This window comes from Paenarthrobacter sp. FR1 (genome assembly GCF_051106045.1).
Classification (GTDB): Bacteria; Actinomycetota; Actinomycetes; order Actinomycetales; family Micrococcaceae; genus Arthrobacter; species Arthrobacter nitroguajacolicus_A.
Map to the genome: position 1 here is coordinate 1 of NZ_JBPFSF010000014.1, position 57,671 is coordinate 57,671.

46 protein-coding genes, 2 tRNA genes and 1 riboswitch (1 of these 49 running past the window's edge) are annotated in these 57,671 nt (G+C 63.8%); of the genes, 14 read left to right on the top strand and 34 right to left on the bottom strand.

Annotated features, from left to right (window positions below):
• Positions 1-354 precede the first annotated feature (354 nt).
• From ACR30Z_RS20600 to ACR30Z_RS20610, 3 genes are read right to left on the bottom strand one after another with little or no spacing between them, the layout of a single operon-like run.
• Positions 355-4,008, bottom strand: coding sequence for a 1,4-alpha-glucan branching enzyme (locus tag ACR30Z_RS20600; protein WP_434374442.1), 3,654 nt, complete (start codon positions 4,006-4,008; stop codon positions 355-357).
• A gap of 1 nt (position 4,009) precedes the next feature.
• On the bottom strand, positions 4,010-5,806 hold the full coding sequence (gene treS, locus ACR30Z_RS20605) for a maltose alpha-D-glucosyltransferase (RefSeq protein ID WP_144651829.1): 1,797 nt from the start codon (positions 5,804-5,806) through the stop codon (positions 4,010-4,012).
• Positions 5,806-7,890: an alpha-1,4-glucan--maltose-1-phosphate maltosyltransferase gene (locus ACR30Z_RS20610; protein ID WP_280115985.1), complete on the bottom strand. Its 2,085-nt coding sequence runs from the start codon at positions 7,888-7,890 to the stop codon at positions 5,806-5,808. The genes treS and ACR30Z_RS20610 overlap by 1 nt, the downstream gene beginning before the upstream one ends.
• Positions 7,891-8,015: 125 nt before the next feature.
• Here ACR30Z_RS20610 and glgP point away from each other — a divergent pair, with 125 nt between their 5' ends.
• A complete protein-coding gene (gene glgP / locus ACR30Z_RS20615) occupies positions 8,016-10,640 on the top strand; it encodes an alpha-glucan family phosphorylase (RefSeq protein ID WP_208760016.1) in 2,625 nt (874 codons plus the stop codon).
• Between the two features lie 65 nt (positions 10,641-10,705).
• On the opposite strand, the gene ACR30Z_RS20620 is transcribed toward glgP, so the two are convergent.
• The 4 genes from ACR30Z_RS20620 to glgX all read right to left on the bottom strand — a co-directional run bounded on the left by ACR30Z_RS20620 (position 10,706) and on the right by glgX (position 14,926).
• Positions 10,706-11,551 carry a hypothetical protein gene (locus tag ACR30Z_RS20620; protein WP_434374443.1) on the bottom strand — a complete coding sequence of 282 codons (846 nt, stop codon included), beginning with the start codon at positions 11,549-11,551 and terminating at the stop codon, positions 10,706-10,708.
• 396 nt (positions 11,552-11,947) lie between these two features.
• Entirely contained in the window at positions 11,948-12,307 is a 360-nt protein-coding gene (locus tag ACR30Z_RS20625; protein WP_434374444.1) for a barstar family protein, read from the bottom strand.
• Positions 12,308-12,313: 6 nt separating this feature from the next.
• Complete coding sequence (locus tag ACR30Z_RS20630; RefSeq protein WP_144651820.1) at positions 12,314-12,784, bottom strand: ribonuclease domain-containing protein; 471 nt, start codon at positions 12,782-12,784, stop codon at positions 12,314-12,316.
• A gap of 27 nt (positions 12,785-12,811) precedes the next feature.
• The gene (gene glgX, locus ACR30Z_RS20635; protein WP_434374445.1) at positions 12,812-14,926 is read right to left on the bottom strand and encodes a glycogen debranching protein GlgX; all 2,115 of its coding nucleotides are present in this window, start codon (positions 14,924-14,926) and stop codon (positions 12,812-12,814) included.
• 118 nt (positions 14,927-15,044) lie between these two features.
• Between glgX and ACR30Z_RS20640 the strand changes: the two genes are divergently transcribed.
• Entirely contained in the window at positions 15,045-15,854 is an 810-nt protein-coding gene (locus ACR30Z_RS20640; protein WP_434374446.1) for a carbon-nitrogen hydrolase family protein, read from the top strand.
• A gap of 285 nt (positions 15,855-16,139) precedes the next feature.
• On the opposite strand, the gene rlmB is transcribed toward ACR30Z_RS20640, so the two are convergent.
• The 6 genes from rlmB to ACR30Z_RS20670 form a co-directional block, all read right to left on the bottom strand.
• Positions 16,140-17,126: a 23S rRNA (guanosine(2251)-2'-O)-methyltransferase RlmB gene (gene rlmB / locus ACR30Z_RS20645; protein ID WP_144651814.1), complete on the bottom strand. Its 987-nt coding sequence runs from the start codon at positions 17,124-17,126 to the stop codon at positions 16,140-16,142.
• A gap of 80 nt (positions 17,127-17,206) precedes the next feature.
• A complete protein-coding gene (cysS, locus tag ACR30Z_RS20650) occupies positions 17,207-18,658 on the bottom strand; it encodes a cysteine--tRNA ligase (protein WP_434374447.1) in 1,452 nt (483 codons plus the stop codon).
• A gap of 35 nt (positions 18,659-18,693) precedes the next feature.
• A complete protein-coding gene (locus tag ACR30Z_RS20655; RefSeq protein WP_434374448.1) occupies positions 18,694-19,050 on the bottom strand; it encodes a hypothetical protein in 357 nt (118 codons plus the stop codon).
• Positions 19,043-19,567, bottom strand: a complete 525-nt coding sequence (gene ispF, locus ACR30Z_RS20660) for a 2-C-methyl-D-erythritol 2,4-cyclodiphosphate synthase (RefSeq protein WP_434374505.1) — start codon at positions 19,565-19,567, stop codon at positions 19,043-19,045. The genes ACR30Z_RS20655 and ispF overlap by 8 nt, the downstream gene beginning before the upstream one ends.
• 23 nt (positions 19,568-19,590) lie before the next feature.
• Complete coding sequence (gene ispD / locus ACR30Z_RS20665; protein ID WP_434374449.1) at positions 19,591-20,373, bottom strand: 2-C-methyl-D-erythritol 4-phosphate cytidylyltransferase; 783 nt, start codon at positions 20,371-20,373, stop codon at positions 19,591-19,593.
• 83 nt (positions 20,374-20,456) lie between these two features.
• The gene (locus tag ACR30Z_RS20670; RefSeq protein WP_011690592.1) at positions 20,457-20,939 is read right to left on the bottom strand and encodes a CarD family transcriptional regulator; all 483 of its coding nucleotides are present in this window, start codon (positions 20,937-20,939) and stop codon (positions 20,457-20,459) included.
• A gap of 293 nt (positions 20,940-21,232) precedes the next feature.
• Between ACR30Z_RS20670 and ACR30Z_RS20675 the strand changes: the two genes are divergently transcribed.
• A complete protein-coding gene (locus tag ACR30Z_RS20675; protein ID WP_144651853.1) occupies positions 21,233-21,769 on the top strand; it encodes a hypothetical protein in 537 nt (178 codons plus the stop codon).
• Positions 21,770-21,966: 197 nt separating this feature from the next.
• Here ACR30Z_RS20675 and ACR30Z_RS20680 read toward each other — a convergent pair whose 3' ends face one another.
• Positions 21,967-22,647, bottom strand: coding sequence for a response regulator transcription factor (locus tag ACR30Z_RS20680; RefSeq protein WP_020608526.1), 681 nt, complete (start codon positions 22,645-22,647; stop codon positions 21,967-21,969).
• Positions 22,644-23,918, bottom strand: a complete 1,275-nt coding sequence (locus ACR30Z_RS20685; protein WP_434374506.1) for a sensor histidine kinase — start codon at positions 23,916-23,918, stop codon at positions 22,644-22,646. Before ACR30Z_RS20685 ends, ACR30Z_RS20680 begins: the two co-directional genes overlap by 4 nt.
• A 199-nt stretch (positions 23,919-24,117) precedes the next feature.
• Here ACR30Z_RS20685 and phoU point away from each other — a divergent pair, with 199 nt between their 5' ends.
• On the top strand, positions 24,118-24,771 hold the full coding sequence (gene phoU, locus ACR30Z_RS20690; protein WP_144651806.1) for a phosphate signaling complex protein PhoU: 654 nt from the start codon (positions 24,118-24,120) through the stop codon (positions 24,769-24,771).
• A gap of 99 nt (positions 24,772-24,870) precedes the next feature.
• On the opposite strand, the gene ACR30Z_RS20695 is transcribed toward phoU, so the two are convergent.
• Entirely contained in the window at positions 24,871-25,617 is a 747-nt protein-coding gene (locus tag ACR30Z_RS20695; RefSeq protein WP_144651804.1) for a phosphoglyceromutase, read from the bottom strand.
• 111 nt (positions 25,618-25,728) lie between these two features.
• Between ACR30Z_RS20695 and ACR30Z_RS20700 the strand changes: the two genes are divergently transcribed.
• On the top strand, positions 25,729-26,556 hold the full coding sequence (locus ACR30Z_RS20700; protein ID WP_434374450.1) for a class I SAM-dependent methyltransferase: 828 nt from the start codon (positions 25,729-25,731) through the stop codon (positions 26,554-26,556).
• A gap of 17 nt (positions 26,557-26,573) precedes the next feature.
• On the opposite strand, the gene ACR30Z_RS20705 is transcribed toward ACR30Z_RS20700, so the two are convergent.
• Both ACR30Z_RS20705 and ACR30Z_RS20710 read right to left on the bottom strand, forming a co-directional pair.
• A complete protein-coding gene (locus tag ACR30Z_RS20705; protein WP_144651802.1) occupies positions 26,574-26,915 on the bottom strand; it encodes a DUF2516 family protein in 342 nt (113 codons plus the stop codon).
• A gap of 10 nt (positions 26,916-26,925) precedes the next feature.
• Positions 26,926-28,110, bottom strand: coding sequence for a trans-sulfuration enzyme family protein (locus tag ACR30Z_RS20710; protein WP_434374451.1), 1,185 nt, complete (start codon positions 28,108-28,110; stop codon positions 26,926-26,928).
• Positions 28,111-28,193: 83 nt separating this feature from the next.
• Here ACR30Z_RS20710 and tmk point away from each other — a divergent pair, with 83 nt between their 5' ends.
• From tmk to ACR30Z_RS20725, 3 genes are read left to right on the top strand one after another with little or no spacing between them, the layout of a single operon-like run.
• Positions 28,194-28,868, top strand: a complete 675-nt coding sequence (gene tmk, locus ACR30Z_RS20715) for a dTMP kinase (RefSeq protein ID WP_434374452.1) — start codon at positions 28,194-28,196, stop codon at positions 28,866-28,868.
• Positions 28,865-30,016: a DNA polymerase III subunit delta' gene (locus tag ACR30Z_RS20720; RefSeq protein ID WP_434374453.1), complete on the top strand. Its 1,152-nt coding sequence runs from the start codon at positions 28,865-28,867 to the stop codon at positions 30,014-30,016. The genes tmk and ACR30Z_RS20720 overlap by 4 nt, the downstream gene beginning before the upstream one ends.
• A gap of 8 nt (positions 30,017-30,024) precedes the next feature.
• Positions 30,025-31,566, top strand: coding sequence for an alpha/beta hydrolase (locus ACR30Z_RS20725; protein ID WP_244296793.1), 1,542 nt, complete (start codon positions 30,025-30,027; stop codon positions 31,564-31,566).
• Here the strand turns inward: ACR30Z_RS20725 and ACR30Z_RS20730 are convergent.
• Positions 31,563-32,294 (bottom strand): HAD family hydrolase, encoded by a 732-nt coding sequence (locus ACR30Z_RS20730; RefSeq protein WP_144651797.1) that lies wholly within the window; start codon positions 32,292-32,294, stop codon positions 31,563-31,565. The genes ACR30Z_RS20725 and ACR30Z_RS20730 overlap by 4 nt on opposite strands.
• 217 nt (positions 32,295-32,511) lie before the next feature.
• On the opposite strand from ACR30Z_RS20730, the gene ACR30Z_RS20735 reads away from it, so the two are divergent.
• Positions 32,512-32,584 (top strand) — tRNA-Thr (locus ACR30Z_RS20735).
• A 65-nt stretch (positions 32,585-32,649) separates the two neighbouring features.
• Here the strand turns inward: ACR30Z_RS20735 and ACR30Z_RS20740 are convergent.
• From ACR30Z_RS20740 to ACR30Z_RS20760, 5 genes are all read right to left on the bottom strand, one after another.
• Positions 32,650-34,158: a carboxyl transferase domain-containing protein gene (locus tag ACR30Z_RS20740; RefSeq protein WP_434374454.1), complete on the bottom strand. Its 1,509-nt coding sequence runs from the start codon at positions 34,156-34,158 to the stop codon at positions 32,650-32,652.
• Positions 34,159-35,433 carry a CaiB/BaiF CoA transferase family protein gene (locus tag ACR30Z_RS20745; RefSeq protein WP_434374455.1) on the bottom strand — a complete coding sequence of 425 codons (1,275 nt, stop codon included), beginning with the start codon at positions 35,431-35,433 and terminating at the stop codon, positions 34,159-34,161.
• Between the two features lie 21 nt (positions 35,434-35,454).
• On the bottom strand, positions 35,455-36,684 hold the full coding sequence (locus ACR30Z_RS20750) for an amidohydrolase (protein ID WP_434374456.1): 1,230 nt from the start codon (positions 36,682-36,684) through the stop codon (positions 35,455-35,457).
• 51 nt (positions 36,685-36,735) lie between these two features.
• Complete coding sequence (locus tag ACR30Z_RS20755) at positions 36,736-37,470, bottom strand: hypothetical protein (RefSeq protein WP_144651746.1); 735 nt, start codon at positions 37,468-37,470, stop codon at positions 36,736-36,738.
• A 79-nt stretch (positions 37,471-37,549) separates the two neighbouring features.
• Entirely contained in the window at positions 37,550-38,311 is a 762-nt protein-coding gene (locus ACR30Z_RS20760) for a DUF5058 family protein (RefSeq protein ID WP_144651744.1), read from the bottom strand.
• Positions 38,312-38,583: 272 nt separating this feature from the next.
• Between ACR30Z_RS20760 and ACR30Z_RS20765 the strand changes: the two genes are divergently transcribed.
• Positions 38,584-40,032 carry an amidase family protein gene (locus tag ACR30Z_RS20765; RefSeq protein WP_144651742.1) on the top strand — a complete coding sequence of 483 codons (1,449 nt, stop codon included), beginning with the start codon at positions 38,584-38,586 and terminating at the stop codon, positions 40,030-40,032.
• Here the strand turns inward: ACR30Z_RS20765 and ACR30Z_RS20770 are convergent.
• From ACR30Z_RS20770 to ACR30Z_RS20805, 8 genes are all read right to left on the bottom strand, one after another.
• Positions 40,013-40,969 carry an Lrp/AsnC family transcriptional regulator gene (locus ACR30Z_RS20770; RefSeq protein WP_434374457.1) on the bottom strand — a complete coding sequence of 319 codons (957 nt, stop codon included), beginning with the start codon at positions 40,967-40,969 and terminating at the stop codon, positions 40,013-40,015. The genes ACR30Z_RS20765 and ACR30Z_RS20770 overlap by 20 nt on opposite strands.
• A 141-nt stretch (positions 40,970-41,110) precedes the next feature.
• Positions 41,111-41,950 (bottom strand): aldo/keto reductase, encoded by an 840-nt coding sequence (locus ACR30Z_RS20775; RefSeq protein ID WP_144651738.1) that lies wholly within the window; start codon positions 41,948-41,950, stop codon positions 41,111-41,113.
• 137 nt (positions 41,951-42,087) lie between these two features.
• Positions 42,088-42,528: a hypothetical protein gene (locus ACR30Z_RS20780; protein ID WP_144651736.1), complete on the bottom strand. Its 441-nt coding sequence runs from the start codon at positions 42,526-42,528 to the stop codon at positions 42,088-42,090.
• An 8-nt stretch (positions 42,529-42,536) separates the two neighbouring features.
• Positions 42,537-43,190, bottom strand: coding sequence for a bacterial proteasome activator family protein (locus ACR30Z_RS20785; protein WP_434374458.1), 654 nt, complete (start codon positions 43,188-43,190; stop codon positions 42,537-42,539).
• 79 nt (positions 43,191-43,269) lie between these two features.
• Positions 43,270-43,461 carry a YbdD/YjiX family protein gene (locus ACR30Z_RS20790; protein ID WP_434374459.1) on the bottom strand — a complete coding sequence of 64 codons (192 nt, stop codon included), beginning with the start codon at positions 43,459-43,461 and terminating at the stop codon, positions 43,270-43,272.
• A complete protein-coding gene (locus ACR30Z_RS20795; RefSeq protein WP_144651729.1) occupies positions 43,461-45,731 on the bottom strand; it encodes a carbon starvation CstA family protein in 2,271 nt (756 codons plus the stop codon). Before ACR30Z_RS20795 ends, ACR30Z_RS20790 begins: the two co-directional genes overlap by 1 nt.
• Positions 45,732-45,933: 202 nt before the next feature.
• Complete coding sequence (locus tag ACR30Z_RS20800; protein ID WP_144651727.1) at positions 45,934-46,476, bottom strand: PadR family transcriptional regulator; 543 nt, start codon at positions 46,474-46,476, stop codon at positions 45,934-45,936.
• A gap of 30 nt (positions 46,477-46,506) precedes the next feature.
• Positions 46,507-47,490, bottom strand: coding sequence for an NAD(P)H-quinone oxidoreductase (locus tag ACR30Z_RS20805; protein WP_434374460.1), 984 nt, complete (start codon positions 47,488-47,490; stop codon positions 46,507-46,509).
• A 101-nt stretch (positions 47,491-47,591) separates the two neighbouring features.
• Between ACR30Z_RS20805 and ACR30Z_RS20810 the strand changes: the two genes are divergently transcribed.
• From ACR30Z_RS20810 to ACR30Z_RS20825, 4 genes are all read left to right on the top strand, one after another.
• A tRNA-Ser gene (locus ACR30Z_RS20810) sits at positions 47,592-47,682 on the top strand.
• 189 nt (positions 47,683-47,871) lie between these two features.
• Positions 47,872-48,657, top strand: coding sequence for a VOC family protein (locus tag ACR30Z_RS20815; RefSeq protein ID WP_434374461.1), 786 nt, complete (start codon positions 47,872-47,874; stop codon positions 48,655-48,657).
• Positions 48,658-48,835: 178 nt separating this feature from the next.
• Positions 48,836-49,327, top strand: a complete 492-nt coding sequence (locus ACR30Z_RS20820) for a septum formation family protein (RefSeq protein ID WP_434374462.1) — start codon at positions 48,836-48,838, stop codon at positions 49,325-49,327.
• A 181-nt stretch (positions 49,328-49,508) separates the two neighbouring features.
• Positions 49,509-54,044 (top strand): ExeM/NucH family extracellular endonuclease, encoded by a 4,536-nt coding sequence (locus ACR30Z_RS20825; protein WP_434374463.1) that lies wholly within the window; start codon positions 49,509-49,511, stop codon positions 54,042-54,044.
• Between the two features lie 82 nt (positions 54,045-54,126).
• On the opposite strand, the gene cycA is transcribed toward ACR30Z_RS20825, so the two are convergent.
• Together cycA and ACR30Z_RS20835 are read right to left on the bottom strand one after the other, a co-directional pair.
• Positions 54,127-55,587 carry a D-serine/D-alanine/glycine transporter gene (cycA, locus tag ACR30Z_RS20830; RefSeq protein WP_434374464.1) on the bottom strand — a complete coding sequence of 487 codons (1,461 nt, stop codon included), beginning with the start codon at positions 55,585-55,587 and terminating at the stop codon, positions 54,127-54,129.
• 144 nt (positions 55,588-55,731) lie between these two features.
• Positions 55,732-55,831: riboswitch (glycine riboswitch) on the bottom strand.
• A 74-nt stretch (positions 55,832-55,905) separates the two neighbouring features.
• Positions 55,906-57,671 carry the 3' portion of an FAD/NAD(P)-binding protein gene (locus tag ACR30Z_RS20835; protein ID WP_144651715.1) on the bottom strand. The gene runs 184 nt beyond the window's last position, so only the last 1,766 of its 1,950 coding nucleotides appear in the window; its start codon lies beyond the right edge, outside the window — the gene reads right to left on this strand; its stop codon occupies positions 55,906-55,908.

Sequence of the window (57,671 nt, forward strand, 5' to 3'; positions counted from 1 at the left end):
AATCAAAAAACAATCGGTATCAACAAACTTGGCACACTATTGAGTTCTCAAACAACAGACACAACCGGCACCACCCACACCCCACAGGGTCCAGGATCGCTCCGGAGCAACTTTTCAAACTTACCGGCTGGCTTCCTCCGAGTCAAATCGGCAAGTTCGACTCGATTTTTCCTTGCGGTTTCTTGTCAGCTTGCGATCTCTACTCGTGGAGCAGCGCGGGTACTAACTATACCCCTACTCCGCCCAGATGGCAAAGCCAGTCAATGACGGCTCGCCTCGCATCCCCGAAACCCCCGGAAAAAAAGGGAAGAGGGCCCGGAAGCCAAGGCTCCGAGCCCTCCAACCCTGTGGGTGTTACTGAGCCAATGTGAACCAGGAGGCTCCCAGCGGCGGAAGCGTGACGGTCAGCGCTGCCGGCTGACCATCGGTCCCCGGATTCGAGGCCTTCAGCGATCCTGCATTGACCACACCCGACCCGCCATACGTTTCGGCATCGGTGTTCAGCACTTCGGTCCACTCCCCCGCCGCCGGAACACCCAGGATGTAGTCCTGGTGCGGTCCGCCCGAGAAGTTCACGGCACACACCAACGGCTTGCCGTCCTGGTCCCAGCGGATAAAGGTGAGGACATTGTGGTCCGCATCCCCTCCGTTGATCCACTGGAATCCGCCGGCTTCGTTATCCCGCTGATAGAGAGCCGGGGTGGAGGCATACAGCTCGTTGAGATCCTTGACCAGCAGCTGGAGTCCACGGTGTGCGGGGATGTCGGCGAGGAACCAATCGAGTCCGTACTGCTCGGACCACTCGGCTTCCTGGCCGAACTCGGTGCCCATGAAGATGAGCTGCTTGCCCGGGTGCGACCACTGGTAGGCGAAGAAGGCGCGGAGGTTGGCCAACTGCTGCCAACGGTCACCGGGCATCTTGCGCAGCATGGAGCCCTTGCCATGGACTACTTCGTCATGGCTGATGGGCAGCAAGAAGTTCTCGGTAAAGGCATAAACCATGGAGAACGTGATGGTCCCGTGGTGCCACTTGCGGTTGATGGGGTCTTCGGAAATGTACTTAAGGGAGTCGTGCATCCAGCCCATGTTCCATTTCAGTCCGAAACCCAAGCCGCCGTGGTTGGTGGGTGCGGTAACACCAGGGAAGGCCGTGGACTCTTCGGCGATGATGATTGCCCCGGGGTGGGATTTGTACACCGTGGCATTGACTTCCTGCATGAAGGAAATCGCCTCGAGGTTTTCGCGGCCACCGAACTTATTGGGCCGCCATTGTCCTTCTTCACGGGAGTAGTCCAGGTAGATCATCGAGGCCACGGCGTCCACTCGCAGGCCGTCGATGTGGAACTCCTCAAGCCAATACAGGGCATTCGCCACCAGGAAGTTCCGGACCTCGCTGCGGCCGAAGTCGAAGATCAGGGTTCCCCAGTCAGGGTGTTCTCCCAGTGCGGGGTCGGAGTGCTCGTAGAGCGCCTGGCCATCGAACTGCGCCAGGGCCCAGGAATCCTTGGGGAAGTGTGCGGGCACCCAGTCCAGCAGGACGCCGATTCCGGCCTGGTGCAGGGTGTCAACCAGGAACCGGAACTCGTCGGGATGCCCAAAGCGGGAGGTGGGCGCGAAGTACGACGTCACCTGGTAGCCCCACGAACCACCGAACGGGTGCTCGGCCACCGGCATGAACTCCACGTGCGTGAAGCCCAGCCATTTCACGTAGTCCACAAGTTCCTTGGCCAACTCTTGGTAGCCAAGGCCCAGCCGCCAGGAGCCCAGATGGACTTCGTAGACGCTCATGGGCGAATTGTGGGGGTCCCTCTGCGCTCGGGCAGCCATCCACTCTGCGTCCTTGAAGCGGTAGCTGGGGTCCACTACGCGTGAAGCGGTCAGCGGCGGAACCTCGGTACCGAAAGCCAGGGGATCGGCCTTCTCCACCCAGTCCCCGCCCTTGGTCAGGATCTCGTATTTGTAGCACGCCCCTGCTACAACGCCGGGAATGAAAAGTTCCCAGACACCGGAGGAGCCCAGCGAGCGCATGCCGTGGGAACGTCCGTCCCAACCGTTGAAGTCGCCCTTGACGCGGACAGCCTGCGCGTTGGGCGCCCAAACAGCGAACGAGACACCGTCCACTTCGCTCAAGGCGGAGCGGTAGTGCTGGACGTGCGCTCCGAGAACATCCCAGAGGCGCTCGTGCCTGCCTTCGCCGATCAGGTGCAGGTCCACCTCACCTACGGTAGGCAGGTAGTGGTACGGGTCATCGATGGTGACCGGTTCGGCGTCGTACACCACTTCCAAGCGGTAGTCCGGCACATGGCCGGCCTGAAGCGGTTCCAGGACAGCTGTCCACACTCCGTGCGACTCATGCTCCATGGGGGTTCGGCCGGCCTCGGTCACCACCGCCACGGACTTGGCCAAGTGCTTCACGGTGCGGACGGTGACGTGGCCATGGTCGTCCAGGTGGGCGCCGAGAACCGAGTGCGGCGCATGGTAGGCGCCGGCTGCCACGCGTTCCAAGGTCTCGGAGTCCACGTGCAGGGGAACTCGGGGCCGTTCGGTGCGTGCAGAGCCAGTCATGTCATTACCTTCCGCTGTAGCTGCCGCATGCTTGCCGCGGCTTGTAGTGTCGAGGATTCGTCGCGAAGCGTTCACCGGGATCGACAACCAGTCGGGCCGGTTACGCAGCTCGTAGACCACCTCATATAAGGCCTTGTCCAGCCACAATGCCACAAACAGTGGCGAGCGGCGGTCTATGGTTCCCGGGGTGACTTCGCTGTATCCCTCAAGGAACGCAGCAGAGCAGTCATCCACCCAGGTTTCGGGCACCTTGGCGTCCGCGTTCTCGCGTACGGCGGCGCCCGCGGCGTAGTCGAACGAACGGAGCATGCCGGTGACATCCCGAAGCGGGAGGTCGGGTGTGTTGCGTTCGTCGATGGTCCGCAGCGGCTCGCCTTCAAAATCGAGGATGGCCCACCGGCCCGGTTCTCCCTCCGCGCCTGGCACCCTGAGGATCTGCCCCAGATGGAGGTCGCCATGGACGCGCTGCAGCTGCCCCACGTCCCGGGGGTCCAAAGCCGCCAGCAACTCTTCCAGGTTGTCGTCATAAGGCCCGACGGCGGATGCGGCCTCAGCCCACGACTGGCGGACCCGCCGGGCTACCGTCGCGATGATGTCCAGGCCTTGCGCCTGTCCGTCTTCGGTGCCGAAGGTTTCCGCGAGCCTGGCGTGAACGGAGGCGGTAGCAGCTCCAAGTCCGCGGGCCTCCGCCGTGAAATCCTCGCCGGCCGCCGCGGCATCGACGGCCAACCGCCAAGCATCCAGGCCGCCGAGCAGGAATTCGTGGGCAACGGTCAGTTCACCTGTCGCGGCAGTGGAACCGTTCGACGCCGGTTCGCCCCAGGAACCCGTAATCCAACCGAGCGTCGCGGGAACCTCGCTGGTCCCGGCCGCGGTCAGGGCTGCGCCAAGTTCCACTTCGGGGTTCCTGCCTGCGGCCAGCACACGGAAGATCTTCACGATAGCTGCCGAATCGCCGTCGTCGATGATCACGGACGTGTTGGACTGCTCGCCGGACAGGACCCGCACGGATGTGGGGTTTTCCGGAAGCGCCACACGGCCACGGGTGAGGTGCCCCTGGGCGCCGGCCGCAGTGCCTTCACTCCGCATGAGCTCCAGCCAGGCGGTGACGAATTCGGAATCGTAGACGGCGTCGTACACCAGTCGGAGGCCCAGCTCAGGGTCAGTGAACTCACCCAACAGCGCTGACGGCGCGTCCGCCAGCGGCTGGCTGTGGAAGCTCAACGGAACCTGGACAACGTCAGTCCGGGGACCGCCGTCGGCCGTCCGGTAGGTGACCGCCAGCAGTACGACCTCCAGCGCGGCGCCGCCGGTGCCCGGCAGGCTGAAGCCGCCCACCCGCTTGATCGCAAAGTCCGGGCTCTTGACCGGGAACCAGCGCTTGCTGGGAAGCCAAGAGCGGAGAAGTCCTTCAATGGAGGGGTTCAAGTTGTCCTTGCTCATCTCATCCTTTGGAGGTCACCACGGGAATCGCCTGGGTGAAAGGCGACGCGGGATTGGAAAACGCCGAGCGCACCCGCAGCCAATAGAAGCTGTGGCTGCCCAGCATCACGGTCAGGTGACCGTTGTCGCCGACGGCCGGGAAGGGCTGGCCGCCGAAAATGTCGCGCAGGCCGCGGCCGGCAAACTCGGGCAGGTCAAGGGTGGCGGCCACGGGGTGCTGCGAGAGGTTGAAAACGCAGAGGATGGTTTCCGCGTCCTCCCCTTCCGGGTTGCCCGGTGCCAGTTCCCGCACGTAGGCCAGGACCACCTCGTGGTCCGCCTCAATGTGCCGGAAGCCGCCCAAGCCAAAAACGGGATGGTTCCTGCGGACGCTGAGGATCTGCCGGGTCCAGCGCAGCAACGAACCGGAGTGCGCAGCCTCTGCCTCAACGTTGGCCATGCTGTAGTTGTAAACCAGCGATTGAATGACGGGAAGGTAAAGCTTGCCCGGATCAGCCCCGGAAAAACCGGCGTTACGGTCCGGGTTCCACTGCATCGGAGTGCGGACGGCATCGCGGTCATCGAGCCAGATGTTGTCGCCCATGCCAATCTCGTCCCCGTAGTACAGGAAGGGACTGCCGGGAAGGGAAAGCAACAGGGCATTGATGAGCTCTATCTCGGACCGGGAGTTGTCCAGCAGAGGAGCCAACCGCCGCCGGATGCCGATGTTGGCGCGCATCCGGGGATCCGGGGCGTACCAGCCGAGCATCGCGGCACGTTCTTCCGCGGGAACCATTTCCAGCGTCAGTTCATCGTGGTTCCTCAGGAAAGTCCCCCACTGCGCGCCCTTGGGAATCTCCGGGGTGTCCCGCAGGGTGTCGATGATGGGCCCTGCTTTCTGGTCACGCAGGGCGTAGTAGAGCCGCGGCATGATGGGGAAGTGGAAGGCCATGTGGCATTCAGGGGCTTCCTCGGTGCCGAAATACTCCACAACCTCGTGCGGTGGCTGGTTTGCCTCGGCAATGATCACCCGGCCCGGATAGTTCGCATCCACCATCCGGCGAAGGTCCTGCAGGAACAGGTGCGTAGCCGGCAGGTTCTCGCAGTTGGTGCCGTCTTCTTCGAACAGGTAAGGAATGGCGTCGGCGCGGAAACCGTCGATCCCCTGGTCCAGCCAGAACCGAACCACGTCATAGAGGGCTTCGATGACCTTGGGGTTCTCGAAGTTCAGGTCCGGCTGGTGGCTGAAAAAGCGGTGCCAGAAGAACTGCCGACGGATGGGGTCGAAGGTCCAATTGGACTCTTCGGTGTCCACGAAGATGATGCGCGCGTCCTGGTATTTCTCGTCCGTGTCGCTCCACACATAAAAATCGCCATAGGGTCCGGTGGGGTCCTTGCGGGATTCCTGGAACCAGGGGTGCTGGTCAGAGGTGTGGTTCAAGGGAAGGTCGATGATCACACGGACACCGCGGGCGTGGGCCTCGGCAACCAACCGTTTGAAGTCGCTGATGGTGCCGAACTCATCCAACACGGACGTGTAGTCCGCAATGTCGTAGCCGCCATCGCGCAGCGGGGAATGGAAGAACGGCGGCAACCAGAGGCAGTCCACACCCAACCACTGAAGGTAATCAAGTTTGTCGATCAAGCCGTGGAAGTCGCCGGAACCATCTCCATTGGCATCCGCAAAGGCCCGCACCAGTACCTCGTAGAAGACTGCCTTGCGGTACCAGTGCGGATCATGCTGGAGACCTGGGGCGTTCAACTCGAAGGTGTTCTTCGGAGTGAAGTACTGGCTGGGGTTCTGCGGAGAAAAACTCACTAAGGCTGCCTCCGGATGCTCAGGATGTGCGCGGGCTCAACATGGGCATCCAGCCGAACGTAGTTGTGCTCGCCCCACTCCCAGCTCTGGCCGCTGATCAAGTCATCCACCCTGAACCGACCGTCCTCGTTGAGGTCGGAGGGGTCCAGGTGCAGGGCGGCCAGGTCCAGGGAAACCGTGCTCTCGCGGGTGCTGTGGGGGTCAACGTTCACCACGATGATCAAGGTGTCCTTGGTGCCGTCCGGCAACGTCTTGTGCTTGGAGTAGACGATCGTGGCATCGTCCGTGCTGCGGTGCAGGGTGAGGTTCTGCAGGTCCCCCAAAGCCAAGTGGTTCTTGCGGATGGTGTTGAGCCTGGTGATGTACGGCGCCAGGGTCCGTCCGGACTCGGCGGCCCCCTCCCAGTCCCTTGCCTTGTACTCGTACTTCTCGTTGTCGATGTACTCCTCGGCGCCTGGACGGGCCACGTGTTCGTACAACTCGTAGCCCGCGTAGACACCCCAGAGCGGGCTTGCTGTCGCTGCCAGAGCGGCACGGATACGGAACGCCGCCGGGCCGCCGTACTGCAGGTACTCCGTCAGGATGTCCGGGGTGTTGACGAAGAAGTTGGGGCGGAAATACGCCGGGCTTACATGGCTGACCTCGTGGAAGTACTCTTCCAACTCGGTCTTGGTGTTCCGCCACGTGAAGTACGTGTAGGACTGCTGGAATCCTGCACGGCCCAACGCGTGCATCATCGGCGGGCGGGTGAAAGCCTCCGCCAGGAAAACAACTTCGGGGTTCTTCTTGTTGATCTTGCCGATCAGCCATTCCCAGAACCACACGGGCTTGGTGTGGGGATTATCAACGCGGAAAATCTTCACGCCATGGCTGATCCACAGCTGAACGATCCGAAGAATTTCCTTGGAAAGGCCCGTCGGGTCATTGTCGAAGTTCAGGGGATAGATGTCCTGGTACTTCTTTGGCGGATTTTCGGCGTAGGCGATGGAACCATCCACACGGGTGGTGAACCATTCGGGGTTGGACGTGACCCAGGGGTGGTCCGGCGCGGCCTGCAATGCGAGGTCCAAAGCGACTTCGAGTCCCAGCTCATTGGCCCTGGCCACAAAAGCGTCGAAGTCCTCGAACGTTCCCAGTTCCGGGTGGATGGCATCGTGGCCACCGTCCTTGGAACCGATGGCCCATGGCGAACCCGGATCCTGGGGTCCCGGCGTCAGCGTGTTGTTGCGTCCCTTGCGGTGCTGGAAACCGATCGGGTGGATGGGCGGCAGGTAGATGACGTCGAAGCCCATGTCCGCAACGGCGTCGAGCCTCCTGGCTGCCGTGCGGAAATTACCGGAGGTCCACACGCCGGTGGCGTGGTCCACCACGGCCCCCTCGGAGCGCGGAAAGAACTCATACCAGGAACCGCGGCCAGCGAGATCGCGCTCCACCTGCAGCGGGAAACGCTCAGAGACCGTCACCAGTTCACGGATCGGAAGACGTCCGACGGCGGCCAGCACCTCGGGGCTGAAACCGGCACCAAGGCGCTCCTCGGCAGTCTTGGTGGTATCGGCCAGCACGACGGAAGCGGCACGCAGGGTGCGCTTGTCAGCACCGGTGCGTCCGGCGTCGTCCGCAGCACCCGCAAGGAGGGCAGCGCCCTCGGCGAGCATCAACTCAACGTCAATACCGGCGGCCACCTTCACCTCGGCATTGTGGTGCCAGGTGCCGTAGCGGTCGTGCCAGGCCTCGATGACGAATGACCATGCGCCGGTACCGGCCGGCGTGATGAGGCCTTCCCAGCGGTCCAGGCCTTTCCACTCCTCACCCTGAGCGGGGGCCAGCCGCACACGCTGGCGCTCCCTGCCCCTGGGGTCGAGCAGGACAGCGGACACGCCCAGCTGGTCGTGGCCTTCACGGAAGACCGTGGCGCCCACCACGAGATCCTCCCCAGGCAGGGCCTTCGCCGGGAAACGGCCACCCTCAACCACCGGCTGGACGGCCGTGATGGGGAACCGGCCGAAGCGAAGTCCGTCGGTGATGTCCGTTTTCGTCTTGGATTTCAGGGCGGTGGTGGTTCGCACGGTATTCGTCACAAGCACGACGTTAGCGACAAAAATCACAGAATGCTAAGCACACGACCTTTCTCCTCGACGCAAGATGTCTTTTACCTAAAAGAAACCCAAAGCAGTTCCGGCTGCCATGTCAGTCAGTTAGTGTGGCGCTCGTGAAGGCTATTCGAAGGTTTACAGTCCGTACCGTCCTCCCCGAGCCCATCCGGCCTCTGGCCCGTTTGGCGACTAATTTGCGTTGGTCCTGGCACCGGCCCACTCGGGAACTTTTTGCGAGCCTCAACCCGGCTCTCTGGGAGGCGTCGCAGCACGACCCCATTGCACTCCTGGGGTCGATCAGCCGCGAACAACTGCAGGACCTCGCCAACAACGGCGACGTCGTTGACCGCGTGCAGCACGCCGCGGCCGACCTTGACCGTTACCTTAGCGAACCGCGCTGGTACCAAGGCCTCGGCGAAGACGCTCCGGCCTGCATCGCGTACTTCTCCCCCGAATTCGGCATCACCGAGGTACTCCCGCAGTACTCCGGCGGCCTCGGCATCCTCGCCGGCGACCATCTCAAAGCGGCCTCCGACCTCGGCGTGCCGCTGATCGGCGTCGGACTCCTTTACCAGGCCGGCTACTTCAAGCAGTCGCTCTCACGCGACGCCTGGCAGCAGGAAACCTACCCGGTGCTGGACCCCGACGGGCTCCCCCTGACGCTGCTTCGCCACCCTGCCCGGGACGGCGTCCCCGGCAAACCCGTTCAGATCTCCCTGCCGCTGCCCAACGGCCGCGAGCTTCACGCGCACGTGTGGCGCGCCGACGTCGGACGCGTTCCGCTGCTGCTGTTGGACTCCAACGTCCCCTCCAACGACGAAGCCGCGCGCGGCATCACCGACCGCCTCTACGGCGGCGGCGGCGACCACCGCCTCCAGCAGGAACTCCTCCTGGGCATGGGCGGCGTCAAGGCCCTGCGCGTTTACCAGGAAATCACCGGCACACCCGCGCCCGAAGTCTTCCACACCAACGAAGGCCACGCCGGCTTCCTGGGAATCGAACGCATCCAGGAAGCCATGTCCGATCCCAACCAGCCCCTCAGCTGGGACGAAGCACTGGCCGCAGGTCGCGCGTCCACAGTCTTCACGACGCACACGCCCGTTCCCGCAGGCATCGACCGCTTCGAAACCGTACAGATCAAGCACTTCTTCGAGGCAGGCCTGGCTCCCGCAGTGCCGACCGACCGGATCCTGGAACTCGGACGCGAAAATTACGACGGCGGCAACCCTTCCGTTTTCAACATGGCGGTGATGGGCCTGCGCCTGGCGCAGCGCGCCAACGGCGTGGCCAAGCTGCACGGCGTGGTGTCCCGCGAAATGTTCGCCGGGCTCTGGCCAGGATTCGACCACTCCGAAATCCCCATCACCTCCGTCACCAACGGCGTCCACGTACCCACCTGGGTGGATCCCAGGATCTCCTCCCTGGCCCGCAACCAGTTCGGCGCGGAAGCCGAAGCACTCGGACGCTGGGACCTGGCCTACAACGTCAGCGACGAAGATGTGTGGGCACTCCGCCGGGAGCTCCGCGCCCAACTCATTGAGGACGTTCGACGCCGGCTCCGGGCCTCGTGGAAGAAGCGCGGCGCTGCCGACGCCGAACTCGCGTGGACTGACTCCGTGCTGGACCCGGACGTGTTGACCATCGGCTTTGCCCGCCGCGTGCCCACCTACAAGCGGCTCACCCTCATGCTGCGCGACCCCGCACGTTTGAAGGCGCTCTTGCTCGATCCCAAGCACCCCATCCAGCTGGTCATCGCAGGCAAATCGCACCCGGCCGACGACGCCGGCAAGAAAATGATCCAGGACCTGGTCCGCTTCACCGACGACCCCGAGGTCCGGCACAGGATCGTCTTCCTCCCGAACTACGACATCGCCATGGCACGGACCCTGTTCCCCGGCTGCGACGTCTGGCTCAACAACCCGCTCCGTCCCCTGGAAGCCTGCGGAACGTCCGGCATGAAAGCCGCCATCAACGGCTCGCTCAACCTGTCCGTCCTGGACGGTTGGTGGGATGAGATGTACGACGGCGAAAACGGCTGGGCGATCCCCACTGCCAACAACAACTCGTCCTCCGAGGAACGCGACGACATCGAAGCGTCGGCACTGTACGAGCTGCTGGAAACCCAGGTGGCTCCGCGCTTCTACGGCACCACCGTGGCCCAGGGAGCCGGCGCTGCAGGACCGTCGGAATCAAGCCGTGAGAGCGTGCCCACCCATTGGGTGTCCATGATCAAGCACACCCTGGCACACCTCGGCCCCGCGGTTTCGGCCGAACGCATGCTCCACGACTACGTTAACAACCTCTACTGCCCGGCCGCCGTATCCGGGCGCCGCGCCGTGGCCGAGTCCTTCAAGGAAGCCAAGGAACTCGCTGCCTGGACCTCCAAGGTCCGCAGCGCATGGCCTGAGGTTGTGGTGGAACACGTGGATTCCGTGGGTGTCTCCGAGGAACCCCAGGTGGGCGACACACTCCAGGTCAACGCCTACGTGGCCCTCAACAACCTGACCCCGGACGATGTCTCCGTGGAGGTGGCCTTCGGACGCGCCGAGGAATCGGACGAGCTTGAGGACATCGTGGTGGCCGAACTGGACTCCGTGGAGGACCTCGGCGGCGGACGCCATCTCTTCCACGGATCCTTGGTCATCAACCGCTCAGGCTCGTTCGGCTACACCGTCCGCGTATTCCCGAAGCACAGCGCGCTGGCTTCCAAGGCCGAACTGGGGCTGATCGCGAACGCCTAGCCCCAGGAACGTGGCTGGCCCGCATTTCCGTTGCTGCTCAACGACGGAAATGCGGGCCAGCGACGTTAATGCCGGGGCCGGAGCTTCTCAGTGGCATCCACGTACTGCTGGCTCTCCTTCTTGAGCTCAGCAAGAACTTCCTCATTCTGCCTAATGAGCGGTAACTGGTAGCTTGCTTGAATATCACCGAGCGTTTGGGTTAGTCGTACTTCCTGATTACACTCGGCCTCAATCGTGGCGATTCGGATGCCCTCAGCTGCGTCTGACTTTGAAGGGTTCCGCTGATCGGTCCTCAGCTGCAGGTCAAAGGACTGCTGGCTCGACCACTTCGCTTTGGTGGTGTCCCGTCCCGGCGTCAGGCCGGCCGCTGAAATGCACTTGTCCCAGTCGTCTTTGGCGTTTTTCCAGGCATCAGTTTCTGAGGCCATTGCCAGGCTTTTCAAAGCAATTTCACCTGCAACACCGCCATTCATCAGATCATCCGATGGAGTAACTTCATCGATCTTGCTCTTTTCGCTGGCAAGACACTCGTATCTGGCATCACCCCACGAGCCCGCGTTATCGTGCTCCGGGTTCGATTGAGCGTCTTCCCCAATAAGCCGGAATCCGTTCTGCCTCACTCGATCAACGTTCCACACGCCGTAGTTCCGGTTTTCTGCCTTCGGATAGGCAGCATTCGGATCATCGATGAAGCCGAATTTCTTCATGCACGTAGTCATGATGACTTCCCTCGCAAGGAGAATCCGAGAGCGATCATGGGTCGAAATTCTGTACGCGTCAACTGGGAATACGATGAGAGAGTTCTCGTAATCCAGCTGAACTTTTCCCGATGGGTCCGGCGTGATTGAACTACCCGCCGCACCGGAACAAGACGAAATAGCCAGCGCGACGCCTGTGGCAAGCGAGGCCACCACATACCCTGCCCAGCGTTCCCGGCGTTCCCGGCGTTCAGGAATTCTTATCGACACTTTCCGGCTTCCCATCTCATGTCTTGCGCGCCGACTTAGTAGTCGAGCTTCTTCTCGGCCAGCAAATTTGTCCTGGCGATACTTTGCACCGCATGTCAGAGCATAGTGCCGCTCACTCAGTCGATAGGCGAAATTTCAAATTCTTGAAACATATGAAAAAAATCAAGAAATGATCTAATTTTCGCGTCACGATTGGCGAATATTCAGCACTAAGGCGATTTTCGACTCGATTCATCAACCCATGGGAACCAACGCTGGGCTACGTCTCAGCTCGCCGCATGGTCATTCCAGGCGGTTCCTGTCCGGGCGTTGGCCAGCACGAAAGGTACGTCGGCGCAGTTAGTGCTCGAAGACCGCGATGACCGCCAGATCCCGGCCGGCGTAGCGCTCGGCGTCCTGCAGGATTTCGCACACGACGCCGAAGGAGCGATCCGTGCGGTACGCTGCCGGGACCTGCCAGACCATGGTGACGGGGCTGCCATCGTCCTCCGAGAGGGCATCGGCGTAGTCGTGCAGGGAGTCGTTCAGGGCGTCCAGGTTCACGCCGTAGTACTCCGGGAAGTCCAGGACCTGTCCGAAGACCTCAAGGACGGCCTGCTTGGTGGTGGCCGGTGGGACCATTACGGTCCTGCGGCCTGCGTCGGAAATCTGCTCCTGCAGTTCTTCGAGGGTCCAGGTGTCTGCGGAATAGATCTTCATGGGCTCCTACTTGCCTTCGACGATGAACTTGAACGACTCGTAATGGTCCGGGGTGTAGTACTTGGCGGCGTCCTTGCCTACGATGATGCGGCGGGCGCCACGGTCCGATTCTCCCGGAGTGGGGACCGTGTACTCCTTGTAGAAGCCACCGGATTTCTTGGGCAGCAGGCCCTCGAAGTTGCCGAAGTTAACGCCGTCGCGGTCGTACGGGTACGGGCCACCCTTCGCGATAAGGGCCAGTGTCTGCCGGCCTTCTTTGGGTAACTGCGAGGCGTTGATGGTGGGCAGGGCGGACGGGTTTGCAACCACCGGTGCGGTCGGCGCGGTGCCGGGTTCCGGCGTCGTGGTTTGAACGCTGGAGGGCGGCGCTGTGGACGGCGCCGTCAGCCCGCCGCCACCCACCATGGCCACCACAAGTACGACGACGGCGATCACCAGCCCCGCGAAGGCCACCAGTTTGCTGCGGCTGCGGTTCATGCAGAGGACTCCCGGTTGAGTTGCTGTCTAGGTGCGGTAGATGTTGATGGTGTTGGCTTGCAGGATATCCCGCTCCCCCGAGGCAACCAATGCGCCCTTCCGGCGCTCATGCAGCACCGACGTGGTGAAGCGAAGTTCGAACATGCGCTTGCCGATGCCCGATTCGCTCAGGATCTCCGGCAGGACCATTTTCACGTCCTTGTTGCTTCCGTTCACCACGATCAGACCCCGGATTTCGCTGTCCTCATGGCCCATGAGCAGCTGGACGGAGCGGACGTTGGGATCGTTCCAACGCGCGGGTGTCATGCGTTTGCCCTTGTCATCGAACCACTGCAGGCTGGAGTCATTGGCTTTGCCGGGGAAGCTCTCCGGCTGGTGCCGCAGGAACCAGCGGCGTAGACGGACCAACTCCCGCGTGGTCCTGAACATGGCATTGGCTTCCTGGGTCCGGCTCCAATCAAGCCACGCCGTGGGGTTGTCCTGGCAGTAGGCGTTGTTGTTGCCCTGCTGGGTCCGGCCAAGTTCGTCGCCGGCCGTGATCATGGGGACGCCGAAGGACAACAGCAAGGTGGCCATCAGGTTGCGGATGGACAGCGAGCGGGCAGCCACAATGGCCTCGTTTTCGCTCCTGCCCTCCACGCCATGGTTGTAGCTGCGGTTATCGCCGTGGCCGTCACGGTTCTGCTCCCCGTTGGCCTCGTTGTGCTTCCGGTCGTAGCTGACCAGGTCCTTGAGCGTGAAACCGTCGTGGGCCGTGATGAAGTTGACCGAGGCCAGCCGGGTTCGCCCGGAGGATGCGAAGAGGTTGGCTGAACCCGCCATCAGTTCGGCCAACGAGGCCACCGAGCCGCCTTGGCCGCCGGCCTCGATGGCAGCGCGGTCGGACAGCCAGAAGCTGCGGACGCCGTCCCGGAAATGGTCGTTCCAATCCGACCATCCTTGCGGGAAACGGCCCGTCTGCCAGCCCCCATAGCCCACGTCCCACGGCTCGGCGATGAGCTTGACCGCAGACAGAACCGGGTCCTCGGCGATGGCCTGCAGGAAGGGGTGCTGGGGGTCGAAGGTGTTGCCGGCATCCCGGCACAGGGTCACGGCGAGGTCGAAGCGGAACCCGTCCACATGGAAGTCGTTCACCCAGTACCGCAAGGAGTCCAGCGCCAGATCCACCACTACGGGATCGCTGAAGTCCAAGGTGTTGCCACAGCCGGTGGTGTCCAGGTAGCGCCCGTGGGCATCATGCCGGTAATAGCGCGACTCCGCGAGCCCGCGGAAGCTCAGGGCGGGGCCGTCAGGACCGGCCTCCGCGGTGTGGTTGTACACGACGTCCAGGATGACTTCGATTCCGGCGGCATGCAGGAGCTTGATCATGCCCTTGAGCTCGTCCTGCACCGCGTGCGGGCCGGCGTTGCGGGCAGCTTCCGTGGCGTAGTCCGAATGGGGTGCAAAGAAGGCAGCGGTGTTGTAGCCCCAGTAATTGGTCATGCCCAGGTCCTGGAGATGCGATTCATCCAGGTGGAAGTGGATGGGGAGGAGCTGGACCGCGGTAATTCCAAGTTCTGTCAGGTGCTGGATCATCACTGGATGCGCCATGCCCGCGTACGTCCCACGCAGGTGCTCCGGGATGTCCGGGTGCAGCATCGTCTGTCCGCGGACGTGGGCTTCATAGATCACCGAGGTGCGCAGGGGTATCCGAGGTGGCAGGTCGTCGCCCCAGTCAAAGCCGGTGTCCACATGGACACTCGTCAGGAATTCGCCCCGCTGGTCCACAGCGCGACCATACGGATCCAGCAACAGCCGCTGTTCGCCGTCGGCATCCAAATCCAGCGCGGGAACCGACATGGGCAACCCGTCCTCGGTGGGTGCGGCGCGGAAGCCATAGCGCGTACCCGGCGGCATTCCACTGACCAAGCCAAAGTGCACGCCGTCTTCCACGTTGGGGAGGACGTGGGCGCGCCAAGGCTCACCGGGTGCTTGGAAGGCCACCTCAACGCGTTCGAGGTCCGGCCCGAAGACGGCCACGTTGACCTGATGGTTCTGCGTGTTTTCGACGTCGAAAAGCCCGGGCTGGGGCGTGCTCAGTCCGAGGGGTCTTGGCCGCGACGCGTCGACGGCAGCTGCTGTGTCAAAAATAGGCATAACCATTGCTTGCAAGTTTAGTTCCACGCCCAGTATGTGCCGCGCCGGCCGCCCATGTGACGACGTTCTGCGTCTCGATTTCGTTAATTGGCATACTGGAACGGAGACAACTGGAGGTTCTATCGTGCGCGTGGCACTCGCCCAAGTCATCACCGGCCGGGATCTGGCCGACAACCTGCGGCTCCTTGAGGAGTACGCCCGCCGAGCCAAGGCAGGCGGCGCCGAGCTGGTGGTCTTCCCCGAGGCGATGATGCGCGCGTTTGGAAACTCGCTGTTGGACATCGCTGAACCGTTGGACGGTCCGTGGGCGAGCAAGGTGCGCTCCATCGCCGACGAACTGCAACTGGTGATCGTGGCGGGCATGTTCACGCCCGGCTCCCCCACCGACTCCGGGGACCGGCGCGTTCGCAACACGCTGCTCGCCACCGGTCCGGGCGTCGATACGAGCTACGACAAGGTCCATCTCTTCGACGCGTTCGGCTTCGCGGAGTCGGATACCGTCGAGGCCGGTACCGAGCCTGTAACGTTCGACGCCGGCGGCCTCACCTTCGGTTTGGCCACCTGCTACGACATCCGCTTCCCTGCCCTGTTCACCGCCAACGCAGACCGCGGTGCCGTGGTGAACATCGTGTCCGCCTCATGGGGTTCCGGCCCAGGCAAGGCCGATCAATGGCAACTCCTGGCCCGCGCACGAGCCGTGGACACCACCACGTTCGTGCTCGCCTGCGGCCAAGGTGATCCGGCCACCCAGGGTGTTGAAGCCAAAGGCGCCGCGCCTACGGGAGTGGGGTACTCCGCCGTCGTAAGCCCCTTTGGCCAGGTCCTGGAAGCCCTCGACGGCGAACCGGGCCTTATCTTTGCCGACCTGGACCCCGCAGTGGTGGACGAAGCCCGCCAAAAACTCCCGGTCCTGGCCAACCGCCGCGACTTCTAACGGACGCCACTCAAATTCGCCGGCGCCACGCAAACGGATGGGCGCTACCCGAATATAGGTGGCGTCATCCGGTATACGTGGCCCAAAAGAAGACCGGCATTGAAAGCATCCCGCCCGCCGGAACCGGCCCGCGAAGCGCCGAGACAGCCCGCCAAGCAAACAAAAGCCCATTAAGGGCCATCCATCGCTGTCGCGGCAGGCGCCCGGAAGCGTGCGTCTAAGCGAGGCACGAGCGAGCACGCGGAGGGCGGCGGCCGCGACAGCGACCCCCGCCCTCACCAGGGATTACTTAGCGGCGCGCTGCCTCGACACTTCGTACAGCGAGATGCCGACGGCCATGGAGGCATTGAGCGATTCCATGGCGGAGTCGATGGGGATCGAGACGATCTGGTCGCAGTTCTCCCGGACCAGCCTGCTGAGGCCCTTGCCTTCGGAACCAACCACGATGCAGACGGGTTCGGTGGCGACCGTGAGGTCGGGCAGCGAGACGTCGCCGTCGCCATCAAGGCCAAGCACGTAGATGCCCATGTTCTTGAACTGCTTGAGCGCATTGTTAAGGTTCGACGCGCGGGCCACGGGTACGCGGACGGCGGCACCGGCGCTGGTCTTCCAAGCGGACGCCGTAACGCCGACCGAGCGACGTTCGGGGACAATCACGCCGTGGCCGCTGAACGCGGACACGGAGCGGATGATCGCGCCGAGGTTGCGGGGGTCAGTGATGCCATCCAGCGCCACGAAGATGGGGGCGTTGGAGATGTGCCCCTTCTTCCACTTGGCGAGGGTTTCCTCGGCGAGGTCGTAGGCGTCCTGGTATTCGTACGGCGGGATCTGCAGAACGAGTCCCTGGTGGACCGCTTCCTCGGTCATGCGGTCCAGCTCCGGCTTGCCGGTTTCGAGCAGCGGGATGCCACGCTCGGCCGCGAGCTTGAGGGATTCCTTGACGCGGTCGTCCATTTCGATGCGGATGGCCACGTGCAGGGCCTTCGCCGGGATGCCTGCGCGCAGGGCTTCGACCACCGAGTTACGGCCGGTGACCAGTTCTTCGGTGGCACGGCCCTTGGGACCCGAGCGGGCGCCGGTGCCGGGGCGTGCCGGGCCGCGCTTGGCTGCCGAACGCTCGGAGAGCTGCTTGTTCTTGTATGCCTTGTGGTAGGTGCGATCCTCCGCCTTGGGCGTGGGACCCTTGCCCTCCAGGGCCTTGCGGCCGTGGCCACCGGTTCCGGTGGTGGGGCCCTTCTTGTTCTTGACCGACCGGCGACCATTGTTGGCCATGAGATTCCATCCTTGATTTTGTGAGTAAGTCTGGAATCAAGTCTACTGACCCGATGCAATTCGGCCGCAGCGCCCTTTGGTCAGTCGCGTTTGAGGCTCCAGGTGGCGCCGTCCGCACCATCTTCGACCACCACACCGGCGGCGGCGAGTGTGTCCCGGATTGCGTCGGACGCGGCCCAGTCCTTGCTGGCCCTGGCAGCGGCGCGGGCTTCGAGTTGCGCTTCCACCAGGACCTTCAACGCAGCATGTTCGCGGCCTTGGACGGCCTCTGGCATTTTGACCGAATCCAGTCCGAGGACCCCGGTCATGGAGACCACGCTGTACAGGGCCTCTTTGGTGGCTTCGAGGTCGCCTGCGGCCAGCGCAGTGTTGCCTGCGCGGACCGTTTCGTGCAGAACGCCAAGGGCCTGCGGCACGTTGAGGTCGTCGTCCATGGCTGCAATGAAGGCTGCGGGCATGTTGGCCTGCGGGGCAACATCCGAGGGGTCCGTCACCTTGGCGGAGGCCTTGCTGATGAAACCATCAATACGTTCCACGGCGGCAGCAGCCTCCTGCAGGGACGTGGGACGGTAGTCCAGGATGGAGCGGTAGTGCGCCTGGCCAAGGTAGTAGCGCACCACGCGGGGTGAGGCGAGCTCCAGCATCTCAGCGGGGCTCACCGTGTTCCCGATGGACTTGGACATCTTTTCGCCCTCGAACGTGACCATGCCGTTGTGCATCCAGAAGTTGGCGAACTCGTCCCCGGCAGCTTGGGATTGCGCCATCTCGTTCTCGTGATGCGGGAAGCGAAGGTCCAGTCCCCCACCGTGGATATCGAAGCGCGGACCCAGGTATTTGGTGACCATGGCGGAGCATTCGAGGTGCCATCCGGGACGTCCGGCGCCCCACGGTGACGACCAGCTGGCGGACTCGGGTTCGCCGTCTTTGTAACCCTTCCACAGCGCGAAGTCGCGGGGATCGCGCTTGCCGCGGGGGTCAGCATCCGTGGCGCCCTGCATGTCGTCGATGTTCTGCCGCGTCAACGATCCGTATTTGCTCCACGAACGGACATCGAAGTAGACGTCGCCGGAGTCGTCCAGCGCCGGGTAGGCATGGCCCCGGTCGATGAGGCGTTGGATGAGCGCGTGCATTTCCGGGATGTGTCCGGTAGCGCGGGGCTCGTACGTGGGCCGCTGGACCCCGAGGGATTCGTAGGCATTCTCGAATTCCTGCTCGTAGCGGTAGGCCAGAGCCCACCATTCTTCGGCCTGGCGTGCGGTGGGTTCGGCATCCCAGTCCGGCCCAAATGATTGCGCCGACTTAGCCAGGATCTTGTCGTCGATATCCGTAACGTTGCGCACCACGGTGACACGAAGTCCGCGGAACTCAAGCCAGCGGGTGAGTTGGTCGAAGGCGATGGCCGACCTGACGTGGCCCACGTGGGGCATGCCCTGAACGGTGGCCCCGCAGTAGTACACGCTGGCCTTGCCGTCTTCGAGGGGAACGAAGTCGCGGACTTCGGCGGAGGCAGTGTCATAGAAGCGCAGGGTCACCGCTCCAGATTAGCCGATGACGCGGCGTGACCTGCCTACTTGCAGTATTCGCCGATTGTGTTGAAGTGCACGGTCAACTGCTGCTGCTGTTCCTGCGTGGCTGCTCCCAGCGACGACGCCGCCGCTTTGTCCATGATGGCCGCCATCTCCTTGATGGGGTCGCCGATTTCCGGAGCAAGCTTGTCCGCAATCTGGTGGTAGTGCTCGGCGATCTGTTTGGACTGCTGTTGCTGGTTGCCGTCGGGCTTGAAGGTGTCGTTGTTCAGGAACTCACAACTGGCCTTCACATCCATCCTCGGCGTCCCAGCACAACCGCCTACCAGCAGCGCGGCGGCCAAGCCCGCGGACAGCAGCACCGCAGAACGCACGACGCCGGCACGCGGCCTAACCATGCGGCGCACCTTTCGCGGGGCCGGGCTCGGACACCGTAACCGGGTACACCAGCGCCGTAGCCACAGCGGAGATGCCCTCGCCACGTCCGGTGAAGCCCAAACCGTCGCTGGTAGTGGCCGAGACGCTGACGGGAGCGTTGGCAGCCTCACTCAGTACTCGCTGGGACTCTTCCCGGCGTGGCCCGAACTTGGGACGGTTGGCGACGAACTGGACTGCGACGTTTCCGATTTCGAAACCCGCAGCACGTACGATCCTGGCTGCTTCGCCGAGGAGCTTGACTCCTGAGGCGCCGGCGAACTCAGGACGGTCGGTGCCGAAATGCGTACCGAGGTCGCCAATGCCACAAGCGGAGAAGAGGGCGTCCGCGGCCGCGTGCGCGACGCAATCGCCGTCGGAATGTCCCGACAACCCTTGCTCGCCTGCCCAGAAGAGCCCGCCCAACCAGAGCGGCTGCGGATCCTCGGCGGGGGCAAACGCGTGCACGTCGATGCCGATGCCTGTGCGGGGCAGGACCATGTTCGCGGGCAAGTGTTGCGACATCAGCCTTCCACCCAACGAATTCCCAGCGGGCCTTCCAGGAGGCCTTCGGCGATGATGAGGTCCAGCGGCGTGGTGATTTTGAGGGACTGGCTGGCTCCTCGGACGGCGTGGACCGGGACCCCCAGCAGTTCCACCAGCATGGCGTCATCGGTGACGGTTGCGGACTGTTTGTCGTCGAAAAGCCCGGCAGCCTCGTGCGCCCGCCGCAATGTGGCCAGCTCGAAGCCTTGGGGAGTCTGCACAGCACGGAGCTGTTCGCGGGGTGCTGTGCCGGTGACAACCTCTGGGGCTATTGAGGTGTCCGCACCGTCCGTTTGCGCGACGGTCTTGATGGTATCCACCACGGGCATGGTGGGGATGACCGCCTTCGCGCCGGAGGCCAAGGCGTCGGCCACGCGCTGGAAGACCCGCTCGGGAGTCAGCGCACGGGCGGCGTCGTGGACGAGCACGAATTCGGTTCCGTCCTCCAAGGCAGCCAAGGCAGCGCGGACGGAATCCGCCCGGGAGGTTCCGCCGTCGACAACGGAAATTTCGGGGCCACCGTCCACGAGGTCGATGGTGAAATCGGCGATCAACGCGCGGAGCTCGGTGTCGCCCTTCGGCACCGCGATGCAGATTTGGCGCGCGACGTCCGATGCAATCAGGCCGCGCAGCGCGTGCATCAGGATGGATTCGCCACCCAGTGGTACCTGTGCTTTGGGGATGCCGTAGCCGAGGCGTTCACCGGAACCGGCAGCAACCACGATCACGGCCGTAACGGCGCGCTGGGAAGGAGTACTCATGGTCACCAGAGTACTGTGACCCATCAGCAGCGTTTGGGCAAAAAGAAACCCGGCGGCGCTTTCGCACCACCGGGGCTCAATTCTTAGGAAGCCAAGACCTCGTCAAGAACGCTTGCAGCCTTCTCTTCATCGGTCTTTTCCGCCAGGGCCAGTTCTGAAATCAGAATCTGCCGCGCCTTGGCAAGCATTCGCTTCTCGCCTGCTGACAGGCCGCGATCGTGATCACGACGCCAAAGATCGCGAACGACCTCTGCCACCTTGATGACATCGCCCGAAGCAAGCTTCTCCAGGTTCGCCTTGTAACGACGTGACCAGTTGGTAGGCTCTTCAGTGAACTCGGCGCGGAGAACGTCAAATACGTGCTCCAAGCCTTCTTTGCCCACTACGTCCCGGACCCCAACAAGGTCAACGTTCTCTGCTGGAACTTCAATGGTCAGATCACCCTGAGCCACCTTGAGCTTGAGATACATCTTCTCTTCGCCCTTGATGGTGCGCATCTTGATTTCCTCAATTTTTGCTGCACCGTGGTGAGGGTAAACTACTGTCTCGCCGACCTCAAAAACCATGTGGACTTTCCCCTTTCCCGCAGATTAGTCTATCACGATTAAGGCATACGACTGGCATCGCACAGCCCCTCCTGCCGCGCCAATAAAGGGAATAAGGCCTTAAACGACTTCCTCCAACCTCTTGACGAAACCGGGGAAAGATGCTTCGAGCAAGCAACCCGGCCGGCAGATCTTCCCCGTCGACTCCGCCACAAAGCCCTCCCGAATCCTTCTTTTGGACCGTTTGCCGATAGGCTATGGCTGAAAAGTGTTCCAATGACTCTTGAGGAGTAGGTGTCGTGCGCAATACTGCGATGAACCCTGTCCAGCGCGGCAAGCTGGCAATTGCGGCGGCTGCAATCGGCGTCGGTCTTCTGTCCGTCACCGGCTGCGGATTCGTCAACGCCCAGCAGACTACCCACCAGTACTCGGCATCGGATGGGATCAAAGCTGATCTCGGACAGCTGCAGTTGCGCAACATCCTGATCGTCGCCTCGGGCGAGAACGAACCGGGCCGCGTGATCGGCGCTGTGTTCAACCAGTCCAGCTCGGATGCAACGCTGACCATCAGCGGTGCCAACGGCGCCCAGACCGAGATCCCGGTCAAGGCCAACTCCCAGACCTACCTGAATGACTCCGCGGATGCTGCCATCCTCAGCACTGCCGGTGTCATCCCCGGCGGACTGACGCCCATTACCATCCGCAGCGGATCGGACTCCGCAACGGTTAACGTCCCGGTAGTTGACGGCACGCTCCCCGAGTACGCCAAGTACCTGCCGACAACGCCGACCCCCACGGCGACTCCGACGTCGACTGCAACGTCCACGGAGTCCGCAGCGGCCGGCCACTAGCAGCCGGCACGCTACAAGCTTTACAACAACGGAAGGGTCCCGCCGCGGCGGGACCCTTCCTTTGTGTGATGTGGCTGCCGATGCGGACACTCATATTCACCAGGGCCACTCTGTCGGGCTGACGACGCCCGAATCCGGGTGTCGTCAGCCGCTCTCCGTGGCGCCAACGACTGCGCGTGTCCCCGGCGAGGTACGCTTTACGGCTCGAACTTGTAGCCCAGTCCCCGGACTGTCACCAGGTACCTCGGCGCCGAGGGATCGGGCTCGATCTTGCTGCGGAGCCGCTTCACATGGACGTCCAGCGTCTTGGTATCGCCCACGTAGTCCGAGCCCCACACACGGTCGATCAGCTGCCCGCGCGTCAACACCCTGCCCGAGTTGCGGAGAAGCATCTCCAGCAGTTCGAACTCCTTCAGCGGCAACGACACCTGTTCGCCGTTGACACTCACCACGTGGCGCTCGATGTCCATGCGGACCGGGCCTGCCTGCACTGTGGAGGTGATGAGTTCTTCGGGTTCACCCTGGCGACGGAGGACGGCGCGCACACGTGCCACGAGTTCCCGGGAGGAATAGGGCTTGGTGACGTAGTCGTCGGCGCCCAGTTCCAGCCCAACAACCTTGTCGATCTCCGAATCCTTGGCCGTCAGCATGATCACGGGAACGCTGGAGCGCTGGCGCAACTGCCGGCAAACTTCCGTTCCCGGTGTTCCCGGCAACTGCAGGTCCAGGAGGACGAGGTCGGCGCCGTTACGGTCGAACTCCACCAGGGCGTCGCTGCCGTTGTCCACTACCTCGACGTCGAAGCCCTCTTTGCCCAGCAGATAGGACAGGGGGTCGCTGAAGGACTCTTCGTCCTCCACAATCAAAATCCGGCTCAAGCGCTGGCTCCTTGCTCTTGGGCGCCGCTGGCGCCCGATTTTTCACTCGCGTGTTGGCTCGCGTGATGGGGTTCGACGGCGGCAAGAACCGCCGGAAGTTCGGTGGAAGCAGCCGCGGTGGCAGCGGGAGTCGGCAGGCCGGCGTCGTCGTCCTGGCCTTCCATCTCCGGCAAGCGGATGGTGAACGTGGATCCTTGGCCGGGCTGGGACCAGACGGTCACCTCGCCACCGTGGTTGGACACCACATGCTTGACGATGCTGAGCCCAAGGCCGGTTCCGCCGGTGTGCCTGGAGCGTGCTGCGTCAACGCGGTAGAACCGCTCGAACACACGCTCCTGGTCCTCGGGAGTCAATCCCTCGCCCTGGTCCGTGACGGAAATGGCCACGACGCCCTCCCGGGTCCGGACGCCGACACCCACGCGGGTGTTCTCGGGTGAGTAGCGAATGGCATTGTCGATGAGGTTGCGCAGCGCGGTCACCAGGAGGTCGCGGTCGCCGAACACCAAGGACTCCGAGTGGCCGCCCACCACAATCTGGATGTTCTTGCTTTCGGCTGGCAGCTGCGAACGGTCCACGGCCTCGGTGATCACGGTGTTGATGTCAACTGCGTGGCCTTGCTGGGCGACATTGGCGCCCTGCAGGCGGGAGAGTTCGATGATGTCCTGAACCAAGGCCGCGAGCCGTCCGGACTCCTTGTGCATGCGCTTGGCGAACCGCCGCACGGCCTCCTCGTCGTCCGGCGAGGCCTCCAAGGCTTCGGCCAGGAGCGAGATCGCCCCCACGGGGGTTTTCAGTTCGTGGGACACATTGGCCACGAAGTCGTTCCGGATCTCTTCGGTGCGGGTGATCTCGGTGCGGTCGTCAGCCAGGAGCACGATGTATTCCCAGCCGAGCATGGCTGCGCGGACCTGGACCACAATGGTGCCCTTGCCCAGCGGCCCGCGCGGGAGTTCGTACTGTTCCTCCAGGATCACGCCGTCGCGGCGGACCTTCGCGGTCATGTCCAGGAGCTGCTTGTGCACCACTGTGTGGCCACGGACCAAGCCGTACGCATACGCCGCAGGGCTGGCGCGGACCACGCCATCGATCGCGTCAACCACCACGAAGGCACGCCCGACGACGGCCAGCACCTCAGCGGCGCCCTCGGGAAGCAGGGGTTCGGTAACGTCCAGGTCAACGATGCTGCGTTGCCGCTCGCTGATCCTGAAGGCGAGCATGCCGAAGACGCCCAACGACAGGCCAACGAGGCCTGCGACGACACCTATAAGCAATGGATCCACGTGTCCAGCTTATGCTGTGGAAACATGGCAAAGCATTGATCCGGCGCCAAACGCGGACGGTTCAACTAACGTTCATCTAAAGATGCCGAACAGTTCACTGGCCCCTGACACAGTTACTGGTTGGACTGCCAATGGTTTTGAAATCCGGCCCGGATCACGGGAAACGGATTTCCAAGGAAAGGACGCCTTAGTGCGCAAGGTTTTTCAGGAGGAGCTCACCCAGGTAGGTGACGACCTCATCGAGATCTCCAAGCTGGTTCACGAAGCAATCACGAAGGCCACTACTTCCTTCGAAGGCGCCGACGTGGATCTTGCCCAGGACGTCATCGCGGCAGATGCCCGCATCGACTTCCTGCAGAACAGCCTCGACGAGCGCGCCATCGACATCCTGGCGTTGCAGGGCCCCGTTGCCAGCGACCTCCGCATGATCGTGGGCTCGCTGCGCATGAGTGCGTCGCTGGAACGCATGGGTGACCTCGCCCGCCACGTGGCCCAGCTGGCACGCCTCCGCTACCCGGCCACCGTCATCCCCGCTTCGCTGACCCAGACCTTCAAGGCCATGGCCCAGCACGACATCGAGATCACAGCCAAGGTCATCGAGCTCCTTGAGACCCGCAACCTTGAGGTGGCCCGCGACATCCTCAAGATCAACATCGCCGTGGACGACCTCCACCTCAGCGTCTTCAAGGCCATCGCTTCCCCTGAGTGGAGCGAGAGCCCTTCCACCACCGTGGACGTCGCCTTGGCCAGCCGCTACTTTGAGCGCTTCGCCGACCACGGCGTATCGGTTGCCCGCAAAGTCACCTACCTGGTGACCGGCGAATGGCAGCCTGAGGGCTTCTAGCCTGACAGCATTAACGACGACGGCGGCCGGTCACCCAAGGTGACCGGCCGCCGTCGTTTAAACTGCACCGTAGCTGGTGCCGCGGCAGAAGCGGAGGATTTACTTTTTGCCCTGGTTGGCTACCGCGAGGATGGCCTGGGCTGCTGCGTCGGGATCCAGGTAGGTTCCGCCCGGGTTGATCGGCTTGAAGTCCTCATCCAGTTCGTACACCAGCGGGATGCCCGTGGGGATGTTCAGCGAAGCAATGGCTTCGTCGCTGATGCCGTCCAGGTGCTTCACGAGGGCGCGCAGTGAGTTTCCGTGGGCCGTGACCAGGACGGTCTTTCCGGCCTTGAGGTCTTCCTTGATGTCCGATTCCCAGTACGGGAGCAGACGGACCAGGACGTCCTTGAGGCATTCGGTCCGCGGCAAAGCGTCGCCGAGGTCCGCGTAGCGGGGGTCGTGTGCCTGGGAGAATTCGCTGTCGTCGGACAGGGGCGGCGGCGGGGTGTCGTAGCTGCGGCGCCATTCCATGAACTGCTCTTCACCGAACTCGGCGAGGGTCTGGGCTTTGTCCTTGCCCTGCAGGGCACCGTAGTGGCGCTCGTTAAGGCGCCAGTCGCGCTTGACCGGGATCCAGCCGCGGTTTGCCTTGTCCAGCGCCATGTTGGCGGTGTTGATGGCACGCTTCAGGAGCGAGGTGTAGAGGACGTCCGGGAGGATGTTGTTCTCAACCAGGAGTTCCCCACCGCGCACTGCTTCTTCGCGGCCTTGGTCGTTCAGGTCTACGTCCACCCAACCGGTGAACAGGTTCTTGGCGTTCCAGTCGCTGTGGCCGTGGCGCAGCAGAATCAGCTTGTAAGTCATGGTTTTCATCCTAGCCGAGCGGTCCGGTGCGCTGCCGGGCATTACGTTCGTCAACGGAAGCAGCCAGGCCGAACGGCAGGGATGAAACCCGGCAGGGATAAAGTGGTGGCCGTGGTGCAAAAAGCGGAACGGGTGGGCTCTCCCCGCAGTCGGGGCGGGAAGCCCGTTGGCAACATCACCCGCGGCACCACCAACCCCAACCGCATGCGCCGCCTGGACCGCTGGCTGGCCGGTCCGCAGGCGTGGCGGCTGCGCGCCGCCGTCGACCCTTTGGTGGTGGACCTGGGCTACGGCGCCTCGCCGACCACCGCCGTCGAACTCTTCGAACGGCTGCAAGCCGTGCGGCCCGATGTGCGGGTTTGTGGAATTGAGATTGAGCCCGAACGCGTGCGGACCGCGAAGGTCCTTGAACGTCCCGGGCTGAGCTTCCACGTTGGCGGGTTCGAAGTGCCGGTGCCCGGCAATCCCGTGTTGGTACGGGCGTTCAACGTGCTGCGTCAGTACGAGGAGGCGGATGTCCTCGGAATCTGGGCGCTGGTGCAATCACGGTTGGCGCCCGGCGGACTGTTCATCGACGGTACCTGCGACGAGATCGGCCGGCGCGTAACGTGGGTGGCGCTGGATGCCGAGCGGCCGCTGAGCCTCAGCTTCTCGGTGCGGTTCGGAAGTTTCGAGCTACCGTCGGAGGTGGCCGAGCGGCTGCCCAAAGCCCTTATTCACCGTAATGTGCCGGGCGAAGCGATCCATGCGTTCCTTCAGGCCATGGACAAGGCGTGGCTTGAGGCTGCGCCGCTGGCGTCGTTCGGGAACCGGCAGCGCTGGACGGGTATGTGCCGATCACTGCGCGACGGCGGGTGGCCGCTTCAGGATGATCCCAGGCGGTGGCGCCTGGGTGAGCTGACCGTGGCGTGGGATGCCGTGGCACCCCGGCGAGTCTGATGTACCGGTAGCGCCGGTTACCAAGGACCGTACGGGCCGACGTTTCGGTTGCCACCGCTGCCCGCTTCGCGAAGGGCGGGACGGACATCGGCGAGGTACACGCAGGACGCCGTCACGGCGGCGATGCCGAACAGGCCCAATCCGCTGCCACCTGTGAGCAGGGTCAAGGCGCCGATGGCAAGGGCCACGCCCGTGAGCGCCAGCCAGAACGTCTTGGTGCGCTTGGAGGCCGCCACGAAGAGGGTCGGCCTATGGCGCAGGCAGTCCGCGAAGGCCCACAGTTCCAAGGCCAGGGCCACCAGGCCAAGGATGAGGTAAACCCCGCTGGTGACGTACGCAATCAAGATTTTTCCGTCCACGCCCTTTAGCCTAGCCGTCCAGCGACTTCAGCGCTTGCTCAAGGTCGGACCAGAGGTCTTCCACGTTCTCAATGCCAACGCTCAAACGGACCAGGTTCTCCGGGACGCTGAGCGGCTCAGCCGTGTGCCGGCGTCGGCGTTCAATCAGTGACTCGACCCCGCCCAGTGATGTTGCCGGGAGCCAGAGCTGCAAGGCGCGGACCAATTCGTCGGCGGCATCGGCGCCGCTGCGGTGTTCGTCGCCTGCGATCTGGATGCAAAGGATGGAACCGAAGCCCTTCATCTGCACGTTGGCGCGCTCGTGTCCCGGATCGGTCGGGAGTCCCGGGTAGCGGATGGCTTCGACGCGGGGGTGGGTGCTGAGCCGTTCGGCGAGCGTGGCGGCGGACGCCTGGGAGCGTTCGATCCGCAGCGCGAGCGTGCGCAGGCCGCGGAGTGCAAGCCAGGCCTCGAACGGTCCGGCAATGCCGCCGTGGATGATGCGGTGGTGCAGCAGCGTGGCACGCAGCTCCGGGTTTGAGGTGACCAATGCGCCAAGCACGACGTCGGAATGCCCGGCCAGATATTTGGTCACCGAGTGGAGAACGACGTCGGACCCCAGGCTGAGGGGTTGCTGAACCAACGGGGTGGAAAAGGTGTTGTCCGTGACCACGATGGCGCCCACAGCGTGCGCCGCGTCGGTGAGGGCCCGAACATCGGCGATGCCGAGCATGGGGTTGGTGGGGCTTTCCAGCCAGAGCAGGTCCGCTTTCTTTCCCTCGTCCGGGTTGATGAGCGCCTTGACTGCGTCCGTGTCCGTGATGTCCACGGTGCGCAGTTCCAGGAAACCCTTCCCTGCGAGCTCGGTGGCCATCACGAGGGAACCGGCGTAACTGTGCGAGGGCATCACCACGACGCCGCCGGCAGGAACCAGTGAAAGTGCCGAACTGACCGCTGCCAGGCCGGAGGCATAGAGCAGGCCCGGAAGCGTGGCGCCTTCCAGCTTGGCCAGGGCGTCTTCGAACGGATCCCAGGTGGGGTTCGCGTAGCGTCCATAGCCGCGATCTCCGTCGCTGAGTGAACCCGTGCCGAAGTATGTGGAGGACAGGACGATGGGTGGGTTCACCGGCTCATCGTGGGCTCGCTCAGGGCGGCCGGCAGCAACCACAACGGTTTCCGGAGACAATTCGGCGGCATGCTGATCGGAAAGGCTCATGGTTTCAGCGTAGTCGGGGGCAAGGCTGTGGAAGAAAGGCATTACGCGCCTTTCATGTCAGGGAAGCTCGGTAGGCTAGAGCCGTGAGTATTCAGAGCCAAGGCCTTTTCATCGCCTTCGAAGGCGGGGACGGAGCGGGCAAGTCCACCCAGGCCGCCCGGCTCTCCCAAACCCTTGAGTCGCGGGGAATCTCCGTGCTGCGCACCCGCGAACCAGGCGGCACCCCCATCGGCGAGAAACTGCGCTCCCTTGTCCTGGACCACGGACACGGCACCATCGATGCCCGCACCGAAGCCCTCATGTTTGCGGCCGCCCGCGCCGCCCACGCCACCCAAGTGATCCGCCCCGCGCTGGCCGACGGAACAGTAGTCATTACGGATCGCTATATTGACTCTTCCGTTGCCTATCAGGGTGCTGGCCGCGGTTTGGGTGCCGAGGGCGTTTTGACGCTTAACGAGTGGGCCACGGAAGGTTTGCATCCGGACCTGACGGTACTGCTCGACGTCGACCCCTCCCACGGTCGCCAACGCCGCACCGCCGGTGACGCAAAAGAGGACCGGTTGGAGTCTGAGCCTGACGACTTCCATTCCGCCATCCGGCACGCTTTCCTGGCCCTCGCCGAAGCTGCACCCTCAAGTTACTTGGTGCTGCCGGCCAGTTCCGACATCGAGACACTGGCGGTACAGATCCTGGAACGCGTGGAGTTGTTGTTGGGCGAGCATGTTCCGGCCGAGCCCATAGCGGGCGACCTTCCGTGAGCGTCTGGGACGACCTCCAAGGGCAGGCGCCCGTGGTGGCGCAATTGAAGCAGGCTGCTCAGGGCGAAACCGGCCTCACGCACGCGTGGCTCTTCACCGGCCCCCCGGGCTCCGGCCGTTCCAACGCGGCCAAGGCCTTCGCCGCGGCATTGAACTGCCAACAGGACGACGTCACCCTCCGCGGCTGCGGCGAGTGCGCTGCATGCCACACGATCCTCGGTGAGACGCACTCGGATGTCACGTTCGTGCGGACCGAGAAAGTCACCATCACCATCGACGAAGCCCGCGAGCTCGTCTCCAAGGCCGGCGACCGGCCGTCCACTGGCCGATGGCGGATCATCGTGGTGGAGGATGCGGACCGCATGGCCGAGCGCACCACCAACGTGCTGCTGAAGGCCATCGAAGAACCCACCCCGCGCACCATCTGGATGTTGTGCGCGCCTTCACCCGCCGACGTCCTGGTCACAATCCGTTCCCGCTGCCGTCCGGTCAGCCTGCGGCTTCCGCCGGCTTCCGATGTCGCCGACCTCCTGGTGCGGCGCGACGGCGTCGAACGCCAACTCGCGGACCGTGCAGCGCGCGCGGCGCAAAGCCACATAGGGATCGCCCGGCGGCTGGCCCGCGACGCCGAGGCGAGGGAACGCCGGATGGAGACTGTCCGAATCCCTTTGGGGCTCCGAGGAGTTACGGCCGCAGTCATGATGGCCGAGAAGCTCGTCAGGATCGCCACGGAGGAAGCCAACAGCTCCAACGACGAACGTGATGCCGCGGAGAAGATCGCGCTGCTCGCAAGCCTCGGCGCCCCGGAATCCGGTACATTGCCGCCATCCATGCGCAGCCAGGTGAAACAGCTCGAGGATGACCAGAAGCGGCGTGCCAAGCGCTCCATCACCGACTCGTTGGATCGCACGCTCACGGATCTGTTGTCGTTCTACCGCGACGTACTGATCATCCAGCTGGGGAACGCCGTGGAACTGGTCAACGTTGAGCTGAAGGGCGAGCTTGAAGAATACGCAGGCCGCTCAACGCCTGAGACCACCCTGGCCCGGATGGACGCCATCAATAAAGCCCGTGTGCGTATCACCACCACCAACGTGGCCCCACTGTTGGCGGTCGAGTCCATGGCCACGAGCCTCATCCAGCAATAGGAGAATCCATGAAGTCCGCACCCCGCCGGTTCGCAGCGCTGTGCGTCGCTCTTGCTTCCATGCTGGTACTGAGCGCCTGCACGGTTCCATTCCTGCCAACACCCACGGCCAAGCCGTCCACCAGCACGGTGGATCCGTCCATCGCAGCTTCCGCGCCCAAGGGCCTGGAGAAGTTCTACTCCCAGGCCGTGGAGTGGAGCTCCTGTGAAAACGGCCTCCAATGCGGCAAAGTCCAGGTGCCCCTCGACTACGCCAATCCCGGTTCCGAAGAAATCACCCTCTCGGTGATCAAGCTGACAAGCACCGGCAACAAGCAAGGTTCCATCCTGGTGAACCCCGGTGGTCCGGGTGGCTCCGGCGTGGACTTCGTCCGGGATGCCGGCAACACGCTGCTCACCGAGAAGTTGAAGGCAAACTACGACGTCGTAGGCTTCGATCCCCGCGGTGTGGGCCGGTCCGCGCCCGTCACCTGCATGACAGATGCGGAGAGGGACGCGGCACGCGAAAAGGTGTTCAGGAAGAACACCGACGAAGGGCTCGCAGCGGCCCTGGCGTTCAACAAGTCCTTCGCAGACCAGTGCTCCCAGCAGACCGGCGCCGTGCTGGGCCACATCGACACCGTGAGTGCCGCCAAGGACCTGGATGTCCTGCGCGCCGTGGTCAACGATGCCAAACTCAACTACCTGGGCTTCTCCTACGGGACGTTCCTCGGTTCCACCTACGCATCACTCTTCCCGGACAATGTCGGCCGTCTGGTCCTCGATGGCGCAGTGGACCCCTCCATCAGCAACGAGGAACTGACCGCCGGACAGGCAAGGGCGTTCGAACGGGCAATCCGCACCTATGTGGCCAGCTGCCAGGAGCAGAACTCCTGCCCGCTGAGCGGTTCAGTGGACAACGGAGTCCAGGAAATCCGTGACCTCATCAACGCCGTCGACCAGAATCCCCAGACCGCCAAGGACGGCCGATTGGTGACCAGCAACGACTTCGTCAACGGCCTCATCCTGCCGCTGTACAACGACCAGAGCTGGCCCGCCCTGACCCAGGCTCTGGACAGCGCGTTCTCCGGTGACGTTTCCCAGATGATGCGGCTGGCGGATCTCGGCGCCGACCGGGAGCCCAACGGCACCTACAGCTCCAACTCCGCATTCGCATTCCAGGCCATCAACTGCCTGGACTACCCCATGGTCACAGACACTGCCGGCATGCGGGCAGAGGAAGTCCGCCTGATGCAGGACTCCCCCACTTTCGGGTCGTTCTTTGCTTACGGCGGAGTCAACTGCAAAGACTGGCCGTACAAAAACACCCGGACCCCGGCGCCTGTTGAATACAACGGATCCGCACCCATCGTGGTGGTCGGCACCACCGGCGACCCCGCCACTCCCCTCGAATGGTCGGAGTCGCTGCGCAAGCAGCTCGAGAACGCCTCCTTGGTCACCTGGGACGGCGAGGGGCACACAGCCTACGGCCGTTCGAACTCCTGCGTGAGCACCGCCGTCGACGACTACTTTGTCGACGGAAAGCTGCCGCAGGATGGCCTCAAGTGCTAGAGGTGCCTGGCTTCGCGCTTCTCCACCAGGAGCGGGAGCTGCTTGATGGAATCCACCACCACGCTGGCTCCGGCCGCGCGTAGCGTGGCTTCCGAGTGCGAACCCGTCAGGACGCCCGCGATCAGCGATGCGCCGGAACGGACCCCTGAGAGCATGTCCGAGCTCGTGTCACCCACCACTGCCACCTCCCGCACGTCATCGAGGTCCAATGCGAGCACTGCGGTCAGGATCATGTCCGGGTAAGGGCGTCCACGTCCAGCATCCGCCGGGCACAGGCTGAGGTCCGCCAGGCCCATCCAACCCAACGATTCCAGCACCATGTTCTGCGTGTGACGGCCGAAGCCCGTGGCCAGGCAAACCTGCATGCCGGAATCGCGCATCCACAGAATGGCGTCCTCCGCGCCCGGAATGGCGCGTACACCGCCGTCGTCAATCAGTTCGTCGTAGGCCTTCTCGAAGACCTTGTTGGCGCTCCCGGCCACCGCAGCGTCCTCGAACAGGTGGCTGAAGACCGTCATTTTGGAGAAGCCCATGGTGTCCCGCGCATAGCCGAGCATGCTCTCGAAACGGGTGCTGCCCGGTTCAACGCCGTGTTCCGCAAGGGCACGGCACATGGCCCGCTCGGTGCGGCCATCATCGGTGATGGTGGTGCCCACCATGTCCACCACTGCAAGCCGCAGCCGGTTGGGTGTAAGGCTGGCGTCCCTGGTCAATGCATCCCCGGTCATTGAGCGGCTCCTTCGTCTGAATTCTCGCGGCGGGTGGACTCCGCCACAGTTGATTCCCCAGCTTCCGGGGGCCGGGAAACCGCAGCCTGAACCCGGTCCGACGAGCGGGTGAACATCCCCGCAACGGCCGCCGCCACCCTCGTTTTGACCCGGGTGCGGTGCCTCTATTACAGTTATGTCTTGCGTGATCGCCCGGGAAACCGGTGATGGACGCGGTGCTTCCTTAGCTCAGTCGGTAGAGCGTTTCACTCGTAATGAAAAGGTCATCAGTTCGATTCTGATAGGAAGCTCGGTAGAAAACCCCTGGAAATCATGGATTTCCAGGGGTTTTCTTTTGCCCTACGACGCCCTCGACTTAGCCGACCAGCGCTCGGTATTTGGCCCGCCTTTGGTGAAGCCCGGGGGCACCCCGCCGCGCCAGGCCTTGAAGTTCGACGGCGATCACCCCACCCAGGCGGTGGCAGAATTCCACCGGGGCGGCCGCCGCATCCGGGATTTCCTCCACCACCACGTCCACCACGCCACAGACCGCGAGTGCCTCGGCGGTGATGCCCTGACTTTCTGCGAGCGCCGCAGCATGCGCAGTGGTCCGGTGGACGATGGCGCTGGCACCTTCCGGTGGCAGCGGCGCGAGCCAGGCGTTCCCTGCGGCGATGGTCCGGTCGGCCGGCAGGAGGGCCAGCGCCCCTCCCCCGGTCCCTTGCCCCAGCAGGACTGACAACGTAGCTGTTCCCACTCCGAGGAGGTCGTACAACGAGCGGGCGATCTCGGCGGCAAGCCCACCTTCTTCGGCTTCCCGGGACAGGGAGGCTCCCGGCGTGTCGATGACAGTGACCAGCGGCAGCCGCAGTTCGTTGGCCAGACGCATCCCGCGCCGGGCATCCCGCAGTGAAGCCGGTCCCATCGCATTGTTCCGTAGATGCCCCACGAGTACGCACGAGGTGGCGCCGAACCGGGCAAGGGCCACCAGCATGCCGTGGTCCTTGGTGCCGTCACCCGCGCCACGCAGGAGCACAACACTGCCCGCGGCCTGCTGAAGGAGCTCGGCTGTGGATGGCCGCAGGGTGTCCCGGGAACGGAGGACGGACTCCCAGGCGGTCCCCCCGGATGCCCCGGTCGTGGCGGGCGCGACCGGCGGCACCACAACATCCGCCACAGTGTCCCCGGGCCGAAGCAACTCCAGCACCCGCCCGAAGTAATCCCCCAGCCCTTCGGGCGGAACCACGGCGTCCACCAACCCATGGTCGAACAGGTTCTCCGCGGTTTGGACGCCTGATGGGAAAGCTTCACCATGGAGTGCCTCATAGACGCGCGGACCAAGGAACCCCAGGAGGGCACCCGGCTCGGCAGCAGTCACGTGCCCCAGCGAACCCCACGACGCCATGACGCCCCCAGTGGTCGGATGCCGCAGGTACACCAAGTACGGCAGCCCCGCAGTTCGATGCGCCTGTACGGCGGCCACGATGTCCACCATCGCCAGGAAGGCGGGCGTTCCCTCCTGCATGCGCGTCCCTCCGGACGCCGGCATAGCGACCACCGGCACGCCAAGGTCCGTGGCGCGTTCGACGGCGGCAACCAGCCTTCGGGCGGTATGGCGCCCAATCGATCCGGCAAGGAAAGCGAAATCGGAGACCACGACGGCGACGCGATGGTTGCCTATTCGGCCCTCACCCGTCAGGACAGATTCGTCGCTGCCCGACTTGTCCCGGGCGGAGGCCAAGTCGGCCGCGTACCCAACGTCGCCGGAACCACCGCCAACCGCCCCGCGAACGGGCGCGTCCCACGAAACAAACGTGCCGGCGTCGAGCAGGTGATCCAGCATTTCCCGGGCACCGAGCCGACGGCGCGTGGCAGTGGCCGCCATTCAGCCCACCTCCGTAGTGGCCAGCCATTCGCGGACGCCTTCACCGTGCTGGTCCAGCAGCGGCGGGGCGGTGTGCGAACGTCGGGTGGATTCGGTTCCGTCGGCCTGATCAAAGAAGCGAAGCGGCGGCCCTGGCAGGGTGACGGACCCCAACAGCGGGTGCTGGACGTCAACCAGCAATCCTTGGGATGCCAGTTGAGGCCATTCGTAGACTTCCTTGAGGGTGCGCACTTTGCCGGCTGGCACTCCCGCCTCTGCGAGCTTGGCCAGCAGCGGTTCGGGATCGTAGGTGGCGAAAGCTGCCTCCACGACCTCAAGGACGCGGGCCCGATTCCGGACCCGGTCGGCGTTGGTGCCGAGCCCTTCTGCTGCAGGATCGATGCCGAACGCGGAGGTGAACGCAGCCCACAGCTTCTCGCTGCCGACGCTGATCTGCACACTTCCGTTACGGCACCGGAACAGGCCGTAGGGGGCTATGGACGGGTGGTGGTTGCCCTGCGCTGCGGGCTCCTCACCGGCAACCGTGACCTTGGTTCCCTGGAAGGCGTGCACTCCCACCAAGGAGGCCAGAAGCGACGTCCGCACTACTTGCCCCCGGCCAGTCTGTTCACGTTCCAGCAGGGCGGCCACCACACCGTACGCCCCGTACATGCCGGAGAGCAGGTCAGCGATGGGCACACCCACGCGCTGCGGGTCATCCGGACCCGAGCCCGTCAGGGACATGAGCCCGGCCTCGCCCTGGAGGATTTGGTCGTAGCCGCTGCGATGCGATTCCGGGCCGTCGTGGCCGAATCCGGTGATGGACAGGATGACCAAGCGCGGATTGATGCGGTGCATGGCATCGGTGCTGAAGCCAAGCCGTTCCAGGACCCCGGGCCGGAAGTTCTCCACCACAACGTCGGCCCGTTCCAGGAGTTGCCGGAGGACGCTTTGGCCGTCCTCGCTCTTGAGGTCCAGCGCCATGGATTCCTTGTTGCGGTTGCATGACAGGAAGTACGTCGCCTGCGGATCGTCCTTGGGTCCTACGAAGGGCGGCCCCCAGCCACGGGTGTCGTCACCGGTCCCCGGGTTCTCGATCTTGATGACCCTCGCGCCAAGGTCACCCATCATCATGGTCGCGTGCGGGCCTGCGAGCGCCCGGCTGAGGTCCACCACCAGGCGGCCAGCGAGCGGGCCTTGCCTAGTCTGTACGGCTGTGGCTTCCTGGGCGGCTGGACTCACTGCGAGCGGGCCTTGTTCAGGACGTGTAAACGGTGCGGTCAATGCTGACGTCATGGAGATTCCTTGAAGTGAAAGTCAGTTGCCCAGCCGGGACAGGAGGACGGCGACGGCGGCAGAGACTCCCCCGGCCAGCGAACCTTCCAGCTCGGGAGCGAAGAACGGCGAATGGTTGACGGGGACGGGACCCGGGCTTTGGTGGCCGGCTGCGGGGGTGCCCCCGAACATCCAGAACACTGACGGCACTCCAATGGCGGTGCCCAAGTGTCCGAAATCCTCGCTGCCCATCATGGGCGGGGTGATTTCGACGGCCTCGGAGCCCAGCGCAACCCGAAGTGCCTCAACAACGGAAGGAACGGCGTCGGGATCGTTGAAGCACTGCGGGAAGCGGTACATTTCCTCAATGTCCGGCCGGGGCGCTCCGGACGCGGCGGCCTCTGCCTCGATGATGCGGCGGACTGCGCCGAGGACTTGGGCACGGACGTCCTCATCGAAGGTGCGGATGTTGAGGGTGAACTCGGCCGAGGCCGGGATGATGTTTTCCTTGAGTCCCGCGTGGAACGTCCCCACTGTGACCACTGCGGACTTCCGCGGATCCAGTTCGCGGGACACGATGCCCTGCAGCCGGGTGACCATGTGGGCGCCCATCACGATGGGGTCGATGGCGTCCTGCGGCTGGGAACCATGCGACTGCTGGCCGTGGACGGTGACCCGGAGCGAGTCCGCCATGGCAGCAACCGGGCCACTGGAAATCGCCACCGTTCCCACCGGCCGCGGCATGACGTGCTGGCCGAAGACCACTTCCGGCCGAGGTGCCCTGTCCCACAGTCCGTCGTCGAGCATGGCCAGTGCACCCGCCGCAGTTTCTTCGCCGGGCTGGAAGATCAGCACCAGCGTCCCCGCCCAAGCGTCCAGGTTGCCGGCCAGCACCTCTGCCGCACCCAGCAGGCTGGCCACGTGGGTGTCGTGGCCACAGCCGTGCATGACCGGCACTACGGTGCCGTCCGGCAGCGTTCCGGTATCCGTGCTGGCGTATTCCAGCCCGGTGGCTTCTTCGATGGGCAGTCCGTCGGAATCGGCGCGGAAGGCCACTACGGGACCATCACCGTTTCGGAGGATGCCCACCACGCCGGTTCCGCCGCAGCGGAAGTGCTCAAGGCCCAGGCCGTCCAACTGTTCCTCGATCAACGAGGCCGTGGCGAACTCCTGCATGGAGAGTTCCGGATGTGCGTGGAGGTGCCGGTACAGGGAGTGGAGTTTGGTGGTCTGGTCGGAATCGAGCTGGAGGGCAGTGACTGTTGACGTCATGGGAATCCTGTCTTGCTGGTGGATGGGGGTGCTTGGGTGGTCCGGGCGCCGCTACTCGATGTGGATGGGCTTCGCTTCAGAGATGGCGGCTTTGCCGCGGAAGAACCAGGCCAGCAGGATGGTTCCCAGCACAGCGATGGCGGTGGACACCATCGCGAGCGACGGAACCAGCGGCAGCACGACGAAGACGACGACGGCTGAAACCAGCAGGGCGAACACGGTGGTGCGGGGTTGCTTCATGGACACGATGGCCTGCACCAGGACCGCCCCCAGCACCGTGGGCAGCACATAGAGCCGGGTAACGAGCAGGACCGACGGCGGGATGACGCTGATCAGCCAGCTACCCAGCAGGCCAACGAAGATCGCCAGCGAGATCAGGTGCACCACCGCTGCCCCGCAAATGGCAACGACGGCGGCCAATTCCGCCCGCTTGCTGCCCGGCTTCGCGCCGATGTTGGTTTGGGCGATCAGTGCCGCCGGCAGGAGCTTGTTGGAGATGTTGCCGATCATGAACGCCTGGTACATCGCGGCCGGTCCCAGGATCGGGTAGTACGTGAGCGGTTCGACGATCCAAATGATGCCGAACGTGGCAGCAACCGCGGCGAAGGCGATCCACAGCTGCGCCGGGCCAATATCCAAGCCAGTGGCGAAGACGAGGTACAGCGGCCCTGCCACGGAGATCAGCAGGCCACCGATCATGGTGATCTGGCCCCAGCGGGACGTGGTGCGGTTGAAGTCCGCCATGGCGGTAGAGGTGGTGGCGGGAGCGGAAGTAAGGGAAGACATGAGGGGTGTTCCTTTCGTGCTCAAGGAAGGTGGTGCTCAGGGGATGACGACGGCGGCCGGTGAGTCAGGTGCGGTGTCGTCAGGAGCCGACGGCCGGACCGACGGCGAGATAGGCGGCGCTCAGACCGATGACGATGGAGATACCGAGTCCCCACTCACGCAGCCAGCTCTTGCCGAGCTTCTTGGCCAGCAACAGGCACGCCCCCATGACCGCCGCGGAGACAACAAAGGACAGCACATGGATAGAGGACTTGGGGAGCTCGGTGAGCCCCAGGCAGGAAAAGGCGCCGATCAGTGCCGCCGCCGGGACGATTGCCATGGCCGCGGGGTTTACGGAGCGGATCTTGGCGTCGCCCTTACGCAGCAGGGGCGTCAGGATCAGGGTGGCGAGCATCCACATGGCTCCGCCAATGCTCATGGCAAAGAACGCGACGGCGAACACACTCTGCGTGTAGCTGGCATCGCCGAGCTTGGCGCCCATGGAACCTGCGGCGATGCCGGCGGCCGATACGTCGTAAGCGGCGGAACCGATCAGACCGATCCTGGACAGCACGGCCGGCGCACCGAAGAGTCCGAGCAGGGCGATGGCGACGAGCGACACCGCCAACGAGGGACCGATGGCCGAGACAGCGCCGGAGCGGAAAGAGGTCTTGATGTCCTGTGTGCTCATGTCCACGGAGGGAGCAGCACGCCGGGCCGCCTTCATGAAGATGACGGACTGGATGATGATGACGCCGAACACTCCTGCAACACAGATCCAGAGGACGGGGTTGTTGGCGATCGCCATGATGTCGGTGGAATCGTTGGGGGCGAGCGGTTGAAGAGCCAGGGGTTGGTGCATGGAAACCTCCCAGGTGTGGCCCCTCGGCAGTTCCGCAACCGGACGACGCTGTGCGGTATGGGTGCAGTGGGGCAAATCCTTACCCATCGACCAGATCGGCCAGTGGGTTACCAATACCCTCCGCTATGAGCCGGATCACACACAATAGCTGACGGAATCAGCCATCACTGTGGCCGAATCAGTCAAAGCTTGCTGTGAAAGCGTCGGAGACTTCCCCGAGGAAGTGTGACCCGGCACACTTTCAGGCAGTAGCAATCCAGCAAAGGAGCACCATGCCTGACACCCTTGGCGAGCTGTCCGCCGTCGAACTTTCCGCAGCCATCCGCGACAAGAAGGTCTCGGCGCGCGAAGCCCTGGCCGATCACCTGGAACGCATTTCCGAAGTGAACCCAGTCATCAACGCCGTGGTGACCCTCGACCCGGACGGCGCCCAGGCCCTGGCACATGACGCGGACCAGCTCACAGCCTCCGGGGCTGAGCTTCCGCCCCTGCACGGCGTACCCATGACGCACAAGGACACCAACAACACCGCTGGAATGCGCACCACCCAGGGCTCGCTCGCCCTGCGTGACTTCGTGCCCGACGCCGACGACCTCATCGTTGCGCGGTTGAAGGCCGCAGGGGTTGTCAGTACCGGAAAGTCGAACGTACCGGAGTTCGGCGCGGGGTCGCACACGTTCAACGACCTCTTCGGAACCACCACAAACCCCTACGCGCCCGCCCTGAGCGCCGGCGGCAGCAGCGGCGGGGTGGCCGCCGTCGTCGCCTCACGTGTCCAAAGCCTCGGCGACGGCAGCGACATGGGTGGTTCGCTCCGTATCCCGGCCTCCTTCTGCAACGTGGTGGGCTTCAGGCCGTCGACGGCGGTGATCCCCATGCCGTCCTGCGTCAACGCTTACGCGTGGCTGGGCAGGACCGGACCTATGGCCCGCAGCGTGGAGGACATTGCGTTGTTCATGTCCGTGACAGCAGGCAAGGATCCGCGGGTTCCGCACCCCACGGGGCTGGATCCCGAGGTTTTCCGGTCCAGCCTGGAGACGGACATGCGCGGCGTGCGGATCGGCTGGTCGCGCGACTTTGGCATCGGCGTGCCTGTGGAAGCGGAAATCCTGGACCATCTGGAGCGGCAACTGGCCATCTTCGAGGACCTCGGGGCGATCGTGGAGGAAGCGACCCCGGACTTCAGCGAAGCAGACCTGGTGTTCGGCAACACCCGCGCCATGGACTTCGCCGCCGGACTCGGGCCGATCCTGGAGCGTGCAGGGGAGGTCATCAAGCCCGAAGTGCACTGGAACGTGAACAAGGGCTTCGCCCTGACCGCCCGGGACCTCATCGAGACGGCCGCGGCCCGCACCCGGCTCGAATTAAGCGTCCAGGAGTTCTTCAGTCGCTATGACCTCTTCGCCAGCCCCTGCGCCCAGGTCCTCCCCTTCGACGCAACGCTTCGGTATCCCGCCCAAGTAGCGGGCGTGCCCTCCGAAACCTACCTGGACTGGATGCGGTCGGCCTGCCTGTTGTCCGCTACCGGCCTGCCGGTGCTGAGTGTTCCGGCAGGATTCAGTTCAGGGGGCTTGCCTATCGGTCTCCAACTCGCCAGCAACCACTACACAGATATGCAACTGCTCCGCTACGGGCGTGCCTTCGAACAGCAGACGGGGTACGCCGCCGTCGCCCCTGTCGTCACATCAGCGCCGGCACCGCTTACGACGATGAGCGCATGAGCCGACCACCGCGTTTGCGGGCATCGAGCAGGATGGAAACATCCACTCCAGCGGCGTTCTGGGCCCACTCCGAGTCCGTAATGAAGCGGTAGAGGGACGGCATGTCTTCCACAGTGACGTCGGCGATGATCTGGTAGTCGCCCGCAATCGCCGCGGCATAACGGACAGTGGGAAGCTCCGCCAGGCTCTTGCCCACCTGTTCAACCTGGTGCGGCGAGGCTCGTATCCACAGCAGGGCCTCAACGCCAAGACCGAAAGCCGCCGGCTCAACGATCGCGCGCAAATGGACTTGGTTATTGGTCAGCAGCCATTCGCTGCGCCGACGTGCCGTGGCTTCCGAGACACCAATCCGGCGCCCCAGCGCTTCGAAACTCATCCGGCCATCGGCACACAGCGCATCGAGGAGCTCGTTGTCCTGGCGGCTGAGCTCCTGCCGCGGCACCAGGATGCCTGAATCGGGGGTGAGGGCCGACCGGAGTGCCTCGGCTTTGTCAGCGGTGAGGATTTCGGGCCGCCAACCGCGGATGGTGCGGAAGTAACGAAGGACGGGATAGCTGGTGGAATCACGCAAACCAATAGTGGAGGGCAATTCATCGGACAAGACGGTGCCTATGTGGGACGGTTCGGTGAGGATCTCGGCCACGCAGTCACCGGTGCCGGTGGTGGTGTAGACGAACGTGGTATCCGTCCGCTGCGATAAGGCCTGCGCGGCGGCACGGACCGTCCCGGGCATGCATCGCATCTGCACAAGCACCACAGCAGGCTTGGGGCGGATCCCAACAACAGCAACTGCGCCAGATTCCAACAACTGTGCTCCGCGGCGCGCAACTGTTCGCTCAGCCTCACCAAGGACAGCCGCCATCTTCCGCCAGGGGCAGCGCGGATCCAGCTGCAGGGCAGCAACGATCTGCCGCTCCAATGCGTCAAACACCACCATGCAAGCTCCGTCCGTTGGGGTCGCTCAATTTCACCACGGACTTCGATGCGTTACGATCCAGCGGCGGGTGCCGCCGTCGTGCCTTAACGGCAGATGCCCCGCCCCCAAGCAGGGGCGGGGCATCTGGACCAGGCTTCGCGTCTAGGCGAAGTCGGAGACTGCCGGGTCCGGGCCGATGCGACCTTCGGCACCGCGATCCAGGCCGCTGATGGCCTCGACGTCGGTCGCATCCAGCGTGACGTTGAGCGCCGCGAAGTTTTCCTGAATGCGGGACTCGGTGACGGACTTGGGGATCACCACGTTGCCGATGGCAAGGTGCCAAGCGATGACTACCTGTGCCGGAGTTGCGCCGTGCTTGGCCGCAATCTCAGCGACCGTGGCGTTCTCCAGGAGCTCGCCACCCTGGCCCAGCGGGGACCATGCCTGGGTCAGGATGCCCTTGGAAGCATTGAACTCACGAAGCTCGGCCTGGTTGAAGAACGGGTGCAGTTCAACCTGGTTGATGGCCGGAACGACGCCGGTTTCATCGATGATGTGCTGCAGGCCTTCCTTGGTGAAGTTGGAGACACCGATGGACTTGACCCGGCCGCGCTTCTTGAGCTCGATCAGGGCCTTCCAAGTGTCAACGTACTTTTCCTGCTTGGGCTGCTGCCAGTGGATCAGGTAGAGGTCCAGGGTCTCCAGGCCGAGGTGGTCCAAGGACTTCTCGAATGCCTCAAGGGTGGACTCATAGCCCTGATCAGCGTTCCACAACTTGGTGGTGATGAAGATTTCCTCGGCAGAAAGGCCGGAGGAAGCGATGGCGCGGCCTACGCCGGCCTCATTGCCATAGATTTTGGCGGTATCGATGTGGCGGAACCCGGCTTCGAATGCCTGGCGCACCACCTTTTCGGCTACATCGTCTTCAACTTGCCACACCCCGTAGCCGAGCTGGGGGATGGTGTTGCCGTCGTTGAAAGTAAGTGTTGGTGACGAAGTCATGTCTGCCATCCTGCCAGCACGGCGCCGCTAAAAGCGCCGAATGTTACGCAGATCAGCTATCCGCTTAACTTCTTGCACTAAGGGAATAAGGGCGCGCGCGTGTAGTTGCGTACGCCGGGCATTATTGGGATGGCTGTTTAGGCGTTGAGTTGCCGCTCCGCGTCGGCCACCTGATCGAAAACCGACTCCGCCCGACGCCTGACGGAAAGCGCCCCCACCGGAACCGGGCCAACCGCTAACCGCAACATCGCCGCAGCCTCAGCTGTGGTGGCCAAGGAATTCCCGGCTTTGGACAGCGCCCGATGCACTCCCGCCAGCGCCCCGGGAACATCCAGGCCGTCGCTCGGCGAACGCTTCTGCGCTTCCACGCACACGGCCCGGACACGGGGAGACAACTCCGCCAACTCGTTGGCTATCTGCACCAACTCGTTGTAGAGCTCGTCATCGTCCACGCCCTCAAGGACCTGGTGATACCGGTCCAGCCCGCGGTGAAAACGGTCGTGGGCGCGGCGCCACAGGCCCTTGCCAAGCTCCAGATCGTCCTTCCGTCCTTGCCGGACGGCCCCAAAGAAACCCACGCGCAGACTCAGAGGTACTGGCCCGGGCCGTGGTCGGGATCTTCCCGGCGTCCTTGCGCCGGAGCGCCGGGCGCACCCGGTGCTGCGGCCCGCTGCGGCTGGCCGTTCTCGCCAATCACGATGCCGGGAGCGATGACGGTTCCCGGCGGGAGCTGGCGGAGCTGCATCTGGGCTGCAGCGTGTTCCTTGGCGGCCTGCTGGGCGGCGATGGCAGCCTGGATGCCATGGAAGAGGCCCTCGAGCCACCCCACCAACTGGGCTTGGGCGATCCGGAGCTCTGCGTCGGAAGGAGCCTTTTCTTCCGGGAGGGGAAGACTGATGCGCTCCAATTCTTCGATGAGTTCCGGAGCCAGCCCATCTTCAAGTTCCTTGATGGACCGCTCATGGATCTCGGCCAGTCGGCCACGGGCAGCATCGTCCAACGGAGCCGCTTTAACTTCCTCAAGGAGCTGGCGGATCATGGTGCCGATCCGCATCACCTTGGCAGGCTCGTCCACGAGTTCGTGGAGGTTCCCGCCCTTGGGCTTGGAGTCCTTCACGGCTTCCGCCTGCGGAGCTGGTTGCTCCTCCGGGCTTGCCGTACCCTCGTCCAGCGTGGTTCCTTCCACGGGGGTGTCGTCCGAAGCCTCATCCGTGGGCTGAATGTCGTTCAGATCGCTCATTCGTTCATACTCTCATGTGGTTCCCGCCAAGCCCTGTCCGAAGCCCCATTTTGGACTTCGTTCGTAGCGAAACTACAGCTCAACAGCACCGGCCTTGGGGGTTGCTGTCCTGCCGATCCATCCGGTCCCGCCAGAACTCACGTTCAGTCATGGCAGGACCGGCATGGCCGGAGGAGGTGCAGTGTTCAAGGTACTTCCGGTAGGCGTCAGCACCCATGAGCGAACCCAGGTACGTGGCTACGCCCCGAAATCCCCGCACGACGGCCTTCATCAGTGGTGCCCGGCCTTCTGGGTGCGTTTCTCCGCAGGCAGTGCATTCCATTCCGCGAGCAGCTTCTTCTCGGCCGGCGTGGGGATCAGCCCGGCCGGCGCGTACACCTTGGACGGCACTGCCGGGTCCTCGTGGTCCTGGCCACCGCCGGCACGGATGGCCCTCACGGTGGCAATCAGCGCGGCAACGATCACGATGATACTGAGCGTCACGAAGATGACCGACAGCACGCCTTGGATCATGGTGTTCCGGACTACGGCTTCCATGGCCGCCACAGTCTTGGCCGTGCCGAACTCGGTCTTGCCATCGGCCAGGGCCTTGGAGAAGGCCTGGTTGTTGGCGAAATAGCCCACTGCGGGAACCGGCGAGAAAATCTTGTGGAAGCTGGCCGTGATGGTCACTACCGCCGCGAAAGCCAACGGAGCGGCCACGATCCACAACCACTTGAACACTCCGCGCTTGGCCGTAATGGCCAGGCACACGGCCAAGGCGATAGCTGCCAGCAGCTGGTTGGCGATGCCGAACAGCGGGAACAGGGTATTGATGCCGCCCAGCGGATCCGTAACTCCCATCAGGAGCACAGCGCCCCAGGCGCCCACCATGATGGCTGTGCAGAGCCACGCGCCGGGCCGCCAGGAGGCTTCCTTGAACTTGGGGATGAAGTTGCCGATGGAGTCCTGCAGCATGAAGCGGGCAACACGCGTGCCGGCGTCCACTGCGGTAAGGATGAAGAGTGCCTCGAACATGATGGCGAAGTGGTACCAGAAAGCCATCATGCCGGGTCCGCCAATGAACTGCTGCATGATGTGCGCCAAGCCCACCGCCAGGGTAGGAGCACCGCCGGAACGGGAGATGATGCTTTCCTCGCCAACATCCTTCGCAGTCTGGGCCAGCACGTCCGGGGTGATGTTCACATTCGCCAGGCCAAGGCTGTTGACCCACTGCGCCGCGGACTCAACGGTTCCACCGGTCAGGGCAAGTGGGGCGTTCATGGCGAAGTAGATGCCACGGTCGATCGAGATCGCAGCCACCAACGCCATGATGGCCACGAAGGACTCCATCAGCATGCCGCCGTAGCCGATGAAGCGGGTCTGCCGCTCCTTCTCGATCAGCTTCGGAGTGGTTCCCGATGAGATGAGCGCGTGGAATCCGGACAGGGCACCACAAGCGATGGTGACAAAGAGGAACGGGAACAGTGCGCCTGAGAACACGGGGCCGTTCTCACGGCCGGCGAACTCACTGAAGGCCGGGACGGTGATTTCCGGGCGGACCACGATGATGGCGAGGGCGAGCATCACGATCACGCCGATCTTCATGAAGGTGGAGAGGTAGTCGCGCGGAGCCAGGAGCAGCCACACAGGCAGGATCGCGGCGATGAAACCGTAGATGATGATGCCCCAGGCGATGGTGACCTTGTCCAGGTGGAAGAAGGCGGCACCCCACTCGGTGCCTGCCACGGCGCCGCCACCGATGATGGCCGCCATGAGAAGGACGAAGCCGATGATGGACACCTCCATCACCTTGCCCGGGCGGATGAAGCGCAGGTAGACACCCATGAACAGCGCGATTGGGATGGTCATTCCCACCGAGAAGACGCCCCATGGGCTCTCGCCGAGGGCGTTGACCACCACGAGGGCAAGGATTGCCACAATGATGATCATGATGAGCAGGGTGGCGACCAGCGCCGCCGTACCGCCGATGACACCAAGTTCTTCACGTGCCATTTGGCCCAGGGAACGCCCGCCGCGGCGCATGGAGAAGAACATGACCAAGTAGTCCTGCACGGCGCCGGCCAGGACCACGCCGATGATGATCCAGATGGTCCCGGGAAGGTAACCCATCTGGGCCGCGATGACAGGGCCCACCAACGGGCCGGCGCCTGCGATGGCCGCAAAGTGGTGCCCGAACAGGACATTGCGGTCCGTGCGGACGTAGTCCTTGCCGTCTGCCTTGTATTCGGCGGGGGTGGCACGGTGGTCGTCCGGCTTGAGCAGATAGCGCTCAATGACCTTGGAGTAGAAGCGGTAGCCGATCAGGTAGGTGCACACTGCGGCGAAAACGAACCAGATTGCGTTGACAGTTTCGCCGCGAACCAACGCGAGCATGAACCATGCCACGGCTCCCAGCAGCGAGATTGCCACCCAGAGTCCGATCTTGGCCGGAGTCCACTTGCGTTCTTCGGCTTCGCGGACCGAGTCGTCCACGGCAGGTGCGGGCAGCGTAGGATCCAGTCCTTCCGCGAGTCCGGTTTGATCAGGAACCTTGCCCATATCTCCTCCTTGAGAACTGCTGCGGTGATGGGAACTGCTGTAGTGGCGATATTCACGGTGGGGACCGCATCGCCGGTGCCTCCAAGCACACTAACAACCGTCACAGACAAGTAAAGGGGGCACACGCCAACGTGCTCCAAAGGGGCGGTGAGCGGTCACAACCATGCGGCGGATGACCACCATCCGCCGAGACAGGGAAGCCCTAGTTCATTCCCCCATTGCCTTGGGCCTGCACCATTCTCGCCTCACAAAGATCCAACCATCTGACTTCCGCCTCGGCCTGGAAGATCAAGGAATCGAGCACCAGCAGCCACGCAGTGTCCGACGCCCGCTGGTTGGCGGACGCGGCCTTTCGCGCCTGCGTGTGCTCCTGCAGCGCCCTGACGGAAACCTCGCGCTGCGACTGGATCACTTCAGAGGCGTCCACACCCGGAAGCGTTACGGCGAGCGCCAGCTTGATGGCAATCTCGTTTCGCGGCGGATTGCCCCGGTCCACCGCCCCGGCGAACCATGCCCCGACTTCCTCAGCCCCGGCGTCAGTGATGCTGTAGACCACGTGCCCACCGCCGTCGTCGCCGTCTTTACTGACCAGGCCGTCGCGCTCCAGCCGATCCAGCGTCGTGTAGACCTGGCCGATGTTCAACGGCCAGGCCGCCCCGGTCCGGTCCTCGAATTCGACGCGCAGCTCATAGCCGTACCGGGGCCGGTCCTGAAGCAGGGCCAGCAAACTGTGCCGGATGGACATGAGGCTCCTCGCTGCGGTTGGTTGGACGGTTCAGAGGAGCAGGAGGACCTTGCCCACGTGCTCACCGGAGTCAAAGTATTCATGCGCTTCGCGGACCTGATCCAAAGGGAAGGTCTTGGCGACAAGGGGCTTGATGCTGCCGTCGGTGAGCATGGGCCACACCGACTCACGCACGGCGGACATGATGATGCCCTTCTCTGAGACCGGGCGGGGCCTGAGCGCGGTGCCGATAACGGCGGCCCGCTTGCTGAGCAGCTGGCCGAGGTTGATCTCAGCCTTGGTACCACCTTGCAGCCCGATGACGATGAGCCGGCCGTAGTCGGCGAGCGCGTCGATGTTCTGCTGCAGGTACTTGGCACCCACGACGTCGAGGATCACGTCCGCGCCCTTGCCCCCGTTTTGCGCTTTGAGGCTTTCCGCGAAATCTTCTTCGGTGTAGTTGATGGCGATGTCGGCACCCAGGAACGCCTTGGCCGTGCCGACCTTTTCGTCAGTACCCGCCGTGGTGGCCACCTTCGCACCGTAGGCTTTGGCCAATTGGATGGCCATAGTGCCGATGCCGCCGGTTGCGCCGTGGATGAGTACCGTCTCACCGGGCTGAAGCTGCGCCGTCATGATGAGGTTCGAGTACACCGTGGCGGCGACCTCGGGCAGGGCAGCTGCGGTGATCAGGTCCACGCCTTCGGGCACTCTGAGCACCTGCTCGGCGGGCACGGCGACTTGCTGGGCGTAGCCACCCCCGGAGAGCAGCGCCACCACCTTGTCTCCCACGGAGAAGGCTTTGGTGACTCCAGGACCAAACGCCGCGATGCGGCCGGAAATCTCAAGGCCCAGAACTTCCGAGGCCCCGGGAGGCGGCGGGTAGAAGCCGCGCCGCTGCTGAACGTCCGCGCGGTTCAGGCCGGCGGCCACGACGTCGATCAGCACCTCGCCTTGGCCCGGCACCGGAGACGGGACCTGGCGGACTTCAAGGACTTCGGGCCCGCCCGGCTCTGAGATGTAGACGGCTTTCATGACGAACTCCCGGTTTCTTGCTTGTGTTCCACCCCCGGGGCGGGGACTGGAACACGTGATGTTTTGGAACAGCCAACTCCCTATGAAACACTACTAGGCGAGGAAGGTTGTCCGAGCGGCCTAAGGAGCTGGTCTTGAAAACCAGTGTGCGGTAACCCCGTACCAAGGGTTCAAATCCCTTACCTTCCGCCAGCGAGATGCCCCGGGTTCCTGGACCCGGGGCATTTTTTGTTGTCTGCGTACGGGGCCGGGCGGATCTGAGAACTGACACCCGGAAGATCATTGAAACTGTCCGACCCCCCGCATAGTGTTCTGTCTGTCTCCACAACCACTGACTTCAGACGCTGCTTTCGCCGCGCAACAACTCCAGGAGCCTGACCTATGCCTACGCCTGACATCACTCCCGGCGCACCGTGCTGGATCGATTTGATGACGTCCGATACTGAGACGGCCAAGGCCTTCTACACGGCGTTGTTTGGTTGGACCTATGAGACCGGTGACCAGGAAAAGTACGGCGGCTACATCACTGCTTCCAAGGACGGCCGGATGGTTGCGGGCATCATGGAGAAGCAAGCGGACATGGGGGCCATGCCGGATGTCTGGTCCACCTATCTCCGCACGGACGACATCAAGGCAACCACCGAGGCCGCCGCTGCCAACGGAGGCCAGGTGTATTTGGAGCCCATGGAGGTCCCCGAGCAAGGCAGCATGGCCATGTACGGGGATTCCTCCGGCGCGTCCATTGGTGCTTGGCAGTTCGGTGGGATGAAGGGCTACGAGATCGCAGCGGAGTCCGGCGCGCCGGCGTGGCATGAGCTCCTTTCCAAGGACTATGAGTCCGCGGTGGCGTTCTACCAAAAAGTCTTCGGCTGGGACACGGACGTCATGAGCGATACCCCGGAATTCCGCTACACAACCCTTGGCTCCGGCGATGACGCCAAGGCCGGCATCATGGATGCGTCCGGTTTCCTTCCCGAGCAGGTTCCTTCCATGTGGAGCGTTTACTTCGCGGTGGATGACACGGACGCCGCCGTTGAGCAGGCCGCGGCACTCGGCGCCGTGGTCATGCAGCCCGCAGAGGACACGCCTTTCGGGCGGTTGGCCACATTGTCGGACCCCACGGGTGCAGTCTTCAAAATCATCCAGGACTTGGGCCAGACGGCCTAGACTGTCATCCTTCGGATCCGTTCCGGCTGCCCCCTACCCGCGGGCAGCCGGACGGATCCGCTCATTGCCGGCGTTGGGGGATCTGCCGGCATGGGTTCCTGTCTGGTCCCTCAATCGTCGACCACAGATCCGGCCCCTGGGCTGAGTCACTGTGGTCCTTCTGGGAATGAGGACCAGAATGCTCCACCTATCCAAGACCCTCAGGGCAGCCGCTGCACTTGCCGTGGCATCCGTCGCCCTGGCGGGTTGCTCGCTCATCAGCAGCGGCGACGCGAAACGGGACGACTCCGGGAAACCCACTGAGTCATCGGTGGCAGACGCCTTCAAAGTGAAGGTGGGCGACTGCATCGCAGAACCCTCTGGCACCGAGGTAAAGGATGTGTCCATCATTCCGTGCGAGCAAAGCCACGACCTCGAAGCCTATGCCGCAAAGAACATCGTGGCCGACGCTTACCCGGGCGAAACCGAGGTGGCCACCCAGTCGGAAGAGTTCTGCGGTACCGAGTTCACCACCTTCGTGGGCGTGCCGTTCGATGAATCCACCCTGGAACTGACGTACTTCTACCCCACAACCGAGACGTGGAAGGCCTCCGACCGGGAGATCGTATGCCTGATCGGCGGCGCGTCCGGCACCCCCACCACGGGCACCCTCAAGGGCGCAGCCAAGTAGTGCTCCGGTGGCCGGGGAACCCTCCGGCCACCGACGCGCCACCTCCCATTCATCCGTTCGTGTTCAGCTATGCCCGAGGCAGCTTTACCCCGGAGTAACTTCCGGGCATATCGCCCACTTCACAAGACAGCGGGCGTCGTCCACAGGGCCCCACAGGGCTCCCTAATGAAAGTTAGAGCGGATGCAACATCAATATTGGAAATCAGCTGCGGGAACGGTCCTGTCGGTCGGGTTGCTTGCAGCCCCGCTGACGGCGGCACCCGCCTTCGCGGCGGACGATCCGGCAGTACCCACCGGCACTTCGCCGGTGGTGATCAATGAGGCGTACCTCAGCGGCGGCAGCACAGGCGCCGCGTTCAAGAACAAGTTCGTGGAGCTCTATAACTCCTCGGATACTCCCGTCAGCCTGGCTGGATGGTCCCTGCAGTACAGATCAGCCACCGCCACCACCGCGCCTACGGGTATTACTCCCCTGACCGGGAGCATCCCGGCCAAGGGCTACTACCTGGTTCAGGGAGCCACGAACAACGGCAGTTCCACAGCGCCGGCACTCCCTGCCGCGGACGTGCAGGCCACGGGAACCTTGAACCCCAGCGGAACCACCGGAACTCTGGTGCTGGCCAAGCAAAGCACCGCAGTATCTCCGCTGCCGTCAGGTTCGGTGACGGGCAACGCTGCCATCGCCGACCTCCTGGGCTACGGCACATCCAACACCTTCGAAACCGCGGTTGCTCCGGCTCCGATCAACAACTCGGACGTCAAGAGCATCAACCGCACCAATGGCGTGGACTCCGACTCCAATGCCGCGGACTTCAGCCTCAGCACTGCCATCACACCCACCGGTTCCAACGGCGGGTCAACCCCGCCCACCGACCCGGAGCCAGAACCCGGCGTCAAGACCATTGCCGAGATCCAGGGCACCGGGACGGCCAGTCCGTTGGTCGGCAGCACGGTGACGACGCGCGGCAAGGTCACCGCCGTGTACGCCACAGGCGGGTTCAACGGCTACTACGTCCAGACCCCCGGAACCGGCGGTGACAGCGGCGGGGCGGCCAGGACGGCGTCGGACGCTGTGTTTGTCTATTCACCCACGACGGCGGGAACGGTCCAGTCGGGCGACTACGTGGAGCTCACCGGTGTGGTCAGCGAATTCGCCAACCAGACCCAGCTCACCGTTGAAGCCGCAGGGTTGAAGAAGCTCACCGAGGCAGCACCCGAGGTCAAGTCCACGCCGTTCGCATTGCCTGCCAACGACGCCGCCCGCGAAAGCCTCGAAGGCATGCTCGTGTCGCCGCAAGGTGACTTCACGGTCACCGACAACTACTCCCTGAACCAGTACGGCGAGATCGGCCTCGCGGCCGGCACGTCGCCCTTGGTACAGCCGACGGCAGTGGCTACCTACGGTTCCCCGGAGTACGCCGCGGTGGTTGCTGACAACACGCTGCGCGGGATCAAGCTCGACGACGGCGCGTCCACCAACTTCCTCAAGGACGCCACCACCAAGGCACAACAGTTGCCTTACCTGACCACGTCCGACCCCGTACGCGTGGGCTCGCCCGCGAAATTCCGGACAGACGTCATCCTGGGCTACGGCAACAACTCCTGGAAGTTCCAGCCCCTTGCCGCGCTGAACCCGGCCAACGCTGAGTCGGTCCAACCGGCAAGCTTCACGGCGACCCGGCCCGAAGGTCCCGCTGACGTTGGAGGCAACCTCAAGCTGGCCTCCTTCAACGTCCTGAACTACTTCCCCACCACCGGTGACCAGCTTGCCGGCTGCGTGTTCTACACCGACCGTGAGGGCAACCCGATCACGGTGAAGGAAGGCTGCAACGCCCGCGGTGCTGCCAACGCAGAGAACTTCGAGCGTCAGCAGGCCAAGATCGTGGCGGCCATCACCAAGTCCGGCGCCGACGTCGTGTCCCTTGAAGAGATCGAGAACTCGGCACAGTTCGGCAAGAACCGCGACGACGCACTGTCCAAGCTGGTGGACGCCCTGAACGTCAAGACGCCTGGTGTGTGGGATTACGTGCGCACGCCGGCCAACGCTCCCCCGCTGAGCGACGAAGATATGATCCGCACTGCGTTCATCTTCAAGAAGGCCGTTGCCGAGCCTGTAGGCGAGTCCATCATCCACAATGACACTGTGGCCTTCGCTAGTGCCCGCAAGCCGCTGGCACAGGTCTTCAAGCCAGTGGGCGGGGACGATGGCAAGAAGTTCATCGCAATCGTGAACCACTTCAAGTCCAAGGGCTCCGCAGCAACACCCGAGGACACCGACAAGGGTCAGGGCGCCTCCAACATCGCACGCACCAAGCAGGCCGAATCGCTGCTCGCCTTCTCCCAGGATCTCCAGGCTTCCAAGGGCACGGACAAGGTCTTCCTGATCGGCGATTTCAACGCCTACTCCAAGGAAGATCCCATCAACGTCCTCACAGGCGCCGGCTACACGGACCTTGAGGTTGGCACAGGAAAGCACTCGTACCTCTTCGGCGGCATGGTGGGTTCCCTGGACCACATCCTGGCATCCCCGGCGGCCCACAAGGTGGTGACCGGAACCGACATTTGGAACATCAACTCCGTGGAGTCCGTTGCGCTGGAGTACAGCAGGTATAACAACAATGTGACCAACTACTATGCCGGTGACGAGTTCCGGGCCAGCGACCACGACCCCGTGGTGGTGGGCCTGAATCTGACCGCGGAAGCACCCTCAAACGTTGACCTGCAGTTCCTGGGCATCAACGATTTCCACGGCCGGATCGACTCCAACACCGTGCTCTTCGCGGGCACCGTTGAGAAGCTCCGGGCAGCGGCCGCCCCTGGCGCTACCGCCTTCATCTCCGCAGGCGACAACATCGGCGCTTCCCTCTTCGCTTCGTCCGTGGCGAAGGACCAGCCCACCATTGACGTCCTGAACGCGCTGGAACTGCAGGCTTCCGCCGTGGGCAACCACGAATTCGACGGCGGCTGGCAGGACCTGCGCGACCGCGTCGTCGCCGACGGCACCAACGCGAAGTTCGCCTACTTGGGCGCGAACGTTTACCAGAAGGGCACCACCACGCCGGTCATGCCGGAGTACAAGGTGCTGGACATGAACGGCATGCGCGTGGCGATTATCGGCACGGTCACCCAGGAAGTTCCCTCCCTGGTAACTCCGGCCGGAATTGCCGATCTTGAGTTCGGGGACCCCGTGGAAGCCATCAACCGGGTGGCTGCAAAAATCAAGGCTGAGAACCTGGCAGACCTGATCATTGTGGAGAACCACGACGGCGCCGCTTCCGGCACGCCTGAGGGTGCCACGCTGGAGCAGGAAGTTGCAGCCGGTGGCCCCTTCGCCAAGCTGGTCAACCAGACCACCCCTGACGTCGCGGCGATCTTCACCGGCCACACGCACAAGGAATACGCCTGGGATGCCCCGGTACTGGACGGAAACGGACAGCCCACGGGCAAGACCCGTCCTATCGTCCAGACCGGCAACTACGGCGAAAACGTGGGCAGTGTGACCCTCACGGTAGACACCGTCACCAAATCGGTGACGGCGTACAAGGCCGCGATCGTGGACCGGACCACCGAGACCTCCGAAAGCCTCGTTGCTGCCTACCCGCGGGTGGCGGCAGTGAAGACCATCGTGGACAAAGCCCTTGCCCAGGCAGCGGAGATCGGCAACCAGCCGGTCGGTGCGGTGACCGCTGATATCACCACGGCCTTCACCCCGGACCCGGCGGGCGGCGCCCCCAAGCGGGATGATCGCGCGAGCGAGTCCACGCTGGGCAACCTCGTGGCGGACTCCCTGGTGGACACGCTTAAGGCTCCCGAACTGGGTGCGGCGGAGATCGGCGTCGTGAACCCGGGCGGACTGCGTAACGAGCTTTACTACGCACCGGACGGGACCATCACGTACGCCGAGGCCAACGCGGTCCTGCCGTTCGTGAACAACCTGTGGACCACGTCGCTCACGGGCGCGCAGTTCAAGACCCTTTTGGAGCAGCAGTGGCAGACCAACGCTGACGGGACCATTCCCAGCCGCCCCTACCAGCAGTTGGGGGTGTCCAAGAACGTCAACTACACCTACGATGCTGCCCGCCCCGCAGGAGACCGAATCACCGGTATTTGGGTGAACGGCGCCGTGATCGATCCCGCCAAGCAGTACAGGATCGGAACCTTCAGCTTCCTGGCCACCGGTGGTGACAACTTCCGGGTCTTCAAGGAAGGCGCCAACACGAAGGACACCGGCTTGGTGGATCGCGATGCGTGGATCAAGTACCTGAGGGAACATAACCCGGTGTCACCGGACTTCGCGCGCCGCTCCGTTGCTGTAGCCAACTCCACTGCTGCCGAGGTCAAGGCCGGAGAGTCCATCACGCTGGCCGTGTCCAAGCTCAACCTGACATCGATCGGCAGCCCGGCCAACGCGTCGCTCAACGCCGTCTTCGTGGACGGCCAGGGCGCGGCCGTTGCGCTGGGCTCCGTCCCGGTCACAGCTGGTGCGGCCACGGTGAACCTCAAGGTCCCCGCGGCGGCAGCCGCCGGCACCGGCACCCTGGTGCTGACCGCCGTCGAGAGTGGAACCGTGGTGAAGACTCTGGTGAAGGTGGCCACGAGCGGTCCGAACCCGCCGCAGTGCACCCCGCCAGTCAAGCCGTCCAAGTGGTACGACATTGTGGGCTGGCTGCGGTACGCCTTCGCATGGTTGGAGTACCAAAAGTGCCTGAGGGGCTGACCATTCCCGGCTAAGGCCACATAAGCAGGGCCCTTCACGCAGCCAGCGTGAAGGGCCCTGCTTCTTGTTGTTCAGGCGTGCATTACTTGGTTGCGGGCTCCGGTTCCTGGACGCGCTCTGCGTCCCGCTGCAGCTCCGCTTGGAACGCCGCGTAGCGTGCCAGGTGGGCGGGGCGGCGGCGCAGGATGAACCAGGCAACTCCAAGAATGAGGAACCACACAGGCGTGGCCAGGAGCGCTGCGAGGGTGTCCGGCTGGGTAGTCAAGGCCCAGAGCACGAAAGCGAAGAACGCGAACACCACCCACACCATCACCACGCCACCGGGCATCTTGAACGCCGAGGATTGGTGCAGGTGCGGACGACGTTTCCGGAATGCAAGGTAGCTGGCCAGGATGATCGACCATACGAAGACGAAGCACACTGCGGACACGGTGGTCACCATGTCGAACGCCTTGCCGATGTCCGAACCGGCGTACATGAGGACGACGCCGGACAGCAGCAGGACGCAGGACAGGAACAGGGCGTTGCGGGGTACTTTGCGTCCGGAGAGGGCGCCGAACACCTTGGGCGCGTCGCCCTCCTGGGCGAGGCCGAACACCATGCGGGACGTGGAGTAAATGCCGGAGTTGGCCGAGGACATGGCCGATGTGAGCACCACCAGGTTCACCACGGTGGCCGCTGCCCCAAGACCGGCGAGCGAGAACATGGCGATGAACGGGCTGTGCCCGGCGGCGAACTGGGTCCACGGAGTGACGGACATCAGGATAATGAGGGCACCTACGTAGAACAGCAGCACCCGGATGGGAATCGAGTTGATGGCCTTGGGAAGGTTCTTCTCCGGGTCCTTGGCCTCAGCGGCGGTGGTGCCCACCAGTTCGATGCCCACGAACGCGAACACTGCGATCTGGAAGCCTGCCACGAAGCCCATGAACTCGTTGGGGAAGAAGCCGCCATGGCTCCACAGGTTGGTGAAGCTGGCCGGTCCGGCATCGGACTGGAAGCCGCTGAAGATCATGAACAGGCCAACAATGATGAGGGCCGCGATGGCCACGATCTTGATGAGCGCGAACCAGAACTCCGTCTCACCGAAAGCCTTCACGGTGGCCAGGTTGAGGAGAAGGAGGATGCCGATGGTGATCAGGCCCGGCACCCAGAGCGGCAGGGATGGCCAAAGTTCCTGGGAGTACCCGGCAATCGCGATCACGTCCGCGATGCCCGTAATGACCCAGCAGAACCAGTACGTCCAGCCGGTGAAGAAGCCGGCCCACGGCCCCAGCAGGTCGGCGGCGAAGTCGCTGAAGGACTTGTAGTTCAGGTTGCTCAGCAGCAGCTCGCCCATGGCACGCATGACGAAGAAGAGCATGAAGCCGATGATCATGTACACGAAAATGACGGACGGACCAGCCGCTGAAATGGTCTTGCCGGACCCCATGAAGAGGCCGGTACCAATAGCTCCGCCGATGGCGATGAGCTGGATGTGGCGGTTGCTGAGCTGACGCTCAAGGTGGGGTGAATCGCTGGAAGGTGGGCGCTGAATCGTCAAAGGAACTCCATCGTTCAGGCGGCACGGGGTGCCACGTTGATTCGGGTTCCTCCCCGCTCTGTACGTGGACCTGAGAGTTTCCGCAGGCGTTGGCCTGCTTGCACCTTCGGTGAGCCCGGTAGCCGGACTGCTTTCCAGAGTTGCCTCGCCGCGGCGGTACATGGGCCTGAGAGATTCCTGGGGAGGGTTTGCTCCTACGGCGCCTGACGGGATGTACCGGGCAGGACTCTCCCGCCGCAGATCAAAAGCGCGCACACCCTAGTGGGTGATGCAGCTCACACAGTAACGAAGGCTGGAGGCAGTCGCAACCCCGCGTCGCTAGCGGCCCAGAATGCTACGGGCGATCTCATCGGCATCGCGCAGCGTCCGCTGTCCGCTGGCGTACGCCGGTCCGGTGAGCGGGCGCGCCTCCGCAGCGATGGCGGTCCCCCACTGGGACGCAGACAACTGGAGGCCCAGGACGTACAAGTTCTTGGTGATGGATCCGTTCGCCGCCAATGGCCGATAAGGGTGGGGCTCCACATCCAGGCCCGTGGTCTGCATGGGTGTGCCCTCCACCCCCATCATGATCTTGGTACGCACCAGTCCGTCGGCCATGAGCTGTTCCAGCAGCGGCGAGAGGTTGATGCCCACCCTGTTGGCAGGCGACATTGCCTCCACGAGCGTCCGTGCTTCCACGGGCGCATCATGGACCCACGGCGACACCGCCCGGAACACTTTCGCGCCCCGGTCCACGCTGAACTTGGGGTCTGGTCCCACAAAACTCACGACGCCGGCACGCGCCAAGGCGGCCAACTGCTCCGACCGAAGTGCAGGCGCTCCGCTGGCCAGCCCCTCGACGAACGACTCGAACCAGCCGCGCAAACCCGCCAGCCATGATTCGTCCGTAATTCCACCGTCAGCCACCACGGATTTAAGGATTGCCCGTCCGGTGTGGAGGGCACCGATGGCCATCTTCACGGGGTCGGCCTCACCCAATGCCGATCGCCGCGCATCATCGTCCAGGTAAGCAGTGATGGCCACATCCAACTCTCGTCTGGAGGCGAATGTCCGGCCGGCGAGCGGTGCTGCCAAACCCCGGAGATTCAGTCGGCGGGAGGCAACAACGTGCTTTTCCACGAGGTCCCCCACATCGCTTTCCCACTTGGCAGTGGTGTGCGCATGGGGTTGGAGCGCGTCCTCAAGGTCTGCGAGGAACTGTTCCGGATCCTTGATTGCCGTGGGCTGGGATCGGGCCAATGTTGTGTAATAGGCCCAGAGCGCATCGCGGTGCAGCAAGGGCCACAGGTCGTGATCGAAGCCGGGCTGGATTCCCGCCGCCCGGAACCGGTCAACGGCATCTTCCGTCAGGTACCGCATGGTGATGCTGCTGGGATAGTAGCCTGCCAGCCCCGCTTTGGCCCGATACGGCGTTCCCCGGCGGGAGGCAGCGATGATCTTCGGCTCCCGGCCCGAGGCCCGGTACTCAAGCACACCGGCGCCGGGTGAACCGGCCTCGACGAACTTGCCGCCACGGCCCTCCGTCAACTGGCCCATGACGTCGAAGAAGTTCAAGCCCATGCCGCGGACCAGCACCGGCTCATTGTCCGGCACTGCCTGCCAGTCAACATCGGCCGGCGGAGCCGGCGGGAAGTAGAGCAGGCCCTGTTCGTCGGCCGCGCTCTTGAAGGACCGCTGCTCGGGATTCAGTCGGGACTCGATGTGGCCCAACGCGAGGACCACGGAGCCGACGGTGAGCCTGGCACCGTTGGCAAGTTCGACGTCGAACCCGTCTTCCTTTTCACGTTTCACGGGATGCGCAGCAACGGCGAGCGTCTTATGGAAGGTGACCTCGACGCCGTCGGGCAGCCGTTCCAGCAGCCCCTCCAACGTTTGGCGAAGATACCGCCCATACAGGGCACGGCTGGGGAAATCGTGTGACTCGAGGGTGGCAAGCTCCGCCTTTTCGGCGTCGTTGAGTCCCTCGCCATCACGACGCCGGGCCTCACGCCATTGGTCGAACGAACCGCCCGCGAGGGGTGGCGCAAGCTTCGGATCCTCAGGAATGAGGGTGGGATAGAACGATTGGGTATTCATCAGGAACA

Coding starts and splice junctions, on each gene's coding strand:
- ACR30Z_RS20600 (WP_434374442.1), bottom strand. CDS start 4,008: ATGAGCAAGGACAACTTGAACCCCTCCATTGAAGGACTTCTCCGCTCT.
- ACR30Z_RS20625 (WP_434374444.1), bottom strand. CDS start 12,307: ATGAAGATCTATTCCGCAGACACCTGGACCCTCGAAGAACTGCAGGAG.
- ACR30Z_RS20630 (WP_144651820.1), bottom strand. CDS start 12,784: ATGAACCGCAGCCGCAGCAAACTGGTGGCCTTCGCGGGGCTGGTGATC.
- glgX (WP_434374445.1), bottom strand. CDS start 14,926: ATGGTTATGCCTATTTTTGACACAGCAGCTGCCGTCGACGCGTCGCGG.
- rlmB (WP_144651814.1), bottom strand. CDS start 17,126: ATGGCCAACAATGGTCGCCGGTCGGTCAAGAACAAGAAGGGCCCCACC.
- ACR30Z_RS20655 (WP_434374448.1), bottom strand. CDS start 19,050: ATGGTTAGGCCGCGTGCCGGCGTCGTGCGTTCTGCGGTGCTGCTGTCC.
- ispF (WP_434374505.1), bottom strand. CDS start 19,567: ATGGTCCTGCCCCGCACAGGCATCGGCATCGACGTGCACGCGTTTGCC.
- ispD (WP_434374449.1), bottom strand. CDS start 20,373: ATGAGTACTCCTTCCCAGCGCGCCGTTACGGCCGTGATCGTGGTTGCT.
- ACR30Z_RS20670 (WP_011690592.1), bottom strand. CDS start 20,939: ATGGTTTTTGAGGTCGGCGAGACAGTAGTTTACCCTCACCACGGTGCA.
- ACR30Z_RS20675 (WP_144651853.1), top strand. CDS start 21,233: ATGAACCCTGTCCAGCGCGGCAAGCTGGCAATTGCGGCGGCTGCAATC.
- ACR30Z_RS20695 (WP_144651804.1), bottom strand. CDS start 25,617: ATGACTTACAAGCTGATTCTGCTGCGCCACGGCCACAGCGACTGGAAC.
- ACR30Z_RS20710 (WP_434374451.1), bottom strand. CDS start 28,110: ATGAGCCTTTCCGATCAGCATGCCGCCGAATTGTCTCCGGAAACCGTT.
- ACR30Z_RS20725 (WP_244296793.1), top strand. CDS start 30,025: ATGAAGTCCGCACCCCGCCGGTTCGCAGCGCTGTGCGTCGCTCTTGCT.
- ACR30Z_RS20730 (WP_144651797.1), bottom strand. CDS start 32,294: ATGACCGGGGATGCATTGACCAGGGACGCCAGCCTTACACCCAACCGG.
- ACR30Z_RS20740 (WP_434374454.1), bottom strand. CDS start 34,158: ATGGCGGCCACTGCCACGCGCCGTCGGCTCGGTGCCCGGGAAATGCTG.
- ACR30Z_RS20745 (WP_434374455.1), bottom strand. CDS start 35,433: ATGACGTCAGCATTGACCGCACCGTTTACACGTCCTGAACAAGGCCCG.
- ACR30Z_RS20750 (WP_434374456.1), bottom strand. CDS start 36,684: ATGACGTCAACAGTCACTGCCCTCCAGCTCGATTCCGACCAGACCACC.
- ACR30Z_RS20755 (WP_144651746.1), bottom strand. CDS start 37,470: ATGTCTTCCCTTACTTCCGCTCCCGCCACCACCTCTACCGCCATGGCG.
- ACR30Z_RS20760 (WP_144651744.1), bottom strand. CDS start 38,311: ATGCACCAACCCCTGGCTCTTCAACCGCTCGCCCCCAACGATTCCACC.
- ACR30Z_RS20765 (WP_144651742.1), top strand. CDS start 38,584: ATGCCTGACACCCTTGGCGAGCTGTCCGCCGTCGAACTTTCCGCAGCC.
- ACR30Z_RS20770 (WP_434374457.1), bottom strand. CDS start 40,969: ATGGTGGTGTTTGACGCATTGGAGCGGCAGATCGTTGCTGCCCTGCAG.
- ACR30Z_RS20775 (WP_144651738.1), bottom strand. CDS start 41,950: ATGACTTCGTCACCAACACTTACTTTCAACGACGGCAACACCATCCCC.
- ACR30Z_RS20785 (WP_434374458.1), bottom strand. CDS start 43,190: ATGAGCGATCTGAACGACATTCAGCCCACGGATGAGGCTTCGGACGAC.
- ACR30Z_RS20790 (WP_434374459.1), bottom strand. CDS start 43,461: ATGAAGGCCGTCGTGCGGGGATTTCGGGGCGTAGCCACGTACCTGGGT.
- ACR30Z_RS20795 (WP_144651729.1), bottom strand. CDS start 45,731: ATGGGCAAGGTTCCTGATCAAACCGGACTCGCGGAAGGACTGGATCCT.
- ACR30Z_RS20800 (WP_144651727.1), bottom strand. CDS start 46,476: ATGTCCATCCGGCACAGTTTGCTGGCCCTGCTTCAGGACCGGCCCCGG.
- ACR30Z_RS20805 (WP_434374460.1), bottom strand. CDS start 47,490: ATGAAAGCCGTCTACATCTCAGAGCCGGGCGGGCCCGAAGTCCTTGAA.
- ACR30Z_RS20815 (WP_434374461.1), top strand. CDS start 47,872: ATGCCTACGCCTGACATCACTCCCGGCGCACCGTGCTGGATCGATTTG.
- ACR30Z_RS20820 (WP_434374462.1), top strand. CDS start 48,836: ATGCTCCACCTATCCAAGACCCTCAGGGCAGCCGCTGCACTTGCCGTG.
- ACR30Z_RS20825 (WP_434374463.1), top strand. CDS start 49,509: ATGCAACATCAATATTGGAAATCAGCTGCGGGAACGGTCCTGTCGGTC.